51 protein-coding genes (1 of these 51 running past the window's edge) are annotated in these 57,671 nt (G+C 63.7%); 29 read left to right on the top strand and 22 right to left on the bottom strand.

What is annotated here, in order from left to right:
- Positions 1-307, bottom strand: the 5' portion of a protein-coding gene (locus tag Q0602_RS23650; protein WP_298848534.1) for a hypothetical protein. 92 nt of this gene lie to the left of the window's left edge; only the first 307 of its 399 coding nucleotides appear in the window; it begins with the start codon at positions 305-307; the stop codon falls past the left edge of the window.
- Between the two features lie 202 nt (positions 308-509).
- On the opposite strand from Q0602_RS23650, the gene Q0602_RS23645 reads away from it, so the two are divergent.
- Positions 510-2,030, top strand: a complete 1,521-nt coding sequence (locus Q0602_RS23645) for an aldehyde dehydrogenase family protein (RefSeq protein ID WP_295039512.1) — start codon at positions 510-512, stop codon at positions 2,028-2,030.
- Between the two features lie 275 nt (positions 2,031-2,305).
- Complete coding sequence (locus Q0602_RS23640; protein ID WP_295039514.1) at positions 2,306-2,614, top strand: hypothetical protein; 309 nt, start codon at positions 2,306-2,308, stop codon at positions 2,612-2,614.
- A gap of 192 nt (positions 2,615-2,806) precedes the next feature.
- Here Q0602_RS23640 and Q0602_RS23635 read toward each other — a convergent pair whose 3' ends face one another.
- A complete protein-coding gene (locus Q0602_RS23635) occupies positions 2,807-3,781 on the bottom strand; it encodes a threo-3-hydroxy-L-aspartate ammonia-lyase (RefSeq protein WP_298848531.1) in 975 nt (324 codons plus the stop codon).
- Positions 3,782-3,890: 109 nt separating this feature from the next.
- On the opposite strand from Q0602_RS23635, the gene Q0602_RS23630 reads away from it, so the two are divergent.
- The gene (locus Q0602_RS23630) at positions 3,891-4,364 is read left to right on the top strand and encodes a GNAT family N-acetyltransferase (protein ID WP_298848529.1); all 474 of its coding nucleotides are present in this window, start codon (positions 3,891-3,893) and stop codon (positions 4,362-4,364) included.
- Between the two features lie 107 nt (positions 4,365-4,471).
- On the opposite strand, the gene gabT is transcribed toward Q0602_RS23630, so the two are convergent.
- On the bottom strand, positions 4,472-5,749 hold the full coding sequence (gabT, locus tag Q0602_RS23625) for a 4-aminobutyrate--2-oxoglutarate transaminase (protein WP_295039525.1): 1,278 nt from the start codon (positions 5,747-5,749) through the stop codon (positions 4,472-4,474).
- Between the two features lie 106 nt (positions 5,750-5,855).
- Positions 5,856-7,277, bottom strand: coding sequence for an APC family permease (locus tag Q0602_RS23620; protein ID WP_295039519.1), 1,422 nt, complete (start codon positions 7,275-7,277; stop codon positions 5,856-5,858).
- A 189-nt stretch (positions 7,278-7,466) separates the two neighbouring features.
- Between Q0602_RS23620 and Q0602_RS23615 the strand changes: the two genes are divergently transcribed.
- Entirely contained in the window at positions 7,467-8,903 is a 1,437-nt protein-coding gene (locus Q0602_RS23615; RefSeq protein ID WP_298848526.1) for a PLP-dependent aminotransferase family protein, read from the top strand.
- A gap of 27 nt (positions 8,904-8,930) precedes the next feature.
- Here the strand turns inward: Q0602_RS23615 and Q0602_RS23610 are convergent, their stop codons facing one another.
- From Q0602_RS23610 to dnaA, 8 genes are all read right to left on the bottom strand, one after another.
- Positions 8,931-10,085 (bottom strand): ABC transporter ATP-binding protein, encoded by a 1,155-nt coding sequence (locus Q0602_RS23610; protein ID WP_298848525.1) that lies wholly within the window; start codon positions 10,083-10,085, stop codon positions 8,931-8,933.
- 7 nt (positions 10,086-10,092) lie between these two features.
- Positions 10,093-10,968 carry a carbohydrate ABC transporter permease gene (locus Q0602_RS23605; protein WP_298848523.1) on the bottom strand — a complete coding sequence of 292 codons (876 nt, stop codon included), beginning with the start codon at positions 10,966-10,968 and terminating at the stop codon, positions 10,093-10,095.
- Positions 10,965-11,870, bottom strand: coding sequence for a sugar ABC transporter permease (locus tag Q0602_RS23600; protein ID WP_149435089.1), 906 nt, complete (start codon positions 11,868-11,870; stop codon positions 10,965-10,967). The genes Q0602_RS23605 and Q0602_RS23600 overlap by 4 nt, the downstream gene beginning before the upstream one ends.
- Positions 11,871-11,924: 54 nt before the next feature.
- Complete coding sequence (locus Q0602_RS23595; protein WP_298848520.1) at positions 11,925-13,217, bottom strand: ABC transporter substrate-binding protein; 1,293 nt, start codon at positions 13,215-13,217, stop codon at positions 11,925-11,927.
- A 425-nt stretch (positions 13,218-13,642) separates the two neighbouring features.
- Positions 13,643-16,057: a DNA topoisomerase (ATP-hydrolyzing) subunit B gene (gene gyrB / locus Q0602_RS23590; protein ID WP_295036034.1), complete on the bottom strand. Its 2,415-nt coding sequence runs from the start codon at positions 16,055-16,057 to the stop codon at positions 13,643-13,645.
- Between the two features lie 19 nt (positions 16,058-16,076).
- Entirely contained in the window at positions 16,077-17,162 is a 1,086-nt protein-coding gene (gene recF, locus Q0602_RS23585) for a DNA replication/repair protein RecF (RefSeq protein ID WP_298848519.1), read from the bottom strand.
- A 219-nt stretch (positions 17,163-17,381) separates the two neighbouring features.
- Positions 17,382-18,485, bottom strand: a complete 1,104-nt coding sequence (dnaN, locus tag Q0602_RS23580; protein WP_295036032.1) for a DNA polymerase III subunit beta — start codon at positions 18,483-18,485, stop codon at positions 17,382-17,384.
- Between the two features lie 167 nt (positions 18,486-18,652).
- The gene (dnaA, locus tag Q0602_RS23575) at positions 18,653-20,131 is read right to left on the bottom strand and encodes a chromosomal replication initiator protein DnaA (protein WP_298848517.1); all 1,479 of its coding nucleotides are present in this window, start codon (positions 20,129-20,131) and stop codon (positions 18,653-18,655) included.
- A gap of 609 nt (positions 20,132-20,740) precedes the next feature.
- Between dnaA and rpmH the strand changes: the two genes are divergently transcribed.
- The 4 genes from rpmH (at position 20,741) to mnmE (ending at position 24,600) form a co-directional block, all read left to right on the top strand.
- Positions 20,741-20,875 (top strand): 50S ribosomal protein L34, encoded by a 135-nt coding sequence (gene rpmH, locus Q0602_RS23570; protein WP_019019264.1) that lies wholly within the window; start codon positions 20,741-20,743, stop codon positions 20,873-20,875.
- An 11-nt stretch (positions 20,876-20,886) separates the two neighbouring features.
- A complete protein-coding gene (gene rnpA, locus Q0602_RS23565; RefSeq protein ID WP_298848515.1) occupies positions 20,887-21,270 on the top strand; it encodes a ribonuclease P protein component in 384 nt (127 codons plus the stop codon).
- A 105-nt stretch (positions 21,271-21,375) separates the two neighbouring features.
- Entirely contained in the window at positions 21,376-23,064 is a 1,689-nt protein-coding gene (gene yidC, locus Q0602_RS23560; RefSeq protein ID WP_295036029.1) for a membrane protein insertase YidC, read from the top strand.
- Positions 23,065-23,208: 144 nt separating this feature from the next.
- Positions 23,209-24,600, top strand: a complete 1,392-nt coding sequence (mnmE, locus tag Q0602_RS23555; RefSeq protein ID WP_295036028.1) for a tRNA uridine-5-carboxymethylaminomethyl(34) synthesis GTPase MnmE — start codon at positions 23,209-23,211, stop codon at positions 24,598-24,600.
- A gap of 93 nt (positions 24,601-24,693) precedes the next feature.
- Here the strand turns inward: mnmE and Q0602_RS23550 are convergent, their stop codons facing one another.
- Positions 24,694-26,169, bottom strand: a complete 1,476-nt coding sequence (locus tag Q0602_RS23550; protein WP_298848513.1) for a PLP-dependent aminotransferase family protein — start codon at positions 26,167-26,169, stop codon at positions 24,694-24,696.
- 155 nt (positions 26,170-26,324) lie between these two features.
- On the opposite strand from Q0602_RS23550, the gene Q0602_RS23545 reads away from it, so the two are divergent.
- The 4 genes from Q0602_RS23545 to ggpS all read left to right on the top strand — a co-directional run bounded on the left by Q0602_RS23545 (position 26,325) and on the right by ggpS (position 31,685).
- Positions 26,325-26,567 (top strand): DUF1127 domain-containing protein, encoded by a 243-nt coding sequence (locus Q0602_RS23545; RefSeq protein WP_298848512.1) that lies wholly within the window; start codon positions 26,325-26,327, stop codon positions 26,565-26,567.
- Positions 26,568-26,679: 112 nt separating this feature from the next.
- Positions 26,680-27,759 carry a biotin/lipoate A/B protein ligase family protein gene (locus Q0602_RS23540; protein ID WP_298848510.1) on the top strand — a complete coding sequence of 360 codons (1,080 nt, stop codon included), beginning with the start codon at positions 26,680-26,682 and terminating at the stop codon, positions 27,757-27,759.
- A 208-nt stretch (positions 27,760-27,967) separates the two neighbouring features.
- Complete coding sequence (locus tag Q0602_RS23535) at positions 27,968-29,263, top strand: MFS transporter (protein WP_298848508.1); 1,296 nt, start codon at positions 27,968-27,970, stop codon at positions 29,261-29,263.
- A gap of 142 nt (positions 29,264-29,405) precedes the next feature.
- The gene (gene ggpS / locus Q0602_RS23530; RefSeq protein ID WP_298848506.1) at positions 29,406-31,685 is read left to right on the top strand and encodes a glucosylglycerol-phosphate synthase; all 2,280 of its coding nucleotides are present in this window, start codon (positions 29,406-29,408) and stop codon (positions 31,683-31,685) included.
- A 92-nt stretch (positions 31,686-31,777) separates the two neighbouring features.
- On the opposite strand, the gene Q0602_RS23525 is transcribed toward ggpS, so the two are convergent.
- The 4 genes from Q0602_RS23525 to rdgB form a co-directional block, all read right to left on the bottom strand.
- Positions 31,778-32,629 carry a 23S rRNA (adenine(2030)-N(6))-methyltransferase RlmJ gene (locus Q0602_RS23525; protein WP_295036022.1) on the bottom strand — a complete coding sequence of 284 codons (852 nt, stop codon included), beginning with the start codon at positions 32,627-32,629 and terminating at the stop codon, positions 31,778-31,780.
- Positions 32,630-32,716: 87 nt separating this feature from the next.
- Positions 32,717-33,397, bottom strand: a complete 681-nt coding sequence (locus tag Q0602_RS23520) for an OmpA family protein (protein ID WP_295036038.1) — start codon at positions 33,395-33,397, stop codon at positions 32,717-32,719.
- A 108-nt stretch (positions 33,398-33,505) separates the two neighbouring features.
- Positions 33,506-34,678: a radical SAM family heme chaperone HemW gene (gene hemW, locus Q0602_RS23515; protein ID WP_298848503.1), complete on the bottom strand. Its 1,173-nt coding sequence runs from the start codon at positions 34,676-34,678 to the stop codon at positions 33,506-33,508.
- Positions 34,675-35,307 carry an RdgB/HAM1 family non-canonical purine NTP pyrophosphatase gene (gene rdgB, locus Q0602_RS23510; protein WP_298848501.1) on the bottom strand — a complete coding sequence of 211 codons (633 nt, stop codon included), beginning with the start codon at positions 35,305-35,307 and terminating at the stop codon, positions 34,675-34,677. Before rdgB ends, hemW begins: the two co-directional genes overlap by 4 nt.
- A gap of 434 nt (positions 35,308-35,741) precedes the next feature.
- Between rdgB and Q0602_RS23505 the strand changes: the two genes are divergently transcribed.
- The gene (locus Q0602_RS23505) at positions 35,742-36,419 is read left to right on the top strand and encodes a LuxR C-terminal-related transcriptional regulator (protein WP_110715238.1); all 678 of its coding nucleotides are present in this window, start codon (positions 35,742-35,744) and stop codon (positions 36,417-36,419) included.
- Between the two features lie 63 nt (positions 36,420-36,482).
- Here the strand turns inward: Q0602_RS23505 and Q0602_RS23500 are convergent, their stop codons facing one another.
- The 5 genes from Q0602_RS23500 to Q0602_RS23480 all read right to left on the bottom strand — a co-directional run bounded on the left by Q0602_RS23500 (position 36,483) and on the right by Q0602_RS23480 (position 42,728).
- Positions 36,483-38,045: a bifunctional aminoglycoside phosphotransferase/ATP-binding protein gene (locus Q0602_RS23500; protein ID WP_298848499.1), complete on the bottom strand. Its 1,563-nt coding sequence runs from the start codon at positions 38,043-38,045 to the stop codon at positions 36,483-36,485.
- Between the two features lie 31 nt (positions 38,046-38,076).
- Positions 38,077-39,366, bottom strand: coding sequence for a glutamate-1-semialdehyde 2,1-aminomutase (gene hemL / locus Q0602_RS23495; RefSeq protein ID WP_295036018.1), 1,290 nt, complete (start codon positions 39,364-39,366; stop codon positions 38,077-38,079).
- A gap of 21 nt (positions 39,367-39,387) precedes the next feature.
- On the bottom strand, positions 39,388-40,080 hold the full coding sequence (gene thiE / locus Q0602_RS23490) for a thiamine phosphate synthase (RefSeq protein ID WP_298848497.1): 693 nt from the start codon (positions 40,078-40,080) through the stop codon (positions 39,388-39,390).
- A gap of 2 nt (positions 40,081-40,082) precedes the next feature.
- Entirely contained in the window at positions 40,083-40,910 is an 828-nt protein-coding gene (locus tag Q0602_RS23485) for a hydroxymethylpyrimidine/phosphomethylpyrimidine kinase (RefSeq protein WP_298848554.1), read from the bottom strand.
- A gap of 132 nt (positions 40,911-41,042) precedes the next feature.
- Complete coding sequence (locus tag Q0602_RS23480) at positions 41,043-42,728, bottom strand: chloride channel protein (RefSeq protein ID WP_298848495.1); 1,686 nt, start codon at positions 42,726-42,728, stop codon at positions 41,043-41,045.
- Positions 42,729-43,055: 327 nt separating this feature from the next.
- Here Q0602_RS23480 and erpA point away from each other — a divergent pair, with 327 nt between their 5' ends.
- From erpA to atpD, 16 genes are all read left to right on the top strand, one after another.
- Positions 43,056-43,409 carry an iron-sulfur cluster insertion protein ErpA gene (gene erpA, locus Q0602_RS23475; protein WP_295036014.1) on the top strand — a complete coding sequence of 118 codons (354 nt, stop codon included), beginning with the start codon at positions 43,056-43,058 and terminating at the stop codon, positions 43,407-43,409.
- Between the two features lie 260 nt (positions 43,410-43,669).
- A complete protein-coding gene (locus Q0602_RS23470; RefSeq protein ID WP_295036013.1) occupies positions 43,670-44,443 on the top strand; it encodes a transporter substrate-binding domain-containing protein in 774 nt (257 codons plus the stop codon).
- Between the two features lie 136 nt (positions 44,444-44,579).
- Complete coding sequence (locus tag Q0602_RS23465) at positions 44,580-45,248, top strand: amino acid ABC transporter permease (RefSeq protein WP_298848492.1); 669 nt, start codon at positions 44,580-44,582, stop codon at positions 45,246-45,248.
- A complete protein-coding gene (locus Q0602_RS23460) occupies positions 45,245-46,036 on the top strand; it encodes an amino acid ABC transporter ATP-binding protein (protein ID WP_298848490.1) in 792 nt (263 codons plus the stop codon). The genes Q0602_RS23465 and Q0602_RS23460 overlap by 4 nt, the downstream gene beginning before the upstream one ends.
- 762 nt (positions 46,037-46,798) lie before the next feature.
- A complete protein-coding gene (gene mnmG, locus Q0602_RS23455; RefSeq protein WP_298848488.1) occupies positions 46,799-48,694 on the top strand; it encodes a tRNA uridine-5-carboxymethylaminomethyl(34) synthesis enzyme MnmG in 1,896 nt (631 codons plus the stop codon).
- Positions 48,691-49,338, top strand: a complete 648-nt coding sequence (gene rsmG, locus Q0602_RS23450; RefSeq protein ID WP_298848486.1) for a 16S rRNA (guanine(527)-N(7))-methyltransferase RsmG — start codon at positions 48,691-48,693, stop codon at positions 49,336-49,338. Before mnmG ends, rsmG begins: the two co-directional genes overlap by 4 nt.
- 108 nt (positions 49,339-49,446) lie before the next feature.
- Positions 49,447-50,214, top strand: a complete 768-nt coding sequence (locus tag Q0602_RS23445) for a ParA family protein (RefSeq protein ID WP_295040691.1) — start codon at positions 49,447-49,449, stop codon at positions 50,212-50,214.
- A 28-nt stretch (positions 50,215-50,242) separates the two neighbouring features.
- Positions 50,243-51,157, top strand: a complete 915-nt coding sequence (locus tag Q0602_RS23440) for a ParB/RepB/Spo0J family partition protein (RefSeq protein ID WP_298848482.1) — start codon at positions 50,243-50,245, stop codon at positions 51,155-51,157.
- A gap of 236 nt (positions 51,158-51,393) precedes the next feature.
- The gene (locus Q0602_RS23435) at positions 51,394-51,804 is read left to right on the top strand and encodes a F0F1 ATP synthase subunit I (protein ID WP_298848480.1); all 411 of its coding nucleotides are present in this window, start codon (positions 51,394-51,396) and stop codon (positions 51,802-51,804) included.
- Positions 51,805-51,807: 3 nt separating this feature from the next.
- The gene (gene atpB / locus Q0602_RS23430) at positions 51,808-52,674 is read left to right on the top strand and encodes a F0F1 ATP synthase subunit A (RefSeq protein WP_298848478.1); all 867 of its coding nucleotides are present in this window, start codon (positions 51,808-51,810) and stop codon (positions 52,672-52,674) included.
- Positions 52,675-52,747: 73 nt separating this feature from the next.
- Entirely contained in the window at positions 52,748-52,996 is a 249-nt protein-coding gene (atpE, locus tag Q0602_RS23425; RefSeq protein WP_011508579.1) for a F0F1 ATP synthase subunit C, read from the top strand.
- A gap of 68 nt (positions 52,997-53,064) precedes the next feature.
- Positions 53,065-53,535: a F0F1 ATP synthase subunit B gene (locus Q0602_RS23420; protein ID WP_149435119.1), complete on the top strand. Its 471-nt coding sequence runs from the start codon at positions 53,065-53,067 to the stop codon at positions 53,533-53,535.
- A gap of 11 nt (positions 53,536-53,546) precedes the next feature.
- Positions 53,547-54,089 (top strand): F0F1 ATP synthase subunit delta, encoded by a 543-nt coding sequence (locus Q0602_RS23415; RefSeq protein WP_295040204.1) that lies wholly within the window; start codon positions 53,547-53,549, stop codon positions 54,087-54,089.
- A gap of 16 nt (positions 54,090-54,105) precedes the next feature.
- Positions 54,106-55,650 carry a F0F1 ATP synthase subunit alpha gene (gene atpA, locus Q0602_RS23410; protein ID WP_295040206.1) on the top strand — a complete coding sequence of 515 codons (1,545 nt, stop codon included), beginning with the start codon at positions 54,106-54,108 and terminating at the stop codon, positions 55,648-55,650.
- A 78-nt stretch (positions 55,651-55,728) separates the two neighbouring features.
- Positions 55,729-56,619, top strand: a complete 891-nt coding sequence (gene atpG, locus Q0602_RS23405) for a F0F1 ATP synthase subunit gamma (RefSeq protein WP_295040208.1) — start codon at positions 55,729-55,731, stop codon at positions 56,617-56,619.
- Positions 56,620-56,700: 81 nt separating this feature from the next.
- Positions 56,701-57,671: F0F1 ATP synthase subunit beta (gene atpD / locus Q0602_RS23400; RefSeq protein WP_298848474.1), on the top strand; the 971-nt coding region annotated here is incomplete at its 3' end.

Below are 57,671 nucleotides of genomic sequence, written 5' to 3'. Positions count from 1 at the left end.
CATAGAAATGGCGGGTGTACGAAGCGCCTTTGTGCTTGTTCACCAGATTGGAAAACTGCGATTCCAGCTGCTCGGTATGGAAGCGTAGACGCTCGGTCAGGAACTCGGCGTGCCCCTGATGGCAGGCCACGTCCATCAGTGCCCTCACCTGGACCGTCAGCAAATAGAGCTGCAGCACATTGCGGTCCTGCACCTCTTTCTGCGTGGAGACGCTATCGTCCAGCAGGTTGATCGAACTCATCTGACAGCAGCCGCTGTCGTCGGTCAGCGGGCGATTCCGGGCATTCTCTTGCTGAGTCTGGAACATGGTCAGACCCTCCTTTAGGTCGCTGAACCACACGGTCCATGGTACCACCAGCGTATTTCCTGACCGTTGGCCATTGGTCGAACCCACCGCCGCCTCCGGGGGGCGGCGAGAGTCGCCTAAAGCGTAATGGCATGAATGTAGTGGAGAGCGCAGATTGGGAGGGAAAGCCAGAGGTCGCTGCCACCAACCGGAGACGCTCATCATGCGCTACGCCAACCCCAATACATCCGATGCCATCGTTGGCTTCGAGAAGCGGTACGAGAACTACATCGGCGGTGAGTGGATACCGCCGGCCGAAGGGCGATACTTCGAGAACATCACCCCGGTTACCGGGGAAGTCTTCTGTGAAGTCGCCCGGTCCAGCCAGAAGGATATCGACACTGCGCTGGACGCCGCCCACAAGGCCGCGCCGGCCTGGGGAAAGACGTCCGTCCAGGAGCGCTCGACGCTGCTTTTGAAGATCGCCGACCGCATGGAGCAGAATCTGGAGATGCTGGCGGTCGCCGAGACCTGGGACAACGGCAAGGCCGTGCGCGAGACGCTGGCAGCCGACATCCCGCTGGCGATCGACCATTTCCGCTATTTCGCCGGCTGCATTCGGGCCCAGGAAGGGACCACCGCCGAGATCGACGACAACACGGCTTCCTACCACTTCCACGAACCCCTGGGTGTCGTCGGTCAGATCATTCCCTGGAACTTCCCGATCCTGATGGCCACCTGGAAGCTGGCACCCGCGCTGGCCGCCGGCAACTGTGTCGTGCTCAAGCCCGCCGAGCAGACCCCGGTCTCGATCTTCAAGGTCATCGAGATCATCCATGATCTCCTGCCGAAGGGCGTCATCAATATCGTCAACGGCTACGGCGAGGAAGCCGGTCAGGCACTGGCCACCAGCAAGCGTATCGCCAAGATCGCCTTCACCGGCTCGACGCCCATCGGCTCGCACATCATGAAATGTGCCGCCGAGAACATCATCCCCTCCACGGTGGAGCTGGGCGGCAAGTCCCCGAACATCTACTTCGAGGATGTCATGTCCGCCGAACCGGCGTTCATCGACAAGTGCGCCGAAGGCCTGGTGATGGGCTTCCTCAACCAGGGCGAGGTCTGCACCTGCCCTTCCCGCGCCCTGGTCCAGGAGAGCATCTACGACGAGTTCATGGCCAAGGTCCTCGAGCGGGTCAAGAAGATCAAGCGCGGCCACCCCCTCGATACCGAGACTCAGGTCGGCGCCCAGGCTTCGCAGGAGCAGTTCGACAAGATCATGTCCTACATGGACGTGGCGCGGGATGAAGGTGCGGAGTTCCTGTCCGGCGGCGAGCGGGAATCGCTGGGCGACGATCTCTCCCGGGGTTACTACATCCAGCCCACGCTGCTGAAGGGCAACAACAAGATGCGCGTGTTCCAGGAGGAGATCTTCGGCCCGGTGGTCTCGGTCACGACCTTCAAGGACGAGGAAGAAGCCCTGGCCATTGCCAACGACACCGAATTCGGACTGGGCGCCGGTGTCTGGACCCGCGATATCAACCGCGCCTATCGCATGGGCCGCGGCATCCAGGCCGGTCGCGTCTGGACCAACTGCTACCACCAGTATCCGGCCCACGCCGCCTTCGGCGGCTACAAGAAGTCCGGTGTGGGGCGGGAAACCCACAAGATGGCGTTGGAGCACTATCAGCAGACCAAGAACCTGCTGATCAGCTACGACATCAACCCCATGGGTTTCTTCTAGATCGACCGACGGGTTCCGGGGTCCGCAAGGGCCCCGGAGCCATTGGCTGGACAGACGACGAACCCGATGATCTCGTCGCGCTCGTTCCGCCGCCTTCCCGCCCCTGCCTGGCGTCCTCCCACCTTCCGTTCGCGACGATCGGCAGCCCCTCCGGCGCACCGACGAGCCCCTTCGATACGTCCGGTTCGCGGGCGCCGGCTTGATCCACGTTGTATCGGGCCGATCTTCGCTCGATTACAGTGAGATACACGGACAGGCTAAAGCGAGGACACGCCATGACCAACATGACGACCTTCCTGGGCAGTCTCGATCGACCGTCCCCACCCCCCGATCTGGGTCGCGAGCTTCGCGCCCTGTGGTGGGCCGGCAAGTCCGAGTGGTCCAAGGCACACGATCAGGTGGACTCCGCCTCCGGCTCCCGCGCAGCCTGGGTGCACGCCTATCTTCACCGCTGGGAAGGCGATGTCGCCAACGCCGGTTACTGGTATCGGCAGGCGGGGCGCCAGGTGCCGGACCAGAGTCTCGATGACGAGTGGCAGGAGATCACCCGATCGCTGTTGCGAGAGCTTTCGCCGCAACTTTGATTCGCCCCGGACAGACGGATTAGGGTTTGTACGAAAAGTCAGCGAGCGAAGGCAAGACAAGGCAAAAATCGGCGAAAACGGACCGGGCTGGCGAACCAGTTTACGGGGTGTAAATGAGCATTTTGACCGGGCTGGCGTTCCAGCCGATTTTTAACGCCGTATTGCCGAGCGCAGCTAGTTTTCGTACAAAGTCTAGTGGCGGGCCGACGGAATCAGCTCAGCGAACCGGTGCAGATCGATGTTGCCTCCGGAGAGCACGATCCCGACACGCTGACCCGCTATCCGCATCCGGCCACCGAAGGCCGCCGCAGCCGCCAGGCAGCCGGTCGGCTCGACGAACTGTTTCATGCGACCGGCCAGGAAGTCCATCGTGTCGACCAGCTCGGCGTCGGTGACGGTGACGATCTCGTCGACGCACTGCTGCAGCACCGGGAACGTCAGGCTGCCCAGCGCCTGGGTCTGGGCGCCATCGGCGATGGTGCGCGGGGTGGCAATCGAGACGATCTCGCCACGGGCCAGGCTTCGCTGGGCGTCGTTGCCGGCTTCCGGCTCGACCCCGATGATCCGGCAGCTCGGATAGCGCGCCCTGGCGACCGTGGCACAGCCGGACAACAGCCCGCCGCCGCCCAGCGGCACGATCAACGTATCCAGCTCACCGACATCATCGAACAGCTCCTTGGCGGCGGTTCCCTGCCCTGCCATCACATGGGGGTGGTTGAACGGCGGGATCAGCGTCAAGCCCTCGGCCTCGGCCAGTTCCCGGCCCAGCGCCTCGCGATCCTGGGTATAGCGATCATAGAGCACCACTTCGGCACCGTAGCCCCGCGTGGCCGCGATCTTGATCGCGGGTGCGTCCTCCGGCATCACGATGACCGCGCGAATGCCGTGCAGCCTGGCCGAGAGCGCAATCGCCTGGGCATGGTTGCCCGAGGAGAAGGCGATCACCCCCGCCGCCTTCTGGTCGCGGTCGAACTGGCTGATGGCATTGTAGCCACCACGAAACTTGAAGGCGCCGATGCGCTGGAGATGTTCCGCCTTGAAATGAAGCGATGCGCCGCTGCGCTCATCGGCCGTCGTCGAACGCAGCACGGGGGTGTGGTGGGCGACGCCCGCCAGCCGCCGGTGTGCCGCCACCACATCGTCGTAATCGATCGCCAGGTTGCTCATGCCCTCTCTCCTGTCGCCGTCGCCACTGACATTCCGTGGCACGCTGCGTAATATGCCAGCCGAAGTGCCATCGATCATGATGGCTGAACGGCCGCGAGGAAAGGGACAGATGACATCATACGAGTGGATATGGCAGACCGGGCCGAAGCTGGACCCTGCCAGGCTGTACACCCTGCTGTCGCTGCGCGAGGCCGTGTTCGTGGTCGAACAGCAGTGCGCCTATCAGGAGCTGGACGGCCACGATCTGGCGGCATCGACGCACCACTTGCAGGTCCTGGCGGCGGGTCGGCTCGCGGCCACCCTGCGCCTGCTGGCACCCGATCCAGTCAACCAAGCGGTCTCCATCGGTCGCGTCGTCATCCACCCCGCCCACCGCGGTGGCGGCCTGGGCCACGACCTGCTGCGAGCCGCGCTGACGCGAATCGAATCGCTGTGGCCGGGTCGCCACGCCCGGCTATCCGCCCAGGCACATCTACAAGCCTACTACGGTCGTCACGGGTTCGAGCCGGTCGGCGAGATCTATGTGGAGGACGGCATCCCCCATATCGATATGCAGCGATTGGCCGACGCGAATCGTAAGTAAGCACTAACTTCAATGGAAGCGAAAAACGAAAAAGCCGACGCTGCAACCGCAGCGTCGGCTTCTTTTCGGCGTATCCGCCCCGCCCCGCGGGGCAGGGATCATTCAGCTCAGGCGCCGAATTCGCTCAGCATCGCTTCGATCAGGTCGAGACCCTCCTCCAGCACTTCGTCGCTGATGGTGACCGGCATCAGGAAACGGATGGTGTTGGCATAGAGGCCACAGGAGAGCAGGATCAGGCCGCGCTCGCGAGCGGTCTTGCAGAGCTTGCCCGCCAGCTCGGCATTGGGCACGCCGCTCTTCTTGTCGGTGACCAGATCGAAGGCCGCCATGGCGCCCAGGTTGCGCACGTTGGCGACGCCGGCGTAATCCTGCTGCCACTTGTCGAAGCGCACCCGGAGCTTCTCGCCCAGCGCCTGGCTCTTTTCCAGGATGCGCTCTTCCTCGAACACCTCCAGCACGGCCAGTACCGCGGCGCAGGAAACGGGGCTACCGGTGTAGGTGCCGCCCAGCGAATTGCCGCCGGAGGCGTCCATCACCTTGTCGGTTCCCACCACCGCCGAGATCGGCATGCCGTCGGCCATGCTCTTGGCCATGGTGATGATGTCCGGTTCGACGCCGCTGTGCTCGATGGCAAACAGCTTGCCGGTTCGCCCGAAGCCGGACTGCACTTCGTCGACGATCAGCAGGATGCCGTGCTCGTCGCAGATCTCGCGAAGCGCTTTCAGGAAGCTTGCCGGCGCCGCATGGAAACCGCCCTCACCCAGCACCGGCTCGATCACGATCGCCGCGGTGTCACTGGGGTTGGCATCGGTCTTCAGCGTCATCTTGAGATGGCGCAGGGCCTCTTCCTCGCTGACCCCGATGGAGGGCACCGGGTAGGGCGCACGATAGACCTGACCGGGCATGGGGCCGAAGTCGGTGCGGTACGGTGCGACCTTGCCGTTCATCGCCATGGTCATGAAGGTGCGGCCGTGATAGCCGCCGGTGAAACAGATCACGCTGGAGCGCCCGGTGGCGGCACGGGCCACCTTGACCGCATTTTCCAGCGCCTCGGCACCGGAGTTGGCCAGCATCACCTTGGCGTGGCCGCGCACCGGCGTCACCTCGCTGAGCTTCTGCGCCACCCGCACGTAGCCCTCGTAGGGCATGACCGTCTGGCAGGTGTGCATCACCTTGTCGAGCTGGGCCTTGACCGCCTCGACCACCTTGGGGTGGCGGTGACCGATGTTGAGCACGCCGATACCGCCGGCGAAATCGATGAAGCGCTTGCCATCCTCGTCCCAGAGCTCGGCGTTCTCCGCCCGCGCGGCGAACTCGACCGCCGGGCTGGCCGCACCGCTGGCCACGTAGCGCTGCTTGAGTTCGTTGAGTTCTGCATTGGTCATGGATGCATTAGCCATGGAACACTCCTCCTGACACGGCATCGGGTGCCGCTAACGTGAATCGCGCGTCGTCGTCGGTTTCGGCAGGCGGCGCGCCATGAAATCGGGATCAGGCTTTATCGTAGGCTGCCCGAATGAGGCGATCGCCCATCTCTCGACCGTAGTGCCGCCGGGCCCATCCGTACAGTGCCAATCCGGCGATCATCCAGCCGCCGAAGATGGACCACTCGATGGAAGTCAGCGCCGACGGGCTGCCGGGCAGGTAGAGACAGGTCATGCCCAGTGACAGCAGCACCGCCAGCACACCGACCAGCTTGCCGGCACCGACATGATAGGGGCGCGGCATGTCGGGTTCGCGATAGCGCAGGATGACGAACGACAGCGCCACGAACAGATAGGCGAGCACGATGCCCAGGCCGCCGGCATCGACCAGCCAGACCAGCGCCGGACGTCCGAAGAAAGGCGCCGCGGTGGAGAGCACGCCGATCAGGATGATCGCGTTGGTGGGGGTCTTGTAGCGTGGATGCAGCTTGCCCAGGAAGGCGGGCAGCATGCCGGAATGCGCCAGGGCATAGATCGCCCGCGAACCGCCGATGTAGAACGCGTTCCAGCTGGTGATGATCCCGGCGATGCCCGCCAGCACCATCAGATTGCCCGCCCAGGCCCCATCGAACACCGCCGTCATCGCGTCCGGGACGCTGAGCGAGCTGCCCTGCAGCGCCTCGTTGTCGAGCATCAGGCTGGTGCCGAGAATGATCAGGGTATACCAGCACACCGCCATGATGACCGAGAGCACCAGCACCTTGCCGATATCGCGGAATGGCAGGTTGATCTCTTCGGCCGCCTGGGGAATCACGTCGAAACCGACGAACAGGAACGGGACCAGCACCAGTACCGCCACGATGCCGCCGACGGCGCCGTGTTCACCGCTGGCGAACAGCGGCTGCATGTTGCCGCCGTCGCCGGTGAACAGCGATCCGGTCACGAACATCACCCCCGCCACCAGGATCAGCCCGGTGACGACCTTCTGCAGCAGCGCAGCGGTGGAGATCCCCACGTAGTTGACGGCCATCATCACCAGCGAACCGAGCACGCCCACCGCGACCCAGGTCGCCTTGACGTCCCAGCCGGCGACGGTCCACAGGTCGCCCACGGCATAGCCGGGGAACAGGTGCTCGACGACCGTCGGCAGCGCCACCGCCTCGAACGACGCCACGCTGACGTACCCCAGCACGATGCTCCAGGTGCAGACGAACGAGGCGAAATGGCCGAGCGCGCGATAGCTGTAGACATGCTCGCCGCCGACCTGGGGCATCGCCGACGCCAGCTCGGCATAGGTCAGCCCCACCAGCAGCACCGCGATGCCGCCGATGACGAAAGCGAGTATCGCGCCCACGCTACCGCCATCGAGGATGGCGCTACCGGTGAGGACTATCCAGCCCCAACCGATCATGGCGCCGAAAGCCAGGGCTAGGACATCGGCCCGTGCGAGGACTCGCACGAGCTCCGGGGGTTGAGAAGCGTTCGACATGAGTGGGTCTCTTCAGGTTGTTTTTGATAGGCCGAACCCCGGGGTCGGTCGACCGCGGGAGTCGGCCCTGACGCCACGCTATCACCCCGATGCGTGACCGGGACTAGACCACTTCCCGATGGCGGTGGACCACATGGGGCTCTCCCCCCATAATCCGCGGACGTTTCCGCGTCTCTCGTGAGGTAGGCCATGGACGACCGTCGTCAGGCGCTGGACCATATCCGGCAAAGCTACCTGGCCCAGCCCGACCATCTGACCAAGTACTGCCGTCTCGAGCAGACCCTGCTGACGCTGATCGAGCAGCGGTGGCAGGACGGCCAGCGGCTGCCCGGGCATCGCACGCTGTGTGACGCGCTCGGCATGGCCCGCAACACGCTGGCGGGCGTCATCGAGAATCTGATCCGCCAGGGGCATCTGGTGACCGACCACGGCAAGGGCACCTGGGTATGCAAGCACTCACCCGGGCGGGGGCGACGGGTTGCCGAGATCGGGCCGATTTCCCGCCGCGCCGGCGAGTTGCTGCACGATGTGGGGGCCAGCCCGCTACAGAGCGGTGCCTTCGTGCCAGGCGTTCCCGATATCGCGCACTTCCCCATCGCCCGCTGGCGCCAGCTCTACTCCCGGATCACCGTCCCCCACAACACGCTGCTGCTCTCCTACGCCTCGGGCGGCTACGGCCCCTTGAAACGTGCCATCGCCGGCTATCTCGCCCGGTGGCGAGGCATCGACTGTGGGCTGGACCAGATCGTCATCACCGAGGGCGCCCATCACGGCTTGCAGCTATGCGCGCTGACGCTGGCCGATGACGGCGATCGCGCGGTCATGGATTCGCCGTTCTACTGGGGTGCGCGCAACGTCTTCCAGGCCGGCGGCCTCGAGATAGACCACGCCATCTGGGAGCCGCGTCACGGTTATGTCGGCGCCCTGCCTCGGCCACGCCCCAGACTGCTCTACTTCACCGGCACCCACCATTATCCGTTGGGTGTGGCATCGGTAAGTGCTCACAAACAAGAATTGATCGATGCTCTCGAACCGGACTGGATCCTGGAGGATGACTACGAGTTCGGCGACGGCGATCATCGTGAGCTGGCGTTCGACCCGGAAACCGGCAACCAGATCCTGATCGGCTCGTTCTCCAAGCTGATGTTTCCGGGATTGCGTCTGGGGTACCTGATCGTGCCGAGGGGGCTCAGCACCGCCATCAACCGGGTGCGCACCGGTGTCTTTCGCGAAGGCCGCCTGCTCGATCAGGCGGTACTCGCCGCGTTCATCGACGATGGCGATCTCGACCGCTGGTGTCGGCGCATGGCGCAAGCCTACCTGGAGCGCCAGCAGCGACTGCACGAGCTGCTGGTCGGCACCCCAGGCGTCGCCGATATCTCGCCTCCGGCCGGCAATATCAGCCTGAGTCTGTCGCTGGCTCCGACCCTCGACGACGAGCGCCTGTCGCAGCATCTACTGAATCGGCATCACCTGGTGGCCCGGCCGCTGAGCCGGGTCTGTGGGCCGGGGGATCCTCGACGCGGTTTGATACTCGGCGTCGGCATGGTCGAAGGCGAAGCGCTGGAACGCCAAGGGCGGCGCCTGGCCGAGGGCATCCGCGAGTTCGTCGCCCTGCAGCGCTGAGCGGCGCTCGGCGCCCTCCTCCTCCCGTCAGGCCGTCTCCTCGAGCGGCGTGGTCTCCGCGGTGCGCTCGTCGCGAATGCGCTGCTCGGAGTCGGGATCGAACACCACCATGCGCGAGACGTCGAAGGCAAACCGGGTTCGCTCGCCCGAGCGTAGCGGCGTGCCGGGGCGCATGCGGGCATTGACGTGGGTCCCGCCCAGCGTCGTCACCACGTAGAGATCCGCCCCGGTCGGCTCGACCAGCGCGACCGGCAGTTCCGCTTCGTGGATGTTGCCTTCGCCATGATTGGCACTGGCCGGGTCGGTGATCGCCTCGGGCCGAAGGCCCAGGATGACGTCGCGGTCGCACCAGTCGCGCAGTGCGTCACGGTCGCGCACGACTGGCAGCGTCAGGGTGGAATCGTCCGTCGCCACCTGGGCAACCGGCAGCCCACCCTGCTCGACGATTCGCGCCTTGATCAGGTTCATCGACGGCGAGCCCATGAAACCGGCGACGAACAGGTTGTTGGGATCGTCGTAGACCGCCTGCGGCGTCCCCAGCTGCTGCAGCTCGCCGCCACGCATGACGGCGATCCGCGAAGCCAGCGTCATCGCCTCGATCTGGTCGTGGGTGACGTAGACGATGGTGGTGCCGAGGCGCTGGTGGAGCTGCTTGATCTCGGTGCGCATGTCGACGCGCAGCTTGGCATCCAGGTTCGACAGCGGTTCGTCGAACAGGAACAGCTGCGGATCGCGCACCAGCGCCCGCCCCATCGCCACGCGCTGGCGCTGGCCGCCGGAAAGTTGCCCCGGCTTGCGGTCGAGCAGGTTCTCGATCTGCAGCAGCTTGGCGACCCGGTCGACCGCTTCGCGGCGCTGCTTGCGCGGGACCTTGCGCATCTCCAGCCCGAAACCGATGTTGCCCGCCACCGTCATGCTCGGATAGAGCGCGTAGGACTGGAACACCATGGCGATATCGCGCCGGGAGGGGTGCACGTCGTTGATGCAGCGGCCGTCGAGCAGCAGCTCGCCCTCGCTGATCGAGTCGAGTCCGGCGATCATGTTCAAAAGTGTCGACTTGCCGCAGCCCGACGGCCCCACCAGTACCAGAAAATCGCCCTGCTCGATCGCGATGTCGATGCCCTTCAGGACATGGGTCTCGCCGAAGCGCTTGTGAACGTTGTTGATATGCAGAAAGCTCATGTGATCCTCAGCCCTTGACCGATCCCGACATCAACCCGCGCAGGAAATACTTGCCCGCGAGGATATAGACGATGAGCGTCGGCACCGCCGCCACCATCGCTGCCGCCATGTTGACGTTATAGGCCTTCACCCCGGTGGAGCTGTTGACCAGATTGTTGAGTGCCACCGTGATCGGCGCGCTGTCGCCGGACGCGAACGAGACGCCGAACAGGAAGTCGTTCCAGACGTTGGTGAACTGCCAGATGATGGTGACCACGATGATCGGCACCGAGGCCGGCAGCAGGATCCGGAAGAAGATGGTGAAGAAGCCGGCGCCATCGAGCTGCGCCGCCCGTACCAGTTCATCCGGAAAACTGGCGTAGAAGTTACGGAAGAACAGTGTGGTGAACCCGATGCCGTAGACGATGTGGACCAGCACCAGCCCACCGGTGCTGTTGGCCAGATGCAGAATCCCCAGCACCCGGGCCATCGGCAACAGAATGATCTGGAACGGGATGAAGCAGCTGAACAGCATCAGGCCGAATACGATCTTGTGGCCGCGAAACTTCCACTTGGTCAGCACGTAGCCGTTGAACGCGCCCAGCAGCCCGGAGATCAGCACCGCCGGCACCACGATCTTGATGCTGTTGAAGAAGTAGCCGTGCACGCCGTTGCACTCGAGACCGATGCAGGCGCTGCCCCAGGCTTCCCGCCAGGGATCCAGGGTCCACTGGCCGGGTAGCGCCAGCATGTTGCCCTGATGGATCTCCTCCAGCGTCTTGAACGACGTGGTCAGCATCACGTAGAGCGGCATCAGATAGACGATCGCAAACAGCGCCAGGATCGCGTAGAGCACGGCCCGGGTCGCGAGACCCCGGCGTGCGGTGGGGGAAGCGGCACTCATGATCGGGGCTCCCGCAGCTCGGAGTAGAGATAGGGGATGATCAGCGCGGCGATCACCGCCAGCATGAACACCGCGCTGGCCGCGGCGATGCCCATTTCGTTGCGCGAAAAGGCGTAGGAGTACATGAAGGTCGCCGGCACCGCGGTGGCATTGCCCGGCCCGCCACCGGTCATCGCCACGATCAGGTCGAAGCTCTTGATCGCCAGGTGCGCCAGCACCACGACCGCGCTCAGGAAGACCGGTCGAAGCTGGGGGATGATGATCCGTGCGTAGATCTTCCAGGCCGGGGCGCCGTCGATCTGCGCGGCCTTGATCATCTCGCCGTCGATGCCGCGCAACCCCGCCAGGAACATCGCCATGACGAAGCCGGTGGCCTGCCAGACCGCAGCGATCACCACGGTGTAGATCGCCATGTTGGAATCGATCAGCCAGTTGAAGCTGAAGCTCTGCCAGCCCAGGTCGTGCATGGTCTTCTCCAGCCCCAGCCCGGGGTTGAGAAACCACTGCCAGGCGGTGCCGGTGACGATGAAGGAGAGCGCCATCGGGTAGAGATAGATGGTGCGCAGCACGCCTTCGGCCCGGATCCGCTGGTCGAGCAGGATCGCCAGTATCAGGCCCAGCACGATGCAACTGACGATATACAGAAGCCCGAAGACCCAGATGTTGTGCAGCGCGATCCCCCAGGTCCAGGAGGTCCACAACCGCGACCACTGGTGCAAGCCGACCCAGGTGTAGTCCGGCATCATGCCGGAGTCGCTGAACGAGATGTAGCTGGTCCAGGCGATGAAGCCATAGACGAAGAACAGGACCAGAACGCAGGAAGGCGACAGCACCAGCTTGGGTAGCCAGCGCTGCAGGCGCTCCCGCGCTCCGCCGTCCCGCTCCGGAGAAGCATTGGACATCACATCACTCTCGGCTCGTGAACGAGACGCCCCGCCTGACGGCGGGGCCGATCATCAGGACGTTGCGCCCTGCACCGCCATCGCCAGCTGCTCGGCGGCGACGTCGCTGGGCATGTCGCTGTTGACGAAGGAGGAGATGATGTCGAAGACGGCGTTCTTGACCGACGCCGGCGCGGCATAGCCGTGCGCCATGCTGCCCATCAGCGTGTGGTTCTCGGCCGCGGCCTTGACCTGCTCGTAACCGCGCTGGGCGCAGGCGTCCAGCTTGTCGGCGGAGAGATCCATGCGCGCCGGCACCGAGCCCTTGATCTGGCTGAAGGCGATCTGGAACTCGGGCGAGCCGATGATCGTGGCCATGGCCTGCTGCATCTGCTGCTGCTGGGCGTCATCGGTATCGAACATGATCATCAGGTCGCTGTTGAAGGTCACGGCGTCCTGGGTGCCCGGGGTGCGGAAGCACATGAAGTCCTTGCCCGGCTCGAGATTGGCATTGAGGAACTCGCCTTTCGCCCAGTCGCCCATGATCTGGTAGAGCGCCTTGCCGTTGATGACCATCGCCGTGGCCAGGTTCCAGTCGCGGCCGGGCGAGTTGTCATCCTTGTACTTCAGCAGCTCGCGCAGGTGGTCGAACGCCTGGGCCATGGTGGTGGAGTTCAGCGCCTCGGGATCCAGGTCGATCATCGCCTTGCGGTAGAAGTCGGCGCCCCCGGTGGCGAGCACCACGTTCTCGAACACCGTGGTGTCCTGCCATGGCTGGCCGCCGTAGGCCAGGCCGGTGTAGCCCGCGTCCTTGGCCTTCTTCAGCGAGGCGATGAAATCCTCCCAGGTCCTGGGCTGCTCGATATCCAGCTCATCCATCAACGCCTTGTTGGCCCAGACCCAGTTGGTCGAATGGATCTCGAACGGCGCCCCGATCCAGTGGCCATCGTACTTGGCGAACTCCTGCAGCGGCTGCGGGAAGACCTCGTCCCACTTGCCCGCCTCGGCGACCTCGTCGAGCGAACTCAAGGCGTCGCGCTCGGCCCAGTCCTGGGCATCGTAGCCGAGCACCTGGGCCGCCGTCGGCGGATTGCCCGAGGTGATGCGCGAGCGCAGCACGGCCATGGCGTTGGTGCCGGCGCCGCCCGCCACCGGCATGTTCTTCCAGCCGATCCCCTGATCCGACAGCCCATCCTTGAGCGCGCCCAGCGCCTTGGCCTCGCTGCCCGAGGTCCACCAGTTGAGCACCTCGACCTCGCCGTTGGCGGCGGTATCGGCAGCCAGCACACTCGTCGGCAGCGCCAACGCAAATGGCAGCAGAGCCAGTCCCAGGCAATTCATGACGGTCTTGTTTCGATTGGCGTGCATCCCTTCGATTCCTCTTCTTGTTGGGGAGCGGTATCTCGTTCTTTTACGAAACGGCCCACTTTATTCGATGTCTTGGTGGGGTGATCGCGACTATTGCCCAACCGCTTTTGCCTAACAATACAACCATGGACGCACACCTGGCCGCATCGAGCCCCGCTGCCCGACGCCACCGCGCATGGTGGTGCGGTTTACGGGTGGGGAGGCTTGGGCTCTCAACCCTAAGTCGTATCGACCAATGCGCTATATCGCGACTCGCCGATGTCGCGGCCGATCCATATCCGGGGAGACAGCGACCGCGCCAGGGAGATAAAAAAACGGCCCATCCCGAAGGATGAGCGCTGATTCGACAGGACTGCGATGGTGACGCGATGCCAGGGCCTGTTCACATTATCCCAAGCGGCCGCGACGTATCGTGTGAACAGGCCCTAGATATCCAGATTGGCCACCAGCGCGAAGCGCTCGATGAAATCGCGACGCGGTTCGACCTCGTCACCCATCAGGGTGTTGAACATCTGGTCGGCGGCGACGGCATCCTCGATGGAGACCCGCAGCATACGCCGTGAACCTGGATCCATGGTGGTTTCCCACAGCTGGTCCGGGTTCATCTCCCCCAGCCCCTTGTAGCGCTGGATGCTGAGCCCGCGTTGCGCTTCCAGCATAAGCCACTCCAGCGCGTCGTAGAAGTTGTCGATCGGCTTCTGGCGCTCGCCGCGGGCGATATAGGCGCCCTCTTCGATCAGGCCGTCCAGGGTCTCGCCCAGGTTGGCCAGCGCGCGATAGTCGGCGCTGCGGAAGAAGTCGATACCCCACACGTAATCGGTGGTGACACCGTGGGCGGTGAGCGACACGCTCGGCATCCACAGGCCGCGCTCGGTGTCTTCCTGCAGCTGGAAGGTATAGCGCGGACCGCCCTCATGGGCGATCAGCGAGTCCATCGCCACCTGGAGCTCATCGATCCAGTTCTGCATGGTGGCGCGGTCGTCGAGATTGGTTTCGTCGAGCTTGGCCGCGTGGACCATCTTGCGCAGCACGGCGTTGGGATAGACCCGCGACAGCCGGTCGATGCGCTTCATCACGTCACGATACTGATTGACCAGCGCTTCCAGGTTCTCGCCCGCGATTCCCGGCGAGTCCGCGTTGACGTAGAGCCGCCCGCCATCCAGCGCCGTGGTGGTGAGGTAGTCGGTCATCGCCTGCTCGTCCTTCAGGTACATCTCCTGCTTGCCGCGCTTGATCTTGTAGAGCGGCGGCTGGGCGATGAAGACGTGGCCGCGCTCGATCAGCTCCGGCATCTGGCGGAAGAAGAAGGTCAGCAGCAACGTGCGGATATGCGAGCCGTCGACGTCGGCATCGGTCATGATGATGATCGAGTGGTAACGCAGCTTGTCCGGGTTGAACTCCTCGCGCCCGATGCCGCAGCCCAGTGCGGTGATCAGGGTGCCCACCTCGGCGGAAGAGAGCATCTTGTCGAAGCGCGCCTTCTCGACGTTGAGAATCTTGCCCTTCAGCGGCAGGATCGCCTGGGTGCGGCGATCGCGACCCTGCTTGGCGCTGCCGCCGGCGGAGTCGCCCTCCACCAGGTAGAGTTCGGAGAGGCCGGGGTCCTTCTCCTGGCAGTCGGCCAGCTTGCCGGGGAGCCCTGCGATATCCAGCGCGCCCTTGCGCCGCGTCATGTCGCGGGCCTTGCGGGCGGCTTCGCGGGCACGGGCGGCATCGATCATCTTGCTGACGATCGCCTTGGCCTCGTTGGGATGCTCGATCAGGTAGTCGGAGAACTGACGGCTCAGTTCCTGATCCACCGCTGTCTTCACCTCGGAAGAGACCAGCTTGTCCTTGGTCTGCGACGAGAACTTGGGATCCGGCACCTTGACCGAGATGATCGCGGTGAGACCTTCGCGGGCATCGTCGCCGGCGGTCGCCACCTTGGCCTTCTTCTGGATATCTTCCGCCTCGATGTAACTATTGAGGGTGCGCGTCAGCGCCGCGCGGAAGCCTGCCATGTGGGTGCCGCCGTCACGCTGCGGGATATTGTTGGTGTAGCAGAACACGTTCTCGGTGAAGGTGTCGTTCCACTGCATCGCCACTTCCACGGCGATACCGTCTTCGCGCTGGATCTCGAAGTGAAAGACCGGGTTGATCGTGGTGCGATTGGTGTTGAGGTGATCGACGAACGCCTTGAGGCCACCTTCATAGTGGAACAGCTCCTCGCGACCGTCGCGCTCGTCGACCAGCCGGATGGCGACGCCGGAGTTCAGGAACGACAGCTCGCGCAGGCGCTTGGCGAGAATGTCGTAATGGAACTCGATATTGGCGAAGGTGTCGCTGGACGGCTTGAAGCTGATCTGGGTACCGGACTTCTCGGTATCGCCGACCACGGTCAGCGGCGCCTGCGGCACGCCGTGGTGATAGATCTGTTCGTGAACCTGGTTGTTGCGCCAGATGGTCAGCTTGAGCTGTTCCGAAAGCGCATTGACCACCGAGACCCCGACGCCGTGCAGACCGCCGGACACCTTGTAGGAGTTGTCGTCGAACTTCCCGCCGGCGTGGAGCACGGTCATGATGACCTCGGCCGCGGAGACGCCCTCGGCGTGGATGTCGGTGGGAATGCCGCGGCCGTCGTCGGAGACGGTCACCGACTCGTCCGGATGGATGACGATGCGGATCTCGCTGCAATGACCGGCCAGCGCTTCGTCGATGGAGTTGTCGACGATCTCGAACACCATGTGGTGCAGCCCGGTGCCGTCATCGGTATCGCCGATGTACATGCCGGGACGCTTGCGCACCGCGTCCAATCCCTTGAGGACCTTGATGCTCGATGAATCGTAGGCCTGTTCGCTCATTGCTCACTCCATGGTGAAATCATTCCGAATGCAGCCGCCCGCCGGCCAGTTTCGATGCCACGACATCCGTTTGTGGCTGCCAGACGTCGGCCAGCGCCTCGCGATCGACGCTGGTGATGAAGACCTGACAGTTGAGCCGCTCCAACCACTGGCAGAAGATCCGCCGATGATCGCCGTCGAGCTCCGCCGGCAGGTCGTCGATCAGGTAAAGGCAGGTGCCTCCCGTCAACTGCTCGAGCAGGCGCCCCTGGGCCAGTTTCAGCGCGCTGACCACCAGCTTCTGCTGGCCGCGCGACAGCACCTCCACCGCAGGGTGGCGGCCGACGCGGATGCGCAGGTCGGCACGCTGTGGTCCCTGCTGGGTGAAGCCCATCTGGCGATCGGTATCGCGCCCGGCCTCGAACACCTCTAGCAGGGCGCGCTGCCGATCCCAGCCCCGCGAGTAGCGCAGCGTCAGATCCGGCAGTGGCAGCAGTGCCGCCAGGGTCTCTTCGAACACCGGCACGAAGCGCGTCATGTAGCTCGCGCGCAGCCCGTCCAGACGCTCGCTCCAGTGGGCGAGTTCACGCTCCCAGACATGTATCGACTGGACGTCGATTCTATCATGTCTGAGCAGGGCATTCCGATGTTTCAAGGCCCTTCTGACACGCTTCCAGCTGTCCAGGAACTCCCGCTCTGCATGGAACACGCCCCAGTCGAGGAACTCGCGCCGGGCGGCCGGCGAGCCTTCGAGAAGACGGAAGGCATCGGGGTTGATCAACTGCAGCGGCAGCGCCTCGGCCAACTGGGTGATCCGCGCGGCGCGTTCGCCATTGACCCGCAGCTCGAGTTCGGCGCTATCGCGGCGGCGGCGTACCCCGACCGGCAGTGGCGGATCGCCGGCCACCCGCCCGAACAGCGTCACCTCGTCGGCATCGTGGTCGATCAGCGACTTGAGCTTCTGGGTCCGGAACGAACGCGCCATGCCGAGCACGTGGATGCCCTCCAGCAGCGACGTCTTGCCGCTGCCGTTGGGCCCGGTGATCAGATTGATGTGCGGCCCGGGCGTCATCTCGAGGAGATCCAGATTGCGCAGGCCGTGGAAACTCAACCGATCGAGCGGCATGGCACGTGACAACTCATGGCAAGAGACGAGAGGAAACGCCCGGACCGCGGGCAGCGTGGAAAGAAGCACCCGAACATTTAACCGCCGAGATGGAAGAAGTTGGCGAGCGACGATCAGGCGCGGCAAAAATCGGCGAACCAGCGGAGCTTATGTGGGTATAAGTGAGCAAGGTTCGCCGGTTTTTAACAAAGCATGATCGAGCGCAGCCACTTCCTGCACTCAGAGGCGCATCGGCATGACGACGTAGCGCGCATCCCCACCGCCCGGCTCTTCCATCAGCGCCGAACTGTTGGCGTCGGAGAGCGTCATCTGCATGCGGTCGGCATCCAGCACGTTGAGCACGTCGATCAGATAGCCGACGTTGAAGCCGATCTCCAGCGCGTCGCCCGAGTACTCGATGCTGACGTTCTCCTCGGCCTCTTCCTGCTCGGGATTGTTGGCCATCACCTTGAGGTTGTTCTCCTCGAGGTGCAGGCGCACGCCGCGGTACTTCTCGTTGGAGAGGATCGCCGTACGTGCCAGGTTCTGGCGCAGCTCGCCGCGCTCGGCGATGAAGACCTTGTCGCCGCCCTTGGGGATGACCCGGTCGTAGTCGGGGAACTTGCCGTCGACCAGCTTGGAAGTGAAGGTGAACTCGCCGGTGTTGGCGCGGATGTGGTTGGAACCCAGCATCAGTTCGACCGGCTCGTCGCTGCCGTCGAGCAGACGCGTCAGCTCCAGTACGCCCTTGCGCGGCACGATCAGCTTGCGCGACGCCTCCATCTCGATGTCGGCGCTGCGCTCGCAGACCGCCAGGCGGTGGCCGTCGGTGGCGACCGTGCGCACCAGGTGGTTGGCCAGCTCCAGCAGCATGCCGTTGAGGTAGTAGCGCACGTCCTGCTGGGCCATGGCGAACGAGGTCGCATCGATCAGATACTTCAGCGTGCCGCGCGGCAGCGACAGCGTGGTGTCGTTCTGACCGTCTTCGATATTGGGGAATTCGGCCACCGGCAGCGTGGAGAGCGTAAAGCGCGAACGCCCGGCGCGCAGCACGACGCGGCCGTCCTCCAGCGAGAAGCTGATGTCGGACTGGTCCGGCAGCGACTTGCAGATATCCATCAGCTTGCGCGCGGGCACCGTGACGGAGCCTGGCTCGTCCACCAGCGCCGGCGTGGCACGGCCGATCAATTCCACCTCGAGATCGGTACCGGTCAGTGCCAGTTGTTCGTTCTGGACTTCGATCAGCACATTGGAGAGCACCGGCAGCGTCTGGCGGCGCTCGACCACCCCGGCCACCAGCGTCAGCGGGCGCAGCAGGGCTTCGCGAGAGATGGAAAATTTCATTGGGGCTCCGTTGTTGGTTCAATAAGCCTGAAGTTGAATCCGGTAACCGGTGGATCGCTTTGAGTCATGGGACGGACGAGGAAAACCGTCGGGCCGCGCCGTCCCATTCTTGCCGTGCCGGGCGTCGCTAGCAATCCCCGCGGCCAGGGAATTCGCCCCACGTCGACTCAACTGGTCAGCAATCGCATCAGATTCTTGTAGTCCTCGCGGATATCCGCGCTCTCTTCCTTGAGCGCCACGACCTTGCGACAGGCGTGCAGCACCGTCGTGTGGTCGCGGCCGCCGAAGGCGTCGCCGATCTCGGGCAAGCTGTGGTTGGTCAGCTCCTTGGCCAGCGCCATCGCCACCTGGCGCGGCCGCGCCACCGAACGTGAGCGGCGTTTGGAGAGCAGGTCGGCCAGCTTGATCTTGTAGTACTCCGCCACCGTACGCTGGATGTTCTCGATCCCGACCTGCTTGTCCTGCAGCGCCAGCAGATCCTTGAGCGACTCGCGGATGAAATCCTGGGTGATCGGCTTGCCCATGAAGTGGGAGTCGGCGATCACCTTCTTGAGCGCCCCTTCCAGCTCGCGCACGTTGGAGCGGATCTTCTGGGCGATAAAGAACGCCGCATCGTGGGGCAGATCGACCTCGGCCTGATCCGCCTTCTTCATCAGTATCGCCACTCGGGTTTCGAGTTCCGGCGGCTCGATCGCCACCGTCAGCCCCCAGCCGAAGCGCGACTTCAGCCGCTCCTCGACGCCGCTGATCTCCTTGGGATAGCGATCCGAGGTCAGGATCATCTGCTGCCCGCCTTCCAGCAAGGCGTTGAACGTGTGGAAGAACTCCTCCTGGGAGCGCTCCTTGCCGGCAAAGAACTGGATATCGTCGATCAGCAGCGCATCGACGCTACGATAGAAACGCTTGAAATCATTGATCGCGTTGAGCTGCAGCGCCTTGACCATGTCGGCGACGAAGCGCTCCGAGTGGAGATAGACCACCTTGGCGTTGTCCCTGAGACCCGCGAGATGGTTGCCCACGGCATGCATCAGGTGGGTCTTGCCCAGCCCCACGCCTCCGTAGAGGAACAGTGGATTGTAGGCCCCGCCGGGGTTCTCGGAGACCTGACGCGAGGCGGCCCGCGCCAGCTGGTTCGACTTGCCCTCGACGAAGGTTTCGAAGGTGAAGTTGGGATTGAGTCCGCTGCCGTGCTTGAGACTCCCCTCGACCTGCACCTGGCGCTCGTTGCTGCGTCGCCCGCCCTCCTCGCGCTCACGCGTTCGATCGAGCTGCTTCTCCTCGGCCGCCTCGTTCGAGCGCGGGCTCGTCTGTACCCCCGGCGCCGTGGATCGCTGAGGCTGGCGACTCGGGGCGGAAACCGGCGCCCCCAGGTCTCGCGGCGACACCGCTGCGGCCCGCCGGCTCCCCACCGTCAGGTGGACCTTGGGAGGCTTGCTGCTGGAGGCAACTTCGCGCAACAGTTCGTTGATCCGCTTCAGGTACTTGTCGCTGACCCAATCACGGACGAAGCGATTGGGGGCCAGCAGACAGAGTTCGTCCACTTCGCCGTCCTCCGCCTGCAGAGGACGAATCCAGGTGTTGAATTGCTGAGAGCTCAACTCATCCTGCAGCGAGTTCAGACATTGTTGCCAGAGAGCGACAGACACACGACCTCACCGAACGTTGAGAGAAAGAGAATGGAAAAAACGGCCGCACATTGTAGCGTCGGCCTGTCAGGTTATCCACACGAAGTCGACTTTCCAACGATTGTGGATAAGTTGCCTCGCACGGCAGCCAATGCTGTGGATGGCCAGGGTAATTGACGTGGAAAAAGGGGTAGGAACGAGCTCGCCGCCCGGCTGGCGATCCTCACCCTATGCACGGGTCGTGCGCAACTTCCCCACAACCTGAAAATCATATCAACTCAATGAAATATAATGGTTTAATAGGGTTATCCACAAAGGTTATCCCCACCGTTAACCACATGGTGTGATTGACACTCTCGAGGAACTTCGATCTCACTCCCGGATCCGGTGGCCGGCATCGCCACGGAAATCGTCGATGCCCGCCCACGTCACCGCGCTCCAGCCAGAGGCGCGACGGTCGGGGATTCACTCACAACGGGGTGTGGATAATTCACGGAAAAATTGCACCCGAACCGCGGATTCACTAGAATTCCCGCTCTTGAGTCGAGTGAGCCCGCTTCCCGCAAACGCGTCGGGCATCCCGCTTCAACCAGTTTTCTTTAGAAATCAACTAATTGGGAATCAGTAGCTATGAAACGCACCTTCCAGCCCAGCGTTCTGAAGCGTAAGCGCGTCCACGGTTTTCGCGCCCGCATGGCCACCAAGAACGGCCGCCAGGTCATTGCCCGTCGCCGTGCCAAAGGCCGCAAACGCCTGAGCGCCTGATCGGACGCCGGGTGTCCGATCAGCGTTTTCCCCGGCAACTGCGGTTGCTGAATGCCGGGGACTACAAGCACGTCTTCGACCACGCTCCCTACAAGGTCCATGGTAAAGGATTGCTGGCGTTGGCCCGACCCAACGCGTTGGGCCATCCACGGATCGGGTTGATCTTCAGCAAGAAGAACGTGCGCCGTGCCGTCGACCGCAATCGTCTCAAGCGCCTCGTGCGCGAGTCCATTCGCCATCAACAGCATCGTTTACCGGCAGTGGATATCGTCATACTCGCGCGACGAGGGGTACATGAGCTGGACAACGCCAGCGTCGCCCGCCAGCTCGATGGCATGTGGCGACGTCTGGAGAAGTCCGCTCGCCAGATGCGTCAAGACGTTTCGTCTTCCTGATCGGACATCCCCGCGCCAAAGGCCGGGGAGCACCGGCGTACTTCGCCGGTCGATCGCCGATGCCCGGCGCCCACCGACCCATTCCCTTACCGGGCAGACCCCTATATGGATTTGAAACGACTCCTTTTCGTGATTCCGTTGGCCGTGCTGGCCTACCTGCTGATCATGCAGTGGAATCAGGACTACGGTCAGCATGTCGTGAACAACCCGGCGCCGGAGATGGCCGCTTCATCGGGTAACGGCGATGACGGCGAGGGCAGCGCCCTGTCCGCGCCGACGGACAGCAGCGGCAATGCCAAGCCGATTCAGGACGACATGCCTGCCGGCGCCGATCCGGCCAAAGGCAGCAACCTGATCCAGGTTCAGAGCGACGTGCTGGACCTGCGCATCAATCCCAACGGCGGCGATATCGTCTACGCTGCGCTGTTCGGTCATGACCAGGCGCTCGACTCCGACACGCCCTTCGTTCTGCTCAGCGACAACAACGTGCGCAGCTACGTGGCCAAGTCGGGGCTGCAGATCGAGGGCCACTCCGGCCGGATCCCGTTCACCGCCGACCAGAACAGCTACCAGCTCAGCGAAGGTGAAGACTCGATCAATGTCGACCTGCATGGCAGCGTCAACGGCGTCGATATCGTCAAGCGCTTCGTCATCAAGCGTGACGACTACGCGGTCAAGGTCGAATACCTGATCGACAACGAGAGCCAGCAACCGGTCACCGCCCGCTTCATCGGCCAGTTGGCCCGCGATCAGAGTCCCGACCCAACCAGCGGCCAGGGCGTCGGCATGCACTCGTTCCTGGGCGCCGCGTTCTCCTCGCCGGACGAGAAGTACAGCAAGGTCGACTTCGAGGATATCCGCAAGGGCAACTTCCAGAACCGCGACGTGAAAGGTGGCTGGGTCGCGATGATCCAGCACTACTTCACCTCCGCCTGGGTGCCGAATCCCGACCAGCAGAACCTCTACTACGGCAACGTCGACAATCGCGACCGCACCGTCGCCGCCTTTGCCGGACCCAACCGGACCATCGAACCCGGCCAGCAGGCGACGCTCGCCGCCACCCTGTTCGTGGGCCCGAAGGTCCAGGACCGTCTCGAGGCGGTGGCACCGAACCTGGAGCTGACCGTCGACTTCGGCTGGCTATGGTTCCTGGCCAACCCGCTGTTCTGGCTGCTGGAGAAGATCCATGGCCTGATCGGCAACTGGGGCTGGTCCATCGTCCTGCTGACCGTCTGCGTCAAGATCGTGCTGTTCCCGCTCGCCGCCAAGGCCTACAAGTCGATGGCGCGGATGCGCAAGATGGGCCCGGAGATGAAACGGCTCAAGGAGCAGTACGGCGACGATCGCCAGCGCATGTCGCAGGAGATGATGAAGTTCTACCAGAAGGAGAAGATCAATCCTCTGGGAGGCTGCCTGCCGATGGTCATTCAGATGCCGGTGTTCATCGCGCTCTACTGGATGCTGATGGAGTCGGTCGAACTGCGCCACGCGCCGTTCATGCTGTGGATCAACGATCTCTCGGCCAAGGACCCGTACTTCATCCTGCCGATCATCATGGGCGGCACCATGCTGTTGCAGCAGTTCCTGAATCCGACCCCGCCGGACCCGATGCAGGCGAAGATCATGAAGATGCTGCCGGTCGTCTTCACCTTCTTCTTCCTGTGGTTCCCGGCCGGCCTGGTGATCTACTGGATCGTGAACAACTCGATTTCGATCCTGCAGCAGTGGTTCATCACCAACAAGGTGCTCAAGGAGGATGCCGGCAACGGCAAGGCCGTGAAAGCCAAGGGCTGACACGGATCTCCCCCGCACCTCCAGACCCCCGCCCCGGCGGGGGTCTGGCGTTTCAGGATCTGGCTTTTCAGCGCTGGCATTCCACGGAGCGCCCCCGGACAATGCCTGCCAAGTCGGCCACGACATCGATTCTCGGAGAAGCTCATGAACGCGCCGCCCCCCTCCACCAACGCGCCGCTCTACCGCCAGGACACCATCGCGGCCCTGGCCACGCCGCCCGGGCGCGGCGGCGTCGGCATCGTCCGCGTTTCGGGGCCGTCGGCAAAGGCCCTGGCGGAGCGCATTCTCGGGCATCATCCGACGCCGCGTTACGCTCATTACGGGCCGTTCCACGGCGATGGTAGCGTCATCGACGAAGGCATCGCCCTCTACTTCCCCGGCCCCCACTCCTTCACCGGCGAGGACGTGCTGGAGCTTCAGGGCCACGGCGGTCCGGTACTGATGGACATGCTGCTGGAGCGCTGCGTGCAACTGGGCGCACGGCTGGCCCGGCCGGGCGAATTCTCGGAGCGCGCCTTCCTCAACGACAAGCTCGACCTGGCCCAGGCCGAGGCGATCGCCGACCTGATCGACGCCAGCTCACGGGCCGCGGCGGAAAATGCGCTGCGTTCGCTACAGGGCGAATTCTCGCAGCGCGTCTCGCAGCTGGTCAGCGAGTTGATCCAGCTGCGTCTCTACGTCGAAGCCGCCATCGACTTCCCCGAGGAGGAGATCGACTTCCTCGCCGACGGCGTGGTCGCCGCCAGGCTGGCAACGCTGCGCCAGACGCTGGAAACCGTCCGTGCCGCCGCCAATCAGGGTTCGCTGATGCGCGAGGGCATGAACGTGGTGATCGCCGGGCGACCCAACGCCGGCAAGTCGAGCCTGCTCAACCGGCTCACCGAGCGCGACAGCGCCATCGTCACCGAGATCGAGGGAACCACCCGCGATGTGCTGCGCGAGCATATCCATCTCGACGGCATGCCACTGCACGTGATCGATACCGCCGGCCTGCGCGACACGCCGGATGCCGTGGAAAGGATCGGCGTCCAGCGCGCCTGGGCGGAGATCGAGAAGGCGGATCGGGTGCTGCTGCTGGTCGACGGACGCGAGACGGCGTCGCTCGACCCCGTGAAGATCTGGCCGGAATTCGTCGAGCGCCTGCCCGACCCCGGCCGATTGACCCTGGTGCGCAACAAGATCGATCAGAGCGGCGAAGGCAGCGACGTCGACTTGTCCACAACGCCTCCGGTGATCCGAATCTCGGCGGAGACCGGTGCAGGTGTGGATAACCTGAAAGCGCATCTCAAGGCGGTGATGGGCTTCGACGCCACCACCGAAGGCCGCTTCTCCGCCCGCCGACGCCATCTCGACGCTCTCGAACGGGCGGCCCAGGCACTGGCCAACGGCACTGCCCAGCTCGAGGGCGCCGCCGCCGGCGAACTGCTGGCCGAGGATCTGCGCGACGCCCAGCAGTCGCTCAACGAGATCACCGGCGAGTTCACCGCCGACGACCTGCTCGGCGAAATCTTCGGCAGCTTCTGCATCGGCAAGTAAAACGGCAAGTGAGCCGAATGGAGGCCATATATGGCTCATTTTTTGAGCCGAATAGGCTTACCGGGATTTTCGCCAGCGGCCGGGCCAGATGTCTCAGGCCAGGCGCCTGGGTCGGCACCCCTCGCTCGCCTGCTCGCCCACCATTTCACCTACCCGCGCCACCGCCCGGGCGATCGCGACGTCGAACACGGCGTGGTTGAGACGCAAGCAGTGACGGTACTTGCCGGTGGCGGAGAACATCACACCGGGGGCGATACGAATCTCCTCCGCCATCAGCCGCTCGTTGAGCGCGACGGTGTCGATATCCCCCTCGCACTGCAGCCATAGCATGAAGCCCCCGGCCGGGTAGCTGACCCGGGTCGAGGCCGGAAAGGCGTCGGCGATCACGTCCAGCATCAGGTTGCGATTGCGCTGATACTGGGCCCGCATCCGGCGCAGGTGCGGATCGTGGTGCCCCTCGCGGATGAACTCCGCCACCGCCATCTGCCCGTGGGTGGCGGTGGCGCCGGTACCGACGTACTTCATGTGCAGCGCCCGCTCGTGATAGCGGCCAGGCACGATCCAACCGATGCGCAGCCCCGGGGCCAGGGTCTTGGAAAACGAACTGCACAACAGCACCCGACCATCCTCGTCGAACGACTTGATCGTCGCCGGCCGTGGAAAGGCGTAGCTGAGATCGCCGTAGACGTCGTCTTCGATGATCGCCACATCGAAGCGCTGCGCCAGGGCGTAGAGCGCTCGCTTGCGTTCGAGCGACAGCGTATAGCCCAGCGGATTGTTGCAGGTCGGCGTCACCTGGATGGCCCGGATCGGCCACTGCTCCAGGGCCAGCTCCAGCGCCTCCAGGCTGATCCCGGTGTCGGGATCGGTGGGGATCTCCATCGCCTTCATGCCGTAGGCGCGAATCGACTGCAGCGCACCATAGAAGCTCGGCGAATCCACCGCGATGATGCCGCCGGGCTCGCACACCGCGCGCATGGCGATCGAGATCGCCTCGTGACAGCCGGTGGTGACCACGATGTCGTCGGGGTGCAGCCGGCAGCCGTGACCGGTCGCGAGTCGCGCGATCTGCTCGCGCAGTTCGGGACGGCCATGCAGCGTATCGTAGTTGAGCCCGATCAGATCCTGACGCCGGCTGACGCGGGACAGCGCCCGCAGCAGCGGCTTGAGCGTCGGCGCATCGATGTCCGGCATCCCGCGGCCCAGATTGTGCATGCTGGCATCCGGCAGCACGCAGGTGCCCTCACGGACCTGCTCCCACTGGGAGACTTCCACTGGCCGCTGCGCCGTTCGACCGGCCGGTGGCGGCAGCGGCCGCTCCCGCTGCGGCGAGACGAAGTAGCCCGACTTGGGTCGCGCCTCGATCAGTTGGGCATCTTCCAACTGGTGGTAAGCGTGCTGCACGGTGGATAGGCTGACGCCATGCGAAGCCGCCAGCGCCCGGACCGAAGGCAACCGATCGGCGGGTCGGTAATAGCCCGTCTGGATACGCTCGCGCAGATGATCGGCCAGTCGTTCGTAGCGGTGCATGGAACCTCCGGGGGCTTTTTCCTCATTGTGTATGCTCATGACCGTCGCTTCACGATACAGATGACGGCGAAGTCGGGCATACAGATGACCTTATCGGGTTTCTGTATCTTTGGTATCGTATTTTTCTGGATCTGTATGGCATGGCCTCCCCCACCGTAACCTGAACCCATCGTTCAGCGACCGGGAGTCGTCCCATGCGCCTTGCCCTTCTCTCCTCACTCTCCCTGACCTTCAGCCGCTGGAAGCCGACACGGTCCTCCTCAAGCGTCTGTCCAGACACGGCACCGTCCGTCGAACGTCGCAGCTATCGCCTGGGCCCTTGGCAGCGCTGGCGAACGCGTCAGCAGCTGGCACAACTGGATGCACGACAGCTGGCGGATATCGGATTGACGCGAGCCCAGGTCGATAGGGAGGTCCGTCAAGCCTTCTGGCGCTGAGTCCTGCAAGCGCTCGTATGAATAACGCGCCTTCCCGCCCTCGATCGGCACGTCCGGCCACCAGCGAGCGCTATACTGGCCGCACTGCGAACGTTCAGGACGAGGCGAGACGATGTCGGAAGTGGTCAACGACGACGAGGGGATACGGCACGGCGAATACAAGGTGCCGGGCGGGAAACTGCTGGTGGCGGATGTCACGGTCCGCGACGGGCGACTGGCGTCGGTGCAGCTGTCCGGGGATTTCTTCCTCGAGCCCGACACCGCGCTAGAAGCGATCGACCGCGCTCTCGAGGGCGCCCCGGTCGATGCCGCTGCCGACACCCTGATCGCCACGATCCAATCCGCGCTGCCACCGCAGACCGAGATGGTCGGGCTCTCCGTGCCGGCCATCGCCACCGTGATACGACGCGCGCTCTTGCGGACCTCGGACTGGCAGGATCACCAATTCGGCCTGATTCACCGCGCGCCGGAATCGCCGCTGCTGCACATGGCGCTGGACGAGGTGCTGGCCAGTGAGGTGGCCGAGGGCCGCCGCGGCCCGACACTGCGCGTCTGGGAGTGGGACCGCGCCGCCATCATCATCGGCGTGTTCCAGTCGCTGGCCAACGAAGTCGACAGCGATGCGGCTGCCGCTGAAGGTATCGAGGTGGTCAGGCGCATCAGCGGCGGCGGCGCCATGTTCGTCGAGCCGGGCAATACCATCACCTGGTCGCTGATCGTACCGGAAACCCTCGTCCAGGGGCTCACCTTCGTCGAAAGCTACGCCTTTCTCGACGACTGGGTGATCCAGGCGCTGGGCGACATGGGCATCAAGGCCTGGTACGTGCCGATCAACGACATCACCTCCCCGGGCGGCAAGATCGCCGGCGCCGCCCAGAAACGGATCAATGGCGCCGTTCTGCATCACGTCACCATGGCCTACGACATCGATGCCGACAAACTGACCCGCGTGCTGCGGATCGGGCGCGAGAAACTCTCCGACAAGGGCACCGCCAGTGCCGGCAAGCGGGTCGATCCGCTCAGGCGCCAGACCGGTCTCGAGCGCGAGACGATCATCCAGCGCATGATCGACTCGTTCGCCGCGCGCTTTACCCTGGTGCCGGCGTCACTCACCCTGGACGAGCTGGAACGGGCAAATGCCCTGGCCAACGACAAATTCTCCAGCGCTACCTGGTTGCGACGCGTTCCCTGACGCAACAAGGCGGTTTCGCCCACGACTGCTAAGCTGAATCGGGTCAGCCGTTGTGCACCCTGGGAGTGCACAGCATCGAATAAGTTCGGTTATGGTTGTGGTCGTGATTCGATAATATCATCTTATAATAATGACGATTTTTGCAATCGTCCGCCCCTTCGGCACGCTTACTGCATGGATTGATTGGAGCGATGGCAAGGAGAAGGCTATGTGGTCGTTACTGCGACCCATTCGTGCGTTGCTGGGGAGCGTGGCGCTACTGCTGCTCGGCAACGGTCTGATCAATACCCTGTTGACACTGCGTGGCGCCGACGAAGGCTTCTCGACCAGCCTGATCGGCATCATCATGTCTGGCTACTTCATCGGCTTCATTGGCGGCACCTGGATCAGCGGCCGGCTGATCAAACGCATGGGTCACATCCGCACCTTCGCCTTCTGTGCCGGGCTCTGCGCCTCGGCTGCGCTGCTTCACCTGATATTCATCAACCCCTGGGTGTGGCTGGGCCTGCGGGTGATCTATGGGCTCTCCTTCATCACCCTGATGACGGTGATCGAAAGCTGGCTCAACAGCCAGGCTGCCAGCCACCAGCGGGGCCGGGTCTTCGCGATCTACATGGTGGTCAATCTGGGGGCGCTGGCCATCGCCCAGCAGATCCTGCGCCTGGATAGCCCGGACGGCTTTCTGCTGTTCGCGCTGACGTCGATCCTGATCAGTTGGGCGCTGTTGCCGATCACGATCACCAAGCGCAGCCAGCCCGTCATCCCCGCCCGCCCCAAGAGCAGCCTCAAGGCGCTGTTGGGATTCGCCCCGCTGGCCGTTGCCGCCTCGATGATGTCCGGCCTGGCGATGGGGGCTTTCTGGACGATGACACCGGTGTATGCGCGCAGTGTCGGCTTCGACGTCGCCGGGGTCGGCGTGGTGATGAGCTGCGCCATCGTCGGCGGCGCCCTGCTGCAGATACCGATCGGCCGCTTCTCCGATACCCATGATCGCCCCCGGGTCATGACCTGTGTGGTGATCCTGGCTGCGATCGCCGCTGCCGCCATGCCCTTCGCCCCCAACCAGATGGCGCTACTCGGGCTATATTTCATCTGGGGCGGACTGTCGTTCTCGATCTACCCGATCGCCGTGGCCCAGTTGATCGATCAGCTGCATCCCGACGAAATCGTCGCCGGTTCAGCTGATATGCTGGTGGTACAAGGTGCCGGCAGTGCCGTCGCGCCGATTCTGGCCGGAGTGATCATGCATAACGTCGGCAATCAGGGATTGCCGCTCTATATCGCCGCCGTCATGGCGATGCTCGCGGGCTACGCCATCTACCGCCGACGTCGTGTCTCGGTGCTGGTCAGCGGCGATACGGCCCATTTCGAACCCATGACACCCACCAGCAGCCAAGCCCTGGAGATGATGTACGACGACGTACAGAAGGATCTGTTCGCCGACCCCAGTTTCTACGAAGAGCACGAACGCCAGCGAATCGTCGAGATGGCCGGCAAGACTTGACCCGAATCCAGGGCCTGTCGCCGTTGCCTGCACGGCCGCGCCGAAACGGCAACAGCCCCTGGCCAACGTCACTCGACGAACGCGCGGACCGCTCGCGCAGGGAAAATCGTCCCGGTCCTCAGAGGCCGGACAGGAGGAAAACATGCTACTTGCAACCGATCTCGACGGCACCTTTCTGGGCGGCGACTCCGAAGCCCGCCTGAGCCTCTACCAGACCATCGCCGCGCACCCGGACATCGAGCTGGCCTACATCAGCGGCCGCAGCCTGGAAGCGATCCTGCCGCTGCTGTCCGACCCGACGCTGCCGCAGCCGGACTACATCGTCGCCGATGTCGGCGCCAGCCTCTATCTGGGTGACAGTCTGCAACCGATCCAGCCGCTGCAGAACGAGATCGACTCCCGCTGGCCCGGCGAATCCCGGATCGCCAGCGCGATGCAACGCTTTCCCGACGTGGTGCGCCAGGACGAACCACAGCTGCGGCGCTGCTCCTATTACTGCCCGCCAGAGCGGGCCACGGACGAGGCCCTGGTCGCCCTGGCCCGGGAACTGGACTGCGAGATGCTCTACTCGGCCGAGCGCTATCTCGATTTCCTGCCGAAAGGCGTCAACAAGGGCAGCAGCCTGCGCAAGCTGGTCGAATGGCTCGGGATCGACGAAGAGGAAGTGCTGGTGGCCGGCGATACCATGAACGATCTCGCCATGCTCACCGCCGGTTTCAAGTCCGTCTGCGTCGGCGGATCCGAACCCAAGCTGCTCGAACGGACCCAGAACCAGACGCGGGTGATGCACGCCGAGAACACCGGCTGCGCCGGCATCATCGAAGCGTTTGCCCACTTCGGCTTTCTCGGCGCCCACGGCGTGGCGGCGGAGAACCGCCGCGACGAAACCCAGACCGGCAAGGCCGAGCTGGTGATGGTCTACCACCGCCTGCCTTACGAGGAGTACCGGGTCGACGGCAAGATCCAGCGCCGCCGTCCGACCTCGCCCAACGGCATCATCCCGACGCTGTTGAGCTTCTTCGCCGACCAGCGCGGGTCGTGGATCGCGTGGTCGATCTACGAGGAGGAGGACGAGGAGAAGTTCGTCACCCACACCAGCGTCGATGCCAAGCAGTACCCGCTGCTGACGGCTGCCCGCGTCCCGCTGACCAAGGTCCAGGTCGACACCTTCTACAAGCGCTTCTCCAAGGAAGCCTTCTGGCCGACCTTGCACACCTTCTGGGAGCGTGCGCATTTCCGCGAGGACGATTGGGAAGTCTACTGCGAGGTCAACCGCGCCTTCGCCGAACGCACCGCCGAGGAGGCCGCCGAGGGCGCGCTGATCTGGATTCACGATTACAACCTGTGGATGGTGCCGGCCTATCTTCGCGAGATGCGTCCCGATCTGCGTATCGCCTTCTTCCATCACACCTATTTTCCTTCGGCGGACGTGTTCAACGTGCTGCCGTGGCGCCGCGAGATCATCGGCAGCCTGTTGCAGTGCGACTATGTCGCCTTTCACATTCCGCGCCAGGTCGAGAACTTCGTCGACGTCGCCCGCGGTGTCGTCCCGCTGACCACGCTGTCCCGCCAGGGCTGCGCGCCGCGCTTCCTGACCTACGGCTGCGCGGTGGGACTCGAGACCATGACCACGGCGGTCGATACCGGCTCGCGCGTGGTGCGGCTCGGCGCGCACCCGGTGGGGCTGGATCTCAACCGGATCAGGAACGCCCTCGACCAGGAGGGCGCCAGTTCGCGCATGGCCGAACTGCGGCAGGAGTTCGAGGGCGTCAAGCTGATCCTGTCGGTCGAACGGCTCGATTACACCAAGGGCATTCTCGAAAAGCTCCAGGCCTACGAACTCCTGCTCGACGAGAATCCCGAGCTGCGCGGCAAGGTCACCCTGGTCAGCATCTGCGTGCCCGCCGCACGCGAGATGACCATCTACAACGAGTTGCAGACCCAGATCGAGCAGACCATCGGTCATATCAACGGTCGCTTCGCCGACGTGGGCTGGACGCCGGTCCAGTTCTACTTCCGTGGATTCCCGTTCGAGGAGGTCGTCGCCTGGTACGCCATGGCCGACGTGATGTGGATAACGCCGCTGCGTGACGGCCTCAACCTGGTCGCCAAGGAGTTCGCCGCCACCCAGGGCATGACCCAGGGCTGCGGCGTGCTGGTGCTGTCGGAGTTCGCCGGTGCGGCGGCGGAGTTGAAGGGCGCGATCCTGACCAACCCGCACGACCTTCACGATCTGGCCCGGACCTGCTATCTGGCCCTGAACCTGCCTCGCGCGGAAGCGGAGGCACGCCTGCGCCAGTTGAACGACATCGTCAGCTACAACGACATCCGACGCTGGGGCGACGAATTCATCGCCGCCATCCAGGGCCAGGAACCCGAAGGCACCGAAAGCCCGGCCAATCCCACCACCGATCTGGTCTGACGGGCTAGGGAGGCTAGAGGTAGAGGCTACGGGCTACGGGCTACGGGCTACGGGCTACGAAAGCAGCAGGATGACGGCGCCGGGTGGCGCCGTCAGGTCTCGTCGGTCCACCATTCGCCGTGGTGGCTCCCGCCATCGGCCAGCACCGAGGCCAGCGTGGTGAAAGCCTGGTCGAGCTCGGTGTCGAGTTGCCAGGGCGGGTTGAGCATCAATAAACCGCTGCCGTACATGCCACGCTCGGCGACCGGTTCACGGATTTTCAACTCGCTGCGCCACAGCTTGGGAACGCCGGCCTGTCTCAGCGTATCCAGCAGCAGTCGATGGCGTCCGGCCGGCAGCAGCGGATACCAGACCAACACCACCGCATGCCGCACCTTTCGCACGACTTGAATCAGCGTCTCGGCGACCTCCTGGTATTCGTCTTTCCTCTCGTAGCTGGGATCGATCAACACGCACAAGCGCGGCGTGGAGACCGGCACCAGCTTTACCAGTCCCTTGAGTCCGTCCGCATGTCGGCGCTGCACGCCAGCGTGGGGCGATACCGCCTGATCCGACAAGTGGCGGTGCTCGCCCGGGTGCAGCTCGAACAGCGTCAGCCGGTCCTGGGAGCGCAGCGTCGAACCCAGCCACCAGGGAGAACCGGGGTAGCGACTCAGCTCGGACCGAGACTGCAGTGTCGCCAGTGAGGCCAGCCACTCCCCGATGGGCGACTCGGCGGCAAAGCTGCGACGCCTCTGCCACAGTCGCTCGACACCGTCACGAAACTCGCCAAGCTTCTGCGTCTCCGCCGCAGCCAACGGATAGAGACCGCGGCCGGCATGGGTATCGACGAAGCTGATGGCGGAGGATTTGCGCATCATGGCCGAGACGAGTCGGCTCAGGCCGAGATGCTTGTGAACATCGGCAAAATTGCCGGCGTGATAAGCGTGCTGGTAGGCAAGCATGGCGTCTGTCCATCAAAAAGGGCGCGGCTCCTGGCCACGCCCGGATCCGAGATCGGTACGTTGACCGTCCCGGTAAGGCTGGTCGTCTCAGGACTGCCGGGTCGGCGTCAGGGTGATTTCGACGCGACGATTCTGGGCGCGCCCGGCATCGGTCTCGTTGCTGGCGACCGGGCGTGTTTCGCCGTAGCCGACCGCATTGATCCGGCCGGCTTCGACACCGCCCTGCTCGAGGTAGGTCGCCACCGACTGTGCACGCCGCTCGGAAAGCTTCTGGTTGTAGCTCTCCGATCCGGTGCTGTCGGTGTAACCGGCCACGTTGATGCGGGTTTCCGGGTAGGCGCGCAGCACCGCATTGACGTCGTTGAGGGCCTGACGCGCCGGTGTCTGCAGATCGCTGGAATCGACGTCGAACGTCACGCTGCTCGGCATGTTGAGGATCAGGTTGTTGCCGTCGCGCTCGACGCCGATGCCCGTACCATCCAGGCGATTGCGCAGCTCCTTCTCCTGGGAATCCATGTAGGCACCGACGCCACCGCCGATCGCCGCACCCGCTGCCGCACCGATCAAGGCTCGATCCCGCGTGCTGCTGCCGCCGTCACCGGTGAGCGCCCCGACGACGGCACCCGCCACCGCACCGATACCGGCGCCGCCCCAGGTATTGGTGTTGCCACTACCTTGCTGCTGCTGGGTGTCGGCACCGTTGGAGGCGCAGCCTGCCACCCCGACCGCCACGGCAACCGGAATGGACAACCAGAACGTCTTTTTCATCATCTTCATGCTTGGAGAGCTCCTTGCTTGCCGACCGTCACGCCTCGCCCTGTGGCGAGGTGCGTGACGATGAATCCATCACTGCCCGGCCTTCGCCGGCGGGGAGAGCTACGCCTCCTCGTCGAACAGCGCGAGCAGATCGTTCAAGAATAACAGGCCTTGCGGGGTCGCTTGCAGGCGCGATGGCGAGATCGTCAGCAGACCTTTCCGGCGCGCCGCTTCCAGACGAGGCGTTAGCTCAGACAGCGGTCGCCCGGTATGGTTTTCCCAATCCTCGGCATCGACGCCTGCGGTCAGGCGCAGGGCGTTCATCAGGAACTCCAGCGGCAACGCCGGGCCATCCACCGGCTGACTTCCCGCCACGAATCCCCGCGGATCGTTCATCCGGCGCAGATAGGCTTCCGGCTGCCGCGTCTTCCAGCGCCGCTCGATGCGCCACCGCCCCGCCGGGTCGATGGAGGACAGTTTGCCGTGGGCTCCGGCGCCGATACCCAGATAGTCGCCGAAGCGCCAGTAGTTGAGATTGTGACGCGCCTGCCGCCCCGGCCGGGCGTAGGCGGAAATCTCGTAGCGCGAGAATCCGGCCGACTCGAGCAGGTCATGCCCCGCGTCCTGGATATCCCAGAGCCGTTCCTCATCGGGCAGCGGCGGCGGATGGGAGAAGAACTCGGTGTTGGGCTCCAGCGTCAGCTGGTACCACGACAGATGGGTCGGCTCCAGCGCCAACGCCTGCTCGATATCACCCAGCGCGGCCGCCGGCGTCTGCCCCGGCAGACCGTGCATCAGATCGAGATTGACGTTGTCGAAGCCGGCCTCCCGGGCGCTGATCATGGCACGCCGTGCCTCCCCGCCGCTGTGGATACGTCCCAGCGCCTCGAGCTGCTCGGCGGCAAAACTCTGTACACCGATGGAGAGCCGATTGATCCCCGCGCGGCGGTATCCCTCGAAGCGGGCCTGTTCCACCGTCCCCGGGTTGGCCTCCAGCGTGATTTCGATATTCGGGGCAAAGACGAGACGCTGGCGCAGACCGTCGAACAGGCGCTGGTAGGCCGCGGCGGAGAACAGGCTCGGCGTCCCGCCGCCGATGAAGATGCTGACGATCTCACGACCCTGCACCGTCACCAGATCCTGCTCGAGATCGGTCAGCAAGGCATCGACGTACCGGCTTTCCGGCAGCTCGGCGCCTCGACCCACGCCGTGGGAGTTGAAGTCGCAGTAGGGGCACTTGCGCACGCACCAGGGCACGTGGATATAGAGCGCCAGCGGTGGCAGATCCCTCATTCCCGATGCGATTCCGATGCCCTGAGCTGCGCGACCAGCGCCTGCAGCGCGCGTCCCCGGTGGCTCAACCGATTCTTCTCCTCGGCGCTCAGTTCGGCGACGCTCATGCCTCGCTCGGGAACCCAGAACAGCGGGTCGTAACCGAATCCCCCCTCGCCACGCGGATAGGCCAGGATATCGCCAGGCCAGTCGCACTGGACGATCAGGGGTACCGGGTCGTCCGCATGGCGCAGATAGACCAGCACACACCAGTATCGCGCCGTTCGCTCTCCCTCGGGGACCTCCTTGAGCGCTTCCAGCAGCTTGGCGTTGTTGGCGCTGTCCCGGGACTCGCCACGGTTGGCGTCCTCAGCGTAGCGGGCCGAGTAGATGCCTGGCGCGCCGGCGAGGGCATCGACCGCCAGACCGGAGTCGTCGGCCAGCGCCGGCAGGCCACTGGCACGGGCGGCGGCACGCGCCTTGAGGAGGGCGTTTTCGACGAAGGTCAACCCGGTCTCCTCGACGTCGCTGACACCGAAATCCGACTGCGGCTGGACCTGCAGCCCCAAGGGACCGAGAAGCTGTTGAAATTCAGCCAGCTTTCCGGGGTTGCCACTGGCGACGACCAGATTCTCTACGGACGGGTTCATGGACGAGATTCCTGACAAAAACGTTCATTCTACGGGGCGTGGGATTCGAGGCATAGGCGACCCTGGGCTGGGGAGCCATCAAACACTCATCATATCGGGATGAGAAACCTCAGTAGTTTTCCTGCCGAGGCTTTCGGGTCCTCGCGAGCGAGAGCGTGTTTTTTCTCGAAAAGGAAACATTGTTTCTTAAAAAAACCAGCGACCCACAGTGGATAACAAATTGATTTATTTAACTAAATTAGGGAAATTAAGGGCCGCTTAATTGTCTCTGTCGTGTCACTTTTTGAAAACCTCAATACCCTATATTTACAACGCATGGGTTTTATTAACACTATTGAGCTCCAACAATCACGGACCGGCAGTAGGTTGCTCAGCTAAGGATCACAACGAAAAAGCGCAAAACACTAATTAAAATCCTTCGAAGGGATCAGACCATGAACACTGAACACACCGACATCGTTCTTGTTACGGATTGTAACTCACAGTCCGTACTATTTTTGGATTACATACACCAGAAAACGGGTTGCCGGGTCTCGGCACTCAGTCCACAGGATCGTTTTCCGGTACCCGAGGGCAGTAGGGTACTCGTACTCCTGGATGGAGATCACGTTCAGGAGAAAGACCTACTGGCCTGGAACACCAGAGCCGAGGAGAACGATGCCATCATCCTGTCGGCTTTCAACGTCCGCGACAACAAGCAGGTCATGGAACTGTTGATCGGCATACACCTCCGTGGGGTGTTCTATCGGCAGGACAGCCTCGAACTCATCTGCAAGGGAATCATCAAACTTCTCGGCGGAGAACTCTGGATTTCCAGGCCGCTCTCGGCGATGTTGATCGACTTCTATCGTCGTCAACAGGTCAATACCTATCGGCCCGTGTGCGGTCTGACACGGAGAGAACTGGAGATCGTCACGCTGCTGGTCTCCGGTGCGAGCAATACGGAGATCGCGGAAAAGCTGTTCGTCAGCGAACACACGGTGAAGTCGCACCTTTACAACCTGTTCCGCAAGATCAACGTCCACAACCGCATCCAGGCCACCAACTGGGCACGGCAGAACCTGGGGACGATTCCGGTCATGGCATCGCGCTATGCCAACGGGCGTCGCTGAGGCCACCGGGCGGCCCCTGTCCATTCATCGGGAAGCCAGTGTGACGTGGCTTCCCGATGCCCCTCAGTTCAGCCGCATCCTCTCCTGAATCAGGGAAGCGAGCGTCAGATTGGCGTCCGGTGCGGTGGTGTCGAGATGCACCAGATGGGTCGTCTCGTCACTGGCAAACGGCTCGAACCGCTCCAATTGCCGCTCCAGAATCGACAGGCTTCTCTCCGAGGGTTCTCCGCTGCGCCGGGCGCGTTTGACGATACGAGCCCGTAACGTCGCCCGATCCGCCTCGAAACTCACGATCAGCACGGGAAGTCCCCGCTTTTCCGCCTCGAAACGTAGCCGCTTGCGCTGCTCCAGCAGCAGGCAGGTGGCGTCGATACACGCCGGCAAACCCGCTTCGAGTACCGTGCCCGTCAGCTCGGCCAGGCGGCGATAGGTCTGGTCGGTCGCTTTCTCGCTGTAGACGGCTTCCGCATCGTCGGGTGCCGCGGTGAAATCGAATAGCCGCTTGCGTTCGACATCGGACCGTATCCGCACCCCGCCCAGCCGCCGCACGATCTCCTCGGTGAACCGGCTCTTGCCGCTGCCGGAGACGCCAACCGCCAGGATCAGGTAAGGAAAGCGGAATTCGCTGTACTCCTGGGCCATCGTCAGATAGCGGCGGAAGACATCGATCGGTTCGCCGCCGGGCAGATCGTCCATCACCCCGGCATCGTGGTCCCGTACCAGTTCGATCCGTGCCCGCAGCAGGGCTCGATAGCGCTTGTAGAAATTGAGCAGTCGTACTGCTTGGTAATCCCCGGACAGTTCGAGGTAACGGTTGAGGGCATAGTGGGCGAACTCCCGCTCGCCACGGGCTTCCAGGTCCATGATCAGGAAGGCGAGTTCGCAGGCCACGTCGCACCAGCGCAGACGATCGTTGAACTCGATGCCGTTGAACAGGATCGCCTTGCCCTCGAACCGCACCGCGTTGCCGAGATGGATGTCGCCGTGGCTCTCGCGGATGAAGCCGTCTCTCCAGCGTGATTCCAGGATGGGTTCCAGACGCGCGAAGCTCTCGAGCGTCAACGTCTTCACGCTGGATAGCTGCTCGAGATCCTGGAGCGATTCCAGTAGCGGCTCGATCACGTCGAATTCGTCGACCAGCATCCCATGGATGCTCGGCGGCGATCCCAGCGGATTGTCCCCCGAGGCGCAGGGGGCGGATTCGTGAAGCGCCACCAGCTGGTCGATGAGATCGTCGATCAACTCCGCCGAGAGTTCTCCACTGGCCTGCAGCGAGCTCAACAGATGGCGACTGCTGAACTGGCGCATCTTGACCGCGTATTCGATCGGCGAACTGTCGTCGTTGACTCTGGGTGACTCCTCGGTTCCCGAGATGGCCACGCAGCCGATGTAGAGCGACGGTGCCACGCGACGATTCAGCGCGACCTCCTGTTCGCAGAGGCGACGCCGCTTCTCCAGCGTCGAGAAATCGAGAAAGCTGCCGTAATCCAGCGACTTCTTGATCTTGTAAGCGTAATCACCGGTCGATACCACCCAGGAGATGGGGGTCTCGAACACTTCGACAGCGCCAATCGGGTGATCGAAACAATCACTCTCCTTGAGCGCCTGTATCAGCGTTCGGCTCATGCGTCGTCTCCCTGTCAGTGGCGTTCGCGACTCATTGTTGACGCATGGCGGCGAAGGCGCGCTCGCTGGCCATCAAGGTCGTCTGAATATGGTCATGGGTGTGCGCGCTCGACATGAATCCGGCCTCGAACGCCGATGGCGCCAGGTAGACGCCGGACTCGAGCATGTGCGAGAAGAAATCGCGGAACGCCTGTGCATCGCACGCCATGGTCTGCCCGAAGTTATCGACCCGTTGTTGCGCCGTGAAGAACAGGCCGAACATGCCCCCGGCGCGCTGTGTCATCAGTGCGATACCGGCCTCGTGCGCACGCGCCTCGAGGCCGTCGCAGAGCGTCTCGACCCGGGTGGAGAGCGCCTCGTGAAAACCGGGCTGGCGCACCTTCTCGAGCAGCGTGATGCCGGCCGCCATCGCCAGCGGATTGCCGGACAGCGTGCCGGCCTGGTAAACGGGCCCCAGCGGCGAGATCTGCTCCATGATGTCGCGCTTGCCGCCGAAGGCGCCCACCGGCATGCCGCCGCCGACGATCTTGCCCAGGCAGGTCAGGTCCGGGGTGACGCCGTAGTGCGCCTGGGCCCCGCCCAGCGCCACGCGAAAGCCGGTCATGACCTCGTCGAAGATCAACACGCTGCCGTGGCTGTCGCACACTTCACGCAACGCTTCCAGGAAGCCGGGCTGCGGCGGTATGCAGTTCATGTTGCCGGCCACCGGCTCGACGATGATGCAGGCGATCTGTTCGCCCATGGCCTCGAAGCATTCGTGCACGGCTTCGATGTCGTTGTAGGAGAGCGTGATGGTGTGCTCGGCCAGTGACGCCGGCACGCCGGGCGAACTGGGCTCGCCGTGGGTCAAGGCACCGGAACCGGCTTTCACCAGCAGCGAGTCCGAGTGGCCGTGATAGTTGCCCTCGAACTTGACGATCTTGTCGCGTCCGGTATATCCCCGCGCCAGCCGGATCGCCGACATTGTCGCCTCGGTACCGGAGTTGACCATGCGCACCATGTCGATGGAGGGGATGATCTCGCAGATCAGGTCGGCCATGGTGGTCTCGATCGCCGTCGGCGTCCCGAACGAGAGACCGCTGTCGAGCCGTTCGCGAACGGCATTCAGCACCTCGGGATCGGCATGTCCGGTAATCATCGGCCCCCAGGAGCCCACGTAGTCGATGTAACGTTTACCCTCGACGTCGAACAGGTAGGCGCCCTGGGCCCGCTCGATGAAGACCGGCGGTTGGGACATGCCCTTGAAGGCCCTCACCGGAGAGTTGACGCCGCCCGGGATATGCCGGCAGGCGCGCTCATAGAGTTCGGCGGATGTGGTCATGGTGTTCTCTCCAGCAAAGTTCTACTGACATCGGTCGATGTCGAATTCCGTCGATGACGTCCCGGTGAGGCCGGCATTGAGCTCGCGCACCGCCCGGGCCACATCCGGCATGCCGAAGATGGCATGAACCACGGCCAGTATCTCGGCACCCGCTTGCCGTGCCTCGACGGCGGTGCGGGCATCGATACCCCCAATGGCGACCCGTGGCAACCCCAGATGTGCCACCTCCCCGAGTATCGATAGCGACGCCGGCGCGGCTTCCGGCTTGGTGCGCGAGGCGAAGAAACGCCCGAACGCCAGATAGCTGGCGCCGGCCTCGGCCGCCTGGCGGGCCAGGATCGGTGAGTCGTGACAGGTGGCACCGACGATGGCCCGGTCTCCCAGGCGTCGTCTGGCGGTCGACAGCGGGACATCCTCCTGACCGACGTGCAGCCCGACGACTTCCCCCCAGCGCTGCTGCAGTCGCAGCGCCAGTTCCAGGTCGTCATTGACGATCAGCGGTACCGCGTGACGCTCGCAGAGCGCGGCCAGCGCATCGCTCTGACGCCAGCGGCGGCCCTCGTCCGCGGACTTGTCGCGATACTGCAACAGCGCGATCCCCGCTTCCAGTGCCGCTTCGCAGGCGACCAGCAGGCGACGATCGTCCGGCAACAGCTGGCTGTCGGTAATCGCATAGAGTCCATTCAGGGTCGATGCAGGCGGGCGTGTCGACATCATCACTCCAGCGTGGCATCGAAGTCCGGCGCGCGCCAGACCCGGTCCGGTAGATACTGGCCCTGGCCCAGCGCCAGGCCGTTGTCCAGCGTATCCCAGGTGAATCGCTGCGCTTGCGCGCAAGCCGCCGCGAGTCCCTCGCCGGCGGCCAGCCGAGTCGCCAATGCCGACGCCAGCGTACATCCCGACCCGTGGTAGTCGGCGGGCAGGCGTGGCCACTGCCACTGCCGGTTGAGTTCCGGCGTGTGCAGGGTGTGAACCACATGGGCCTGTGCCGATTCCTCGTCCAGCGGATCGGTACCGGTCACCAGCACCGCGGCGCAGCCCAGCGACATCACCTCGACCACCCGAGCCACTTCGTCGGCGTCGTCGATGGTGGAGAGCAGTGCCAGTTCGCGCCGGTTGGGCGTCAGGATATCCACAAGGGGTAGCAGCCGCTGGCGAATCGGCGCGACCAGACCGGGTGTGGATAATTCGGACCCGCGACCGCTGCGGATGACCGGATCGACGATCAGCGGCGTGCCGGGGCTCATCCGGGCGACGTCGATCACCGCCTCCAGCACATCGAGGTCGGGAATCAGCCCCACCTTGATCGCCGCGATACGAAAATCGTCGAACAGGGCGCGGGCCGCGCGACGGATGAAATCGCCGCTGCACGACTCGACGCTGATCACGTCGCGGGTCGACTGGACGGTCATGGCGGTAGGTACGGTCACCGGCCAGCCACCGCAACCGCGCACGGCCTCGGCATCCGCGACCAACCCCGCACCGCCGCTGGGATCGTGTCCCGCCAGAACCATCACCACGGGCTTGTCCTCGTAGCGAATCATGGCGTCCACCCCGGGACGCTCGTCACCGCCAGGGATCGTGTGGCGAGATGGCCAATCGTCTCTCGCATGGGAGCTCTCCTCATCGATCGCTTCGGTGTGTCCTGAACTTCGACACCGGACGCCTTCATCCTATCAACGTTTACGTCGATAATAGTTCTCGATCGCCTCGCGAGTGATGATACCGGAAATCCTGCGAATCATCGGCGCCGTGGTGTGCTCGACATAGAGCGCGTCGACGCCGGATTCGTTGAGCGTATCGTAGGCTTCGGAGAGCGTCGCCTCCAGATGCACCGGCGCCAGGTCCAGACGCTGTCCCGGCACCTCCTCGAGATCAATCCGCTCATGCTCCGCGAGCCACGCTTCGTCGTGCAGCACCCGCGCCAGATTGGCCGCCTTCATCGCCAGCGGCGGCTTGTCCTTGCCCTCCTGGAGGATCACCAGCCAGGTCGGTTTGGAGTCGAGCAGCGCCTTGGCCCGGTCGTGATCTATGACGCGCGGCGTGCGGACCAGATTGCGCTCCATCACCGCCGGTACGGCGACCCGCGACAGCGCCTGCATCAAGGGCTGCTGCAGCGGATGGAGCCCTTGCTGGTTCAGGCTGGAAAGGAAGAACCCCTGACATCGGCATAGCTGGCGTGCGGTGAGAACGGCGACCACCACCGCCAGCATGCCCGGCAGCATGATCGCCGAGTTCCGGGTCAGTTCCAGCAGTGCCAGCAACGCCGCCAGCGGTGCCTGCAGCGCCGCCGCCATCATCGCCGCCATGCCGAGTACCGCGTAGAGGGCCGGGGTGGTGACCACGCTCGGCAGCAGCGCGCCGCCGACCATGCCCATCACCGCGCCCACGGCGGCACCGGAGACCAGCATCGGCCCGATCACCCCCACCGGCACCCCGCCCGCCATGCAGACGCCGGTCAAGGCGAGCTTGATCACCGCCAGCACCAGCAGCACGTCCAGCGCCATCGGCCCGTTGAGCATCCGCTCCAGACTGTCGTAGCCGATCCCCTGCACCTGCGGGTACCACCACGCCACGGCACCGGTGAGCAGACCGATGATCCCCAGGCGCAGGGCGAACGGTATTCGAGCGATGGACGGATGCCCCTGGGCCAGACGCACGAAACCACCGGCCAGCACGCCGACGACCAGCGCGGTCAGCACGATCCAGGGTAGATCCAGCAACGAATTGAGCTGCAGCGGCGGCACGCTGAACGCCGGCTCCGACCCGTAGACCGCCCACGAGACCAGCGCCCCCATGGTGGCGGCGAGTATCACCGGCATGAAACCGGCGATGGTGTACTCCATCATCACCACTTCCATGGCGAAGATGACACCGGCGATCGGCGTATTGAACGACGCGGAAATGCCCGCCGCGGTCCCGCAGGCCACCAGCACGCGCAGGCTGTTGTGCGGCAGGCGCAGGCGTGAGCCGATCCAGCTCGAGGCGGCGGAGCCGAGATGGATCGCCGGTCCCTCGCGGCCGGCCGAGAGCCCGCCGATGACCGATATCACCCCCACCCACCATTGATTGATCCAGTTACGCAGAGGCATCTTGCCCTGGTGATAGGCGAGACGCTCGATGACGTGGCCGATCCCCATCTTCAGTGCACGACTGGGCTGCGGCCACAGCCACAGCCCGATCAGGGCCACCGCGATCAGCGGCAGCACCGCGCGAAACGCCGGCGACAGGGTCTCGAAGGCTTCCGGGTCGTCGCCGGGAATGAAGAACAGCGCGCCGAACTCCAGCAGCAGCCGGAAGGCGACCATCACGGAGCCGGTCAGAATGCCGGCGAAGATGCCCAGGAGGCAGAGTTGGGGCATGGCGTCGACGCTCGCCAGCTGACGTCGAAAACGTTCGAGGCTGGGGCGTCTTGGAACGAACCGCGGCACGCGTGACAAACTCTCCTCCTTGCCCGATCTCGATCGCTCGTCTTTCGTGCGCGATACCTGCCAAGTGGACGGCCACACCGTGCGAGCGGTTACGGAACCGACATCATACACCGATCCTCGTCCGCCGGAGGCGGCTTCCCCCGACACTAAAGTTGACCCTTTTACTCGGTATTAACGATAATGGAGGCCTGATGGCGGCCCTGCCGCCCCACCTCATTCGACAGCCCGGTCAAGGCCGGCACGAACGGGAGCGTGACGATGAGTACAGTGGAGTCTTTCGCTCCAACCCCGATGTTCTTCACCGACGCCGCCGCCAGGCGGGTCAGGGCGTTGATCGCCGAAGAGAACAACCCCGAGCTGAAGCTACGGGTCTATGTCACGGGCGGTGGCTGCTCGGGGTTTCAATATGGATTCGATCTCGGCGACAAGACGGCCGAGGACGACACCGTGATCGACAACGGCGACGTCAGTCTGGTGGTGGATCCCCTCTCCTACCAGTACTTGGTCGGCTCGACGGTGGATTTCGAGGAAGGCCTCGCCGGGGCCCGTTTCATCATCAAGAATCCCAACGCCCAGTCAACCTGCGGCTGCGGTGCGTCGTTCTCGGTCTAGGAGCCTGTTTCTCGGTCTGGAAAGCTGGGCCGTGAGCCAGGCATCGAACCGGAGATCAGCCGAGCGACGAGCCGACAAGGCAGAAAATCGAGGAAACAGCTGAATCTACGCGGTGTAGGTGAGCATTTTTCTCGATTGTCGACGCAGCATGGTCGAGCACAGTCATTGTCGAACGAACCTTAGGTCGACTTGACGTTCAGTAACAACTGTCCTCAAGGTAGTCGTTGATTGTCCCGATCGAACAACGACTTGAGGAACCTATGAAAAACAACATGACGCCGAGCCACTGGCTCGCCATCCCCGCCGTCGCACTCTCCCTGAGCATCCCCGGGCTCGCCTCGGCCCAGGACACCACGCTCAAGGCGGTCACCGATCCCAGCTTCGTGCCGTTCGAGATGATGGACCAGGAAAGCGGCGAGATGGTCGGTTTCGACATGGACATCCTCCACGAGGTCGCCGATCGCGCCGGCTTCGACATCGATCTCAATACCATGGATTTCAACGGCATCATCCCCGCCGTTCAGACCGGCAACGTGGATCTGGCCATTGCCGGCATCACCATCACCGACGAGCGTCAGCAGATCGTCGATTTCAGCGATCCCTACTACGACTCCGGCCTGCGCATTCTGGTTGCCGACGGCAGCGACGTCGGCTCGCTGGACGATCTGGAAGGCAAGCGCATCGCCACCAAGATCGGCTCCACCAGCTACGACTACCTGCAGGAGAAGCTGGGCGATAGCGCCGAGATCACCCCCTATCCGGGCAGCTCGGACATGTACATGGCCCTGATGGGCGGCAGCGCCGATGCGGTCTTCTATGACGCCCCCAATGTGGGCTATTTCGCCCAGACCAAGGGTCAGGGCAAGGTCAAGACCGTCGGGCCACTGTACGAAGGCCAGCAGTACGGCATCGCCTTCGCCAAGGGGAGCGACTGGGTCGAACCGACCAACCAGGCTCTCGAGGCCATGCACGAGGATGGCACCTACGACGAGATCCACAAGAAATGGTTCGGCGAGGCGCCGGAATCCGAGTGATCGACCCCGCCTGACCGGGGGCCGCGCCATGGCGCGCCGGCCCCCGATTTCTTGTGGAGAACGCCCCTACCTCAGCGGCCTGAGATCTCTCGTCGTGATGCGATGAGAGATCTCTTCGCTGCCTACGGAGATCCCCGTGGAGTTCAACTTCCAGTTCGACTGGCAGGCGGCCATCGATTCGCTGCCGTTTCTGCTCAAGGGTTTGCCCTACACCCTGCTCATCTCCTTCGCCGGCCTCGCCATCGGCTTCGTCATCGGCATCGTCTTCGGATTGATGCGAATCGGCCCTTCCCGCTGGATACGCTGGCCCGCCGTGGTCTACGTGGAGGTGTTTCGCGGTACCCCGGTGCTGGTCCAGGTCCTGTTCATCTTTTATGGCCTGCCGACGCTGCTCGGCGGCCCCATCGACGCGCTGACCGCCGGGATCGCGGCCATCGCCCTCAATGCCGGCGCCTATATCTCCGAGATCGTGCGTGGCGGCGTGCAATCGATCGAGCGGGGCCAGCGCGAGGCCGGGCTGTCGCTGGGACTCTCTGCGCCCCAGACCTTTCGCTACGTGATCTGGCCACAGGCGTTGCGCCGGATGATCCCCGCCCTCGGCAACCAGGGTATCGTCAGCATCAAGGACACCTCGCTGTTCTCGGTCATCGGCGTCGGCGAGCTGGTCCGTCAGGGCCAGGTCTATATCGCCAACACCTTCACCGCGCTGGAGGTCTATTTCATGATCGCCCTGCTCTACCTGGCGATCACCCTGAGCCTGTCGCTGGCTCTGAGTCTGCTCGAACGCAAGGGGTTGGTGGGATGAACGATAGCGTAAACCGAGAAGAGGCCGACCAAGCGTCCGGAACCTCGCCGATCGTGCGACTCGCCGGGGTCAACAAGCACTTCGGTCGTCTGCACGTCATGCAGGACATCGATCTCAGCGTGGCCCAGGGCGAGGTCGTGGTGATCATCGGCGCCAGTGGCTCGGGAAAGTCGACGCTGATCCGCTGCGTCAATGGCCTCGAGCCGTTCCAGTCCGGTCGCATCGAGGTCGACGGCAAGACCCTGCTGCCCAACGGGGCCAGCGGCAAATCGCTGCAGGCGGTGCGGACCGAAGTCGGCATGGTGTTCCAGCAGTTCAATCTGTTCCCGCATCTGTCGATCCGCGACAACGTCACCCTGGCGCCCCGCAAGGTCCGCGGCATGACCCGGCGGCAGGCCGATGCCATCGCCGACAGGCTGCTGGAGCGGGTCGGCATCTCGGATCAGGCCGACAAGCATCCGACCCAGCTCTCCGGTGGGCAGCAGCAGCGCGTGGCGCTGGCCCGGGCGCTGGCCATGGAACCGCGCCTGATGCTGTTCGACGAGCCGACCTCCGCGCTGGATCCGGAGATGATCGGCGAAGTGCTGGATGCCATGCGGGAGCTGGTCAACGACGGCATGACCATGATGATCGTCACCCACGAGATGGGCTTCGCCCGGGAGGTCGCCGACCGCGTGGTGTTCGTTCACGGCGGCCAGATCGTCGAACAGGGCCCACCCGACCAGCTATTCGATCAACCCCGCCACGAGCGTACCCAGGCGTTCCTCTCCCGCGTGCTCAAGCACTAATAATTCAAATTCAGCAATCCCGCAAAATGGCACGGACGGTTCTCCTCCGTGCCCGCCCTCCTTCGAACCTTCCCCATGTCTCTCCTTTTCCCGATCCATCCGGGCCGAATTCGGCCATAGAAACCGTGCGACCGGCATCGCCGGAGCGCAGGAAAACTGTGGCGAGGCGGCGGATTTCGTCGCTCAAGGTTATCCCGAGGCGGATTTTTTGCCTGTGGACAGTTTTTTTGTCGATTCGCCTCCAGCCCTGTCCCTTCAGGCACTCCGGCTCGATCGGGGGTTTGTTGACCATCGCGGTAACAGATACCGTATGCAGCAGTGGATAACCCGTGCGCGGCTGGGGCTGTGTACAAGGCACGAAGCTGTCCACAGGAACCAACGCCTTTGTCAGCAGCCTCGTCAGAGCTTTTCAAACAATCGAATAACAATCCAAGGTTTTGTATTTTATAAGGTATTTATACTTACCCACAGAAAGTGTCCACACCAATAGTCACTACCACAACAGAACTTCTTTATATATTTTTCATTTTTTTATAATGAATCTGATGACCGGAGGCTCCCACGGCTCCCGATGTGGAAAACCCCTGACGGTTACCCACAGGAGGTTTATACTGGGCGGCTTTCGTGGCCACCGAACCCTCCGGGTCGGCGCCATCTCCGTCGCTGGAACGACGGCAAAATCGGCCGAGCCGATTTCTTGATCCATTCATCGTCGGGTGCCTGTCCGAGCCAAATCGTTGCTGGCACCTCGTGAGGTAAACCGTGGAGTATCCCGACCGTTTTCAGGTCATCGTGATCGGCGGTGGCCATGCCGGAACCGAGGCCGCACTGGCATCGGCACGAAGTGGTGCCCGCACGCTGCTGCTGACGCACAACATCGAGACCCTGGGCCAGATGTCCTGCAACCCCGCCATCGGCGGGATCGGCAAGAGTCATCTGGTCAAGGAGATCGATGCCCTCGGCGGGGCCATGGCCCAGGCCACCGATCTGGCCGGCATCCAGTTTCGCGTGCTCAATTCGCGCAAGGGTCCGGCGGTTCGGGCCACCCGGGCCCAGGCGGACCGCGTCCGCTACAAGGCCGCCATCCGCGGGATGCTGGAGAATCAGGCCAATCTCACGCTGTTCCAGCAGGGCGTCGACGATCTGGTTGTGGAAAACGACACCGTCGTCGGCGTCACCACCCAGACCGGGATTCGCTTCATGGCGGATACCGTGGTGCTGTGTACCGGGACGTTCCTGGGCGGCGTGATCCACATCGGCCTGGACCATCATGCCGGCGGCCGCGCCGGCGATCCGCCGGCCAATGCGCTGGCCCAGCGGCTGCGGGCGCTGCCGTTCCGGGTCGATCGCCTGAAAACCGGCACGCCGCCGCGGATCGATGCCAAGAGCGTCGATTTCTCCAGGCTCGAGCGTCAGCCCGGCGATACGCCGTTGCCGGTGATGTCCTACCTGGGCAGCCGCGAACAGCATCCGCGTCAGGTCGATTGCCATATCGCCCATACCAACGAGCGTACCCACGAGATCATCTTCGCCAATCTCGACCGCTCGCCGATGTACTCCGGCGTGATCGAAGGCGTCGGCCCGCGCTACTGCCCGTCGATCGAGGACAAGGTCCACCGCTTTGCCGACAAGACCAGTCATCAGGTCTTCGTCGAGCCGGAGGGTCTGGACACACACGAGCTCTACCCGAACGGGATTTCCACGTCGCTGCCGTTCGACGTCCAGCTGCAGGTCGTGCGTTCGATCGTCGGCCTGGAGAACGCGCACATCACGCGGCCGGGATACGCGATCGAGTACGACTTCTTCGATCCGCGGGATCTCAAGCATTCGCTGGAAACCAAATTTATCCACAACCTGTTCTTCGCCGGGCAGATCAACGGCACCACGGGCTACGAGGAAGCCGGCGCCCAGGGGCTGCTGGCGGGGCTCAACGCCGCACGCCGGGCGCTGGGCGAATCGGTCTGGTGGCCGCGACGCGACGAAGCGTATCTCGGGGTGCTGGTCGATGACCTGATCACCATGGGCACCCAGGAGCCCTACCGCATGTTCACCTCGCGGGCCGAATATCGCTTGCTGCTGCGCGAGGACAACGCCGACCTGCGTCTCACCGCCACCGGTCGAGAACTGGGCCTGGTCGACGATCATCGCTGGTCGGCCTTCGAGACCAAGCGCGACAGGATCGAACGGGAAAGTGCACGTCTGCGTTCGACCTGGGTCCAGCCGAAAACCGAGGCCGGCGATCGGGTGGCCGAGAAGCTCGGCCAACCGTTGGCCCGGGAGTACAGCCTGATGGATCTGCTCAAGCGCCCCGAGCTGACCTACGCCGACGTGGCGTCGCTCAAAGGCGAGGCCGTCAGCGAGGAGCCTGTCGCCGAGCAGGTGCAGATCGAGGCCAAGTACGAGGGCTACATCGTGCGGCAACAGGACGAGATCGATCGCCTGCGCCGCCACGAAGCCACGCCGCTGCCCGAATCGCTGGACTATGCCAAGGTCGAGGGGCTCTCCAACGAGATTCGCCAGAAGCTCGAGCAGGCCCGACCGCAAACCCTCGGCCAGGCCGGGCGGATATCCGGCGTCACCCCGGCGGCGGTGTCGATTCTGCTGATCCATCTCAAGAAGCGTCGGCTGATCGACGACAGCCGGGCATTGAGCGCATGACGCCAGCGTGTGAACGACTGCTGGACGAGGGCCTGGCGGCTCTCGGAATCGCCACCGAGCGAGGGCAGCGCCAGCGACTGTTGTCGCTGCTCTCGCTGTTGCACAAGTGGAATCGCGCCTATAACCTCACCGCAGTACGCTCGCCCGAGGCGATGGTTGGCCGTCATCTGCTGGATAGCGCCAGCGTCGCTTTCGCCGTGGGCGGCACCAACCTGCTGGACGTCGGTTCGGGACCGGGTTTTCCGGGGTTGGTGCTGGCGATTCTGGATCCCGGGCTTCAGGTCACGCTGCTGGACAGTAACGGCAAGAAAGTCCGTTTCCAGCGCCAGGCGGTGATGGAGCTGGGGCTCGACAACGTGCGCTGCGAGCAGGTTCGGGTCGAATCTTTCGACGCCACGTTCGATCAGGTCATCTCGCGCGCTTTCGCCGCGCTGGGCGATTTCATCGGGCTTACCGAACCGCTGCTGGCCCGAGGTGGCGAATGGCTGGCGATGAAAGGGAGCCTCGAACCCCGGGAACTCGAATCGCTGCCGCCCCATGTCGTGGTGCGCGAGCGCCTCGCTCTGGCGGTGCCCGGGGTGGATGACGCCGAGCGTCAGTTGCTCCGCCTCGGACGGAACGAAGACTCGGATCATCGGCAGTAGGCTCGTCATGAGCCAGACGTGATGAACAGCGGCGTCGGCGTCATGCCGGATCAGCGCCAGCGGATCGCTCGCGATCCACAGGATCAGTCTCGACGAAGGGAGTCGCCAGTGACCAGAATCATTGCATTGACCAACCAGAAGGGCGGCGTGGGCAAGACGACGACCGCGGTCAATCTGGCGGCTTGCCTGGCGGCACTCGATCGACGCGTGCTGCTGATCGATCTCGATCCGCAGGGGCACGCCACCATGGGCAGCGGCGTCGACAAACACGATCTCGACGGCAGCGTGCTCGACGTGCTGCTGGGCGACAAGAGCGCCGCCGAGGTGATCGTCGACTGTGCCGTGGCCGGGTACGCGCTGCTGCCGGGCAATGGCGACCTGACCGCCGCCGAAGTCGATCTGCTCGATCGCGAGGGCCGCGAACGGGTGCTTCAGGCCGCCATCCAGAGCGTCGCCGCCGACTACGACGTGGTGATGATCGACTGCCCCCCGTCCCTCAACATGCTGACGGTCAATGCGTTGACGGCCGCCCACGGCGTGCTGATCCCGGTACAGTGCGAGTTCTATGCGCTCGAGGGGCTCTCGGCGCTGCTCGATACCGTCGAGCAGATCCAGGAGAGCGTGAACCCCACGCTCGAGATATTCGGCATCGTGCGAACCATGTACGACCCGCGCAACAGCCTGACCCGCGACGTCAGCAAGCAGCTCGGCCAGTATTTCGGCGATTCTCTACTCAAGACCACCATCCCGCGTAACGTCCGGGTGGCGGAAGCGCCAAGTCACGGCGTACCCGTCACCAAGTACGCGCGTCTCTCGCGCGGCAGCCAGGCGCACCGCGTGCTGGCCAAGGAACTGATTCGCCGGCTGGCGCTGTAATGACGATGACTGCTGCGAGGAATATCCCATGACGACGCGCAAACGCCCCCTGGGCCGCGGCCTCGATGCCTTGATCGGTTCCAGTGCCCGTCGCCGCGACAGTGTGTCGCCGGAAACCGGTTCCGACAAGCCTTCGCCAGCCCAGGCGCCGCCGGGATTCGATGCCGCCGAGGAGCGGCTCGAACGCCTGCCGCTGCGACAGCTGACCCGCGGCAAGTATCAGCCGCGGCGCGATATCCAGCCCGAGGCCCTGGAGGAGCTGGCCGATTCGATCCGGGCCCAGGGCGTCATGCAGCCGATCGTGGTGCGACAAATTGGCGCAGATCGCTACGAGATCATCGCCGGCGAGCGCCGCTGGCGGGCCTCGCAACTGGCCGAGCTGGAGACCATTCCCGCGGTGATTCGCGAGGTCAGCGACGAGGTCGCCCTGGCGCTGGCCCTGATCGAGAACATCCAGCGCGAGAACCTCAATCCGGTCGAGGAGTCGATGGCGTTGAAGCGCCTGCTCGACGAGTTCGAACTGACCCAGCAGCAGGTTGCGGATGCGGTCGGGCGGTCGCGGGCCCAGGTTGCCAATCTCCTTCGCCTGCTGGCGCTGGATCCGCAGGTGCTGACGCTGCTCGAGCGTGGCGATCTGGACATGGGGCATGCCCGCGCCCTGCTGAGCCTGCCGGCCGCCAAGCAGCGCCATGCGGCCCACGAAGTCGTGGCCCGCGAGCTGACCGTGCGCCAGACCGAAGCCCTGGTCAAACAGATTGCCAGTGGCCAGACGAAGGCCGATACCAGGAAGCCGCCGGCGGACGTGGGCCGGCTCGAGAATCGCCTGGCCGACCTGTTGGGTGCGCCGGTCAAGATTCACCACAACAGTTCCGGCAAGGGACGGGTCACCATCCGTTACACCAGCCTCGACGAGCTGGACGGCATACTGGGCCATATCCGCTGACAAGGTCATCATCCGGTGGCGTGACGAGAGGGAAAAAACATTTAGCGCGTTAACGGAATTTGCGCACTTTTCGTGATCGTTTACTCGAACAGACGCATCAGATCGGTGCAGGTTCGGTTGAAGCGGCATGACCGCTTCTCTATAATCCGCCGAGATTTGCCAGGCTGACGCCGAACGCAGACATCGCACGTGGAAACAACAACATCATCCCAGGACTCAACGGCGAGACCGACGCCATGCAACCAGCGGCACCGGCCAAGCTTCCAAGACCGCGAATCGCGGGATTGATCCTGCTACAGTGCGGCGTAGTGATGGGGCTGGTCCTCATCGGTTGGGGGGGCTGGGACCGGGGAACGGCGTTTTCCGCTTTGACCGGTGGTCTCGTTGCCGCCATTCCCAACGCCTTCTTCGCCTGGCGCGCCTTTCGCTATCAGGGGGCGGCGCAGGCAAGATACATCGTCAAGAGTTTCTACCACGCCGAGGCCGGCAAGTTCGGTTTGACGGCGGTACTGTTCACGCTGGTGTTCGTGACCGTGCCCCCCTCAAACCCCGCTTTCTTCTTTGGCGCTTATGTGCTGACGCTGCTGGTGCACTGGGTGGGGCCCTGGCTCCTGCGCCGCCCGTCACACATTCAATCTCGAGGCTGAACCATGGCTGGCAACAACATGACGAGTACGGAGTACATCCAGCACCATTTGCAGAACATGACGTTCGGTCTGCATCCGGAAAACGGCTGGTCGATGGCTCATTCCGCTGCCGATGCCAAGGCCATGGGGTTCTGGGCCATCCACGTCGATACCATGCTGTGGTCGATCGGACTCGGGGTCGTATTCCTGTGGCTGTTCCGCTCGGTAGCCAAGCGCGCCTCCACCGGCGTGCCGACCGGTCTGCAGAACTTCGTCGAGATGATGGTCGAGTTCGTCGATAACTCCGTGCGCGAGACGTTCCATGGCAAGAGCCGCCTGATCGCGCCGCTGTCGCTGACGATCTTCTGCTGGATCTTCCTGATGAACATCATGGATCTGGTGCCGGTGGACTTCCTGCCGATGCTGGCGCAGAAAATCGGCGCCTGGTTCGGTGCCGACCCGGCCCACGTCTATTTCAAGGTCGTCCCCACCACCGACGTCAACGCCACGCTCGGCATGTCGCTCTCCGTCTTCGCGCTGATCATTTTCTACTCCATCCGTACCAAGGGGCTGTCCGGTTTCGTCGCCGAACTGACGCTGCATCCTTTCAGTACGTCCAACAAATTCGCCCAGATCCTGTTGATTCCGGTCAATTTACTGCTTGAACTCGTTACCTTGTTGGCCAAACCGGTTTCGCTGGCGTTGCGACTGTTCGGCAACCTCTACGCCGGCGAACTGATCTTCATCCTGATAGCCATGATCGGACTGTGGCAGCTGCCACTGCACTTCCCGTGGGCGGTGTTCCACATTCTGATCATCACGCTGCAGGCCTTCATCTTCATGATGCTCACCATCGTCTACCTGAGTATGGCGACGGAAGAGCAGCATTGAGACGCGTTCCCGTTAACCCCTGACCCTTAGTAAAACTCGACTGAGCAAGACTCGACTGAAACTGGAGAGAACCATGGAAGCACAAGTTCTGGGCATGACCGCAATTGCCGTTTCTCTGTTGATCGGCCTGGGTGCCCTCGGCACCGCCATCGGCTTCGGCATTCTCGGCGGCAAATTCCTGGAAGGCGCCGCGCGCCAGCCGGAAATGATCCCGCAGCTGCAGGTCAAGATGTTCATCGTCGCCGGCCTGCTCGACGCCGTGACCATGATCGGTGTCGGTATCGCCCTGTTCTTCACCTTCGCCAATCCGTTTGTCGGTTAACGTCGCCTCGAGGCCCGCGAGGCCCCCGGTGACCCTAACCCCAAACCCGTGACGCGAGAGGTGCTGGCGTGAATCTGAACCTTACACTGATTGGTCAGGCCATTGCCTTTGCCGTCTTCGTCTGGTTCTGCATGAAGTATGTATGGCCGCCGGTCATGCAGGCCCTGCAGGAACGACAGAAGAAGATTGCCGATGGTCTGGATGCAGCCAGCCGTGCGACCCGTGATCTCGAACTGGCTCAGGAAAAAGCCGAAGAGACACTGCGGGAGAGCAAGGAGCAGGCGCAGCAGATCCTGGAACAGGCCAACAAGCGGGCCAATCAGATCGTCGAAGAAGCCCGCGACAACGCGCGGGCCGAAGGCGAGCGCATCATCGAAGGCGCTCGCAGCGAAATCGATCAGGAGATCAATCGCGCGAAGGAAGAGCTGCGTGCCCAGGTATCGCTGCTGGCCGTGGCCGGCGCCGAGCGCATCCTGGAGTCCTCCATCGACGAAGCCAAGCATCGTGAGCTCGTCGACAAGCTCGCTGCCGAGCTCTAAGGAGGCGCACCATGGCTGAATCGTCTACCGTCGCTCGACCCTACGCCAAGGCGGCGTTCGAGTTCGCGCGCGATAACAAGGCGCTCCAAGCGTGGTCCCAGAGTCTGTCACTGGTCGCCCAGGCGGCCGGTGACAGCGATGTCCGTGAACGCATACTCGGCAACCCGCGGCTGACCGCTGACGACAAGACGCGTCTGCTGCTGGAAGTCTGCGAAGACCAACCCTTCGACGAGAGCGTGGGCAATTTCCTGCACCTCGTCGGCGAAAAGGGGCGTCTGGCTGCGTTGCCCGACATCTTTGACGAGTTCGAGGCGCTGCGCGCCCAGGAAGAGAAGCGGGTCGATGTCACCATCGTCTCCGCCTTCGAACTGGATGACGCCCAGCAGAACGTGCTCGCCGAGGCTCTGAAGAAGCGCCTGAATCGTGAAATCTCCATTACCACTCAGGTGGACCGCGAGCTGCTAGGCGGCGTGATCCTGCGTACCGGCGACACCGTCATCGACGGGTCGGTACGCGGTCGATTGCAACGTCTGCGCGAAGCGCTCACCGCCTGAGTTCGAGGGACATGGCATGCAGCAACTGAATCCTTCCGAGATCAGCGACATCATCAAGCAGCGTATCGAAAAGCTGGATGTCGCCTCCGAGGCCCGTAATCAGGGCACCGTCGTCAGCGTCGCTGACGGCATCGTTCGCATCCACGGCCTGGCCGACGCGATGCTGGGCGAGATGATCGAATTCCCCGGTGGCGTCTTCGGCATGGCGCTCAACCTCGAGCGCGACAGCGTCGGCGCCGTGGTGCTGGGCGACTACCTCGAGCTCGAAGAGGGCATGACCGCGCAGTGCACCGGTCGCATCCTCGAAGTGCCGGTGGGTCGCGAGCTGATCGGCCGCGTGGTCGATGCGCTGGGTAACCCGATCGATGGCAAGGGCGACATCGACGCCAAGATGACCGACGCGATCGAGAAGGTCGCGCCGGGCGTCATCACGCGCCAGTCGGTCGACCAGCCAGTGCAGACCGGCCTCAAGTCGATCGACGCCATGGTGCCGATCGGTCGTGGCCAGCGCGAGCTGATCATCGGCGATCGCCAGATCGGTAAATCCGCGGTGGCGATCGACGCGATCATCAACCAGAAGGGTACGGGGATCACCTGTATCTACGTGGCCATCGGTCAGAAGCAGTCGACCATCGCCAACGTGGTGCGCAAGCTCGAACAGCATGGCGCCATGGATCACACCATCGTGGTCGCCGCCGGCGCCGCCGATCCGGCCGCCATGCAGTATCTGGCGCCTTACGCCGGCTGCACCATGGGCGAGTACTTCCGCGACCGCGGCGAAGACGCCATGATCGTCTACGACGACCTCTCCAAGCAGGCCGTCGCCTATCGCCAGATCTCGCTGCTGCTGCGTCGTCCGCCGGGTCGTGAAGCCTATCCGGGTGACGTCTTCTATCTCCACTCGCGTCTGCTCGAGCGTGCCGCTCGTGTCAATGCCGAGTACGTCGAGAAGTTCACCAACGGTGAAGTGAAAGGCAAGACCGGTTCCTTGACCGCGCTGCCGATCATCGAGACTCAGGGTGGTGACGTCTCCGCGTTCGTTCCCACCAACGTGATCTCGATCACCGACGGCCAGATCTTCCTCGAGACGGGCCTGTTCAACTCCGGTATCCGCCCGGCGATCAACGCTGGTCTCTCGGTATCGCGCGTGGGCGGGTCGGCGCAGACCAAGATCATCAAGAAGCTGGGCGGCGGTGTGCGTCTGGCGCTTGCGCAGTATCGCGAGCTGGCCGCGTTCTCGCAGTTCGCGTCCGATCTCGACGAGGCGACCCGCAAGCAGCTCGAGCATGGCCAGCGCGTCACCGAACTGATGAAGCAGAAGCAGTATTCGCCGTTGTCGGTGGCCGAGATGGGCGTCACGCTGTACGCCGCCAACGAAGGCTTCCTGGACGACGTCGCGGTCGACAAGGTGCTGGATTTCGAGCGTGCCCTGCACGACTACATGAAGTCCGAGCACGCCGATCTGCTCGACAAGATCAACCAGAGCGGCGGCTACGACGACGAGATCCAGCAGGGTCTCAAGTCGGGTCTCGAGTCGTTCAAGTCCACTCAGACCTGGTAAGTGGCGCGGCCTGCTCTCGTCGCACGACGAAGCGGGCCGGCCCGCCCGACTGAGTGGCATGAATCAGGGTGATCCGAGATGGCAGCTGGAAAAGAGATCAAATCCCAGATTGGGAGCATCAAGAACACGCAGAAAATCACCAGCGCCATGGAAATGGTCGCTGCGTCGAAAATGCGTCGGGCTCAGGAGCGCATGGCGGCCAGTCAGCCCTATGCCAAACTGATCCGCCGGGTGGTCGGCCACGTCGCCAAGGCCAACCCGGAATACCGTCACGACTACATGATCGAACGCGACGTCAAACGCGTCGGTTATATCGTCGTCTCCAGTGATCGCGGGCTCGCCGGCGGCTTGAACGTCAACATGTTCAAGGCGGTGGTCAAGCACGCACGGGACTGGGACCAGAAGGGCGTCGGCGCCGACTTTGCGGCGATCGGCAGCAAGGCCGGTGGTTTCTTCCGCAAGCGCGGCGGCAACCTGCTGGCGGCCAAGAAAGGTCTTGGCGATGCGCCGGAGGCCCAGGATCTGGTCGGTAGCGTCAAGGTGATGCTCGATGCCTTCGACGAAGGCAGTCTGGATCGGCTCTACGTGGTGTACAACGAATTCGTCAACACCATGAGCCAGAAACCCGTCGTGCGTCAGCTGCTGCCCCTGGAGGCAGTCGGGGACGACAGCGAAGGGGACGAACAACCCGGTCCCGGTGATACGCACAAGAGCTGGGACTACCTGTATGAGCCGGATGCCAAGACCCTGCTCGATCACCTGCTGGTTCGCTACGTCGAATCCCAGGTGTACCAGGCCGTGGTGGAGAACGCGGCTTGTGAGCAGGCCGCGCGCATGATCGCGATGAAGAACGCGACAGACAACGCCGGCGATCTGATTGACGATCTTCAACTGGTGTACAACAAGGCGCGTCAGGCGGCCATTACCCAGGAAATTTCGGAAATCGTCGGTGGTGCCGCGGCGGTATGACGACATCGCCGTCTGCGCGACGGCGGTCTCGAGTACGGCTTGGCCCAACAGGTTTCATTTGCAGGTTTACGAGGAACCACTATGAGCGGACGTATCGTACAAATCATAGGCGCGGTGGTTGACGTAGAATTCCCGCGGGACGACGTTCCCAAGGTCTACGACGCGCTGACGGTCTCGGGTAAAGAGGCCGTTCTCGAAGTGCAGCAGCAGCTCGGCGACGGCGTGGTTCGCGCCATCGTCATGGGCTCCAGTGAAGGTCTCCAGCGCGGCATCGAAGTGGTCAACACCGGTGCTCCGATCTCCGTGCCGGTGGGTACCGAGACGCTGGGCCGGATCATGAACGTACTGGGTGAGCCGATCGACGAAGCCGGCGACATCGGTGCGGACGCCAAGCGCATGCCGATCCACCGCCAGGCGCCGGGCTACGCCGATCAGGCGGCTTCCAGCGACCTGCTGGAGACCGGCATCAAGGTCATCGACCTGGTCTGTCCGTTCGCCAAGGGCGGCAAGGTCGGCCTGTTCGGCGGCGCCGGTGTCGGCAAGACCGTCAACATGATGGAGCTGATCCGCAACATCGCCACCGAGCATAGCGGTTACTCCGTATTTGCCGGTGTCGGTGAGCGTACCCGTGAAGGTAACGACTTCTATCACGAGATGGACGAGTCCAACGTTCTCGACAAGGTGGCGCTGGTCTACGGCCAGATGAACGAGCCGCCGGGCAACCGTCTGCGCGTCGCCCTGACCGGCCTGACCATCGCCGAGAACTTCCGTGACGAAGGCCGTGACGTACTGCTGTTCGTCGACAACATCTACCGCTACACCCTGGCCGGTACCGAAGTGTCGGCGCTGCTGGGTCGTATGCCGTCGGCGGTAGGCTATCAGCCGACGCTGGCCGAGGAGATGGGCGCCCTGCAGGAGCGTATCACCTCCACCAAGACCGGCTCGATCACCTCCGTCCAGGCCGTCTACGTGCCCGCGGATGACTTGACCGACCCGTCGCCGGCGACCACCTTCGCCAACCTGGACTCCACCGTGACGCTGTCGCGCTCCAT

The sequence above is a fragment of the uncultured Salinicola sp. genome (assembly GCF_937921195.1).
Classification (GTDB): Bacteria; Pseudomonadota; Gammaproteobacteria; order Pseudomonadales; family Halomonadaceae; genus Salinicola.
This window is presented reverse-complemented; position numbering and strand designations above follow the sequence as displayed.

Excerpts from the sequence above, each read along its gene's own strand:
- Q0602_RS23440 (WP_298848482.1), top strand. The coding sequence starts at position 50,243 with ATGACGACGCGCAAACGCCCCCTGGGCCGCGGCCTCGATGCCTTGATC.
- rdgB (WP_298848501.1), bottom strand. The coding sequence starts at position 35,307 with ATGAACCCGTCCGTAGAGAATCTGGTCGTCGCCAGTGGCAACCCCGGA.
- Q0602_RS23605 (WP_298848523.1), bottom strand. The coding sequence starts at position 10,968 with ATGAGTGCCGCTTCCCCCACCGCACGCCGGGGTCTCGCGACCCGGGCC.
- thiE (WP_298848497.1), bottom strand. The coding sequence starts at position 40,080 with ATGTCGACACGCCCGCCTGCATCGACCCTGAATGGACTCTATGCGATT.
- Q0602_RS23550 (WP_298848513.1), bottom strand. The coding sequence starts at position 26,169 with ATGAGCATACACAATGAGGAAAAAGCCCCCGGAGGTTCCATGCACCGC.
- erpA (WP_295036014.1), top strand. The coding sequence starts at position 43,056 with ATGAGTACAGTGGAGTCTTTCGCTCCAACCCCGATGTTCTTCACCGAC.
- Q0602_RS23620 (WP_295039519.1), bottom strand. The coding sequence starts at position 7,277 with ATGTCGAACGCTTCTCAACCCCCGGAGCTCGTGCGAGTCCTCGCACGG.
- Q0602_RS23645 (WP_295039512.1), top strand. The coding sequence starts at position 510 with ATGCGCTACGCCAACCCCAATACATCCGATGCCATCGTTGGCTTCGAG.
- Q0602_RS23505 (WP_110715238.1), top strand. The coding sequence starts at position 35,742 with ATGAACACTGAACACACCGACATCGTTCTTGTTACGGATTGTAACTCA.
- Q0602_RS23600 (WP_149435089.1), bottom strand. The coding sequence starts at position 11,870 with ATGTCCAATGCTTCTCCGGAGCGGGACGGCGGAGCGCGGGAGCGCCTG.
- rpmH (WP_019019264.1), top strand. The coding sequence starts at position 20,741 with ATGAAACGCACCTTCCAGCCCAGCGTTCTGAAGCGTAAGCGCGTCCAC.
- Q0602_RS23535 (WP_298848508.1), top strand. The coding sequence starts at position 27,968 with ATGTGGTCGTTACTGCGACCCATTCGTGCGTTGCTGGGGAGCGTGGCG.
- Q0602_RS23470 (WP_295036013.1), top strand. The coding sequence starts at position 43,670 with ATGAAAAACAACATGACGCCGAGCCACTGGCTCGCCATCCCCGCCGTC.
- atpG (WP_295040208.1), top strand. The coding sequence starts at position 55,729 with ATGGCAGCTGGAAAAGAGATCAAATCCCAGATTGGGAGCATCAAGAAC.
- Q0602_RS23610 (WP_298848525.1), bottom strand. The coding sequence starts at position 10,085 with ATGAGCTTTCTGCATATCAACAACGTTCACAAGCGCTTCGGCGAGACC.
- atpA (WP_295040206.1), top strand. The coding sequence starts at position 54,106 with ATGCAGCAACTGAATCCTTCCGAGATCAGCGACATCATCAAGCAGCGT.
- rsmG (WP_298848486.1), top strand. The coding sequence starts at position 48,691 with ATGACGCCAGCGTGTGAACGACTGCTGGACGAGGGCCTGGCGGCTCTC.
- Q0602_RS23520 (WP_295036038.1), bottom strand. The coding sequence starts at position 33,397 with ATGAAAAAGACGTTCTGGTTGTCCATTCCGGTTGCCGTGGCGGTCGGG.
- mnmE (WP_295036028.1), top strand. The coding sequence starts at position 23,209 with ATGAACGCGCCGCCCCCCTCCACCAACGCGCCGCTCTACCGCCAGGAC.
- Q0602_RS23595 (WP_298848520.1), bottom strand. The coding sequence starts at position 13,217 with ATGCACGCCAATCGAAACAAGACCGTCATGAATTGCCTGGGACTGGCT.
- Q0602_RS23480 (WP_298848495.1), bottom strand. The coding sequence starts at position 42,728 with ATGCCCCAACTCTGCCTCCTGGGCATCTTCGCCGGCATTCTGACCGGC.
- atpE (WP_011508579.1), top strand. The coding sequence starts at position 52,748 with ATGGAAGCACAAGTTCTGGGCATGACCGCAATTGCCGTTTCTCTGTTG.
- hemL (WP_295036018.1), bottom strand. The coding sequence starts at position 39,366 with ATGACCACATCCGCCGAACTCTATGAGCGCGCCTGCCGGCATATCCCG.
- Q0602_RS23525 (WP_295036022.1), bottom strand. The coding sequence starts at position 32,629 with ATGCTTGCCTACCAGCACGCTTATCACGCCGGCAATTTTGCCGATGTT.
- Q0602_RS23485 (WP_298848554.1), bottom strand. The coding sequence starts at position 40,910 with ATGATTCGCTACGAGGACAAGCCCGTGGTGATGGTTCTGGCGGGACAC.
- atpB (WP_298848478.1), top strand. The coding sequence starts at position 51,808 with ATGGCTGGCAACAACATGACGAGTACGGAGTACATCCAGCACCATTTG.
- ggpS (WP_298848506.1), top strand. The coding sequence starts at position 29,406 with ATGCTACTTGCAACCGATCTCGACGGCACCTTTCTGGGCGGCGACTCC.
- Q0602_RS23640 (WP_295039514.1), top strand. The coding sequence starts at position 2,306 with ATGACCAACATGACGACCTTCCTGGGCAGTCTCGATCGACCGTCCCCA.
- Q0602_RS23500 (WP_298848499.1), bottom strand. The coding sequence starts at position 38,045 with ATGAGCCGAACGCTGATACAGGCGCTCAAGGAGAGTGATTGTTTCGAT.
- dnaN (WP_295036032.1), bottom strand. The coding sequence starts at position 18,485 with ATGAAATTTTCCATCTCTCGCGAAGCCCTGCTGCGCCCGCTGACGCTG.
- Q0602_RS23635 (WP_298848531.1), bottom strand. The coding sequence starts at position 3,781 with ATGAGCAACCTGGCGATCGATTACGACGATGTGGTGGCGGCACACCGG.
- hemW (WP_298848503.1), bottom strand. The coding sequence starts at position 34,678 with ATGAGGGATCTGCCACCGCTGGCGCTCTATATCCACGTGCCCTGGTGC.
- Q0602_RS23415 (WP_295040204.1), top strand. The coding sequence starts at position 53,547 with ATGGCTGAATCGTCTACCGTCGCTCGACCCTACGCCAAGGCGGCGTTC.
- Q0602_RS23435 (WP_298848480.1), top strand. The coding sequence starts at position 51,394 with ATGCAACCAGCGGCACCGGCCAAGCTTCCAAGACCGCGAATCGCGGGA.
- recF (WP_298848519.1), bottom strand. The coding sequence starts at position 17,162 with ATGCCGCTCGATCGGTTGAGTTTCCACGGCCTGCGCAATCTGGATCTC.
- Q0602_RS23460 (WP_298848490.1), top strand. The coding sequence starts at position 45,245 with ATGAACGATAGCGTAAACCGAGAAGAGGCCGACCAAGCGTCCGGAACC.
- Q0602_RS23545 (WP_298848512.1), top strand. The coding sequence starts at position 26,325 with ATGCGCCTTGCCCTTCTCTCCTCACTCTCCCTGACCTTCAGCCGCTGG.
- yidC (WP_295036029.1), top strand. The coding sequence starts at position 21,376 with ATGGATTTGAAACGACTCCTTTTCGTGATTCCGTTGGCCGTGCTGGCC.
- Q0602_RS23630 (WP_298848529.1), top strand. The coding sequence starts at position 3,891 with ATGACATCATACGAGTGGATATGGCAGACCGGGCCGAAGCTGGACCCT.
- Q0602_RS23615 (WP_298848526.1), top strand. The coding sequence starts at position 7,467 with ATGGACGACCGTCGTCAGGCGCTGGACCATATCCGGCAAAGCTACCTG.
- gabT (WP_295039525.1), bottom strand. The coding sequence starts at position 5,749 with ATGACCAATGCAGAACTCAACGAACTCAAGCAGCGCTACGTGGCCAGC.
- gyrB (WP_295036034.1), bottom strand. The coding sequence starts at position 16,057 with ATGAGCGAACAGGCCTACGATTCATCGAGCATCAAGGTCCTCAAGGGA.
- Q0602_RS23540 (WP_298848510.1), top strand. The coding sequence starts at position 26,680 with ATGTCGGAAGTGGTCAACGACGACGAGGGGATACGGCACGGCGAATAC.